This is a genomic window from uncultured Pigmentiphaga sp., assembly GCF_937950555.1.
Classification (GTDB): Bacteria; Pseudomonadota; Gammaproteobacteria; order Burkholderiales; family Burkholderiaceae_B; genus Pigmentiphaga.
Genome location: NZ_CALFCW010000046.1, coordinates 1 through 55,436, shown reverse-complemented (window position 1 = coordinate 55,436; position 55,436 = coordinate 1). Strand labels below are relative to the sequence as shown.

Below are 55,436 nucleotides of genomic sequence, written 5' to 3'. Positions count from 1 at the left end.
AATATGCCTGCGAGCACATGCGGGCACGCGGGCAAGGCCACATCGTCAACATCGCTTCAACGGCGTCCAAGCGCGCCTGGCCCAATGCGGCGGTTTATCACGCGACCAAATGGGGCCTGCTGGGACTGTCGCACGCACTGCATGCGGAGCTGCGCAGCCATGGAATCAAGGTAACGGCCGTGATCGCGGGCGGCATGCGAACGCCTTTCCTGCTCGATCGCTTCCCCGACATCGACGTCGGTACCCTGCAAGATCCCGCCGCCGTTGCGCGGACGGTGCGCTTCGTGCTGATGCAGCCCGACGAAACCGTGATCCCCGAAATCATGGCACTGCCGATGCGGGAAACGTCATGGCCCTGAGACCAGCCATATTCCTGGACAAAGACGGCACCTTGCTGGTCAACGACGCCTACAACGTCGATCCGGACCGCATGCGACTGGCGCCCGGCGTCGATGCGGGACTGCGGCGCCTAGCCGGTACCGGAGCTCCCATGTTTGTCATCACCAACCAGCCCGGCGTCGCGCTCGGCCTGTTCGACGAAGACGATCTCATCGGCGTGCGCCAGCAGCTGGCGCGGATGTTCGAAGCTTCCCGTGCGCAATTGCATGGCTTCTATTACTGCCCGCACTTGGCCCGTGGTGTGCGGCGTGCCTATGCCCTGCCATGCACCTGCCGCAAGCCGCGCCCCGGCCTGCTGCGCCAAGCGGCGCGCGAACACGGGCTGGACCTCGCGCACTCGTGGTTCATCGGTGACATTCTCGACGACGTCGAAGCCGGAGCTGGAGGAAGGATTGGCCCGAACCCTAGCCTATTTCAGGCACCGTTTCTTCGCGGAAGCATCCGGCGAGGTTGTAACCGACCCGATCACAGGCCAAGCATAAGATCTACAATGCGGCAGAGCGCTGCAGCGCGAAGGTCTGGCGCTTTCCACCGCCCGCGCCGGCGGCGGACCTGCGGCCCGCCTTGCGCGAAGCGCCGATGCGACCGCAGCCGGCGGAGGGGCTATGAGATTGGCCGATTTCATCGAGGCGAATTTGGACGAGCTCATGCGCGACTGGTCGGCCTTCGCGCGCCAGCTCGACCTGCGGCGCACGGCCGTTTCCGAAGACGCGCTGCAAACCTCGGCCCGCGCGTTGTTGCGGCAGCTGGCCGCCGACCTGCGCGCCGACCCGTCCCCCCTTGATAGCCGCGGCGCGTGCGCATCCAACGCCGGCCCGGCGAGCGGCATTGCCCGGCAGGCACGCGTCCACGCCCGCAGCCGCCTGCGCGCCGGCTTCACCCTGAACGAAATGGTGTCCGAATATTGCGCGCTGCGCGCCAACGTGGTGAGCCGATGGGCGCACGCAATGCACGGCGTCAACGAGACCGCTTGCCAGGACTTGGTTCGCTTCAATGAGGCGCTCGACCAGGCCCTGAAAGAATCCATCGCCCGCTACTCCGCAGGCCTGGAACGCGCGCGCGATCTTTTCGTGGGCATTCTTGCGCATGACCTGCGCACGCCGCTGAGCGCCATTTCCATGTCGGCGCAGCTACTGCTGCAGTCGGACGACCTATCCGAAAAAAACCTCAAGGCTGCAGCGCGCATTCACAACAGCAGCGCGCGCATGCAGCGCATGATCGATGATTTGCTCGATTTCGCACGCACCCGTCTCGGCAACATCCTGCCTTTGACGGTCGCGCGCACCGACCTCGCGGATGTCTGTCACCGCGCGGCGGATGAGATCCGGACGGCCCATCCCGAGCGGGAAATCTTGGTTCACTGCACGGGCGAGTTGACCGGGCGGTGGGATGGCAACCGCCTGGCCCAACTGCTAGTCAACCTGCTCAGCAACGCCGTCCACCATGGCTATCCGGACCGCCCCATCACCCTGCGGGCCCGCCGCGAGAACGACGGGGTAACGGTGGAAGTCCACAATGAAGGCGAACCCATCCCGCCGCGCCTGCGCCGGCAAATATTCGACCCGCTGATGCGCGGCCCCCGGCCCGACACGCGCCGTACCGGGCTAGGATTGGGGCTGTACATCGCCCGGCAGATCGCGACCGCCCACCGCGGGACCCTGGGCGTGACCTCGACCGCGGACGGCACGACCTTCCAACTGTGGATGCCGTGCGAACCGCCGTCCCCTTGATCAACTGCGGTTGTCCGTCTCCGGGGCATCCGGCGTCTGCCGTCCCGGGTCGGCCGCGGTTTCCTTATCGACGCCTATAGGCAGGCCCACCCGCGCCGGAATGCTGTTCGGATCTACCGGATGATTGTCAAGGGTGCGCTTGCGCGGTGCATCCTCGTCGGGCGTTGTCCCCGGCGGCAACTCGGTGAGCTCGCTGCCCGGATCTTCGTTCCCGGTTTGCTCGACCGCGGCGTCCTCGAGGTCCTTCGACTGTGCCGGCGCGTCGCGCTTGCCGGGGGAGCTTGGATGAGATGGCATGGCTTCCTCCTATCGAGAAGCCTCTCCAGCAAAGGCCATGCCCGGCCCCGTCGGCAGCCGGTCAGGCCTTGCGCCAGTAAAGCGCCGTCACCAACCCGATACAGGCCGCGAGCACGGCCGCCATCGTGGCGAAGGCGCCGGTCACTGAAAATGCTTCGGAGATTGACCCAACCAGCAGATAACCAAAAGGCATGGTCCCGTTATAAGCCATGCCATAGAGGCCGACCAGCGCGCCGCGCACGGATTCCGGGCAACGCCGCTGGATCGTGGCATTGGTGGACGTGGCGGAAAAGCTCAGGCTGAATCCCAGCGCGACGAACGCCGCGCCACTCAGGGCCACGCTCGACGACACCGAGAGCACGGCCAGCGCGAGGCACGCCGCCCACGGCGCCACAGGCAGTAAACGGGCCGTTCGCGCAGCAATGGCAGAAGACAACACGACCGCGGCGCTGAGTGCACCCATGCCCGCGCAGGCGAAGAAAACGCCGGTGTACTTGGCGGCGTCCTGAAATGCGTGGTCTGCAAGCAGCGGTACCAAGGTCTGGTAGCTGCCGGCGAATAGCCCCATGCAGGCCAGGATCGTCAAGTACTTGGCGGTGAAATGATCGTCGATGACGTATGAAAGCGCATTGCGCAAGCCTTGCCGCCCGCGCGCTGGCGCCTCGGCCTGCCCGGGCCGGCGCGGCATGGAACGCACGCACCATGCCATGAAAACCAGCGCGAACGCGTATGTCAGGAAAGCCGCGACCTGGCCGAGCAGCGGGTAAATGACGGCAGCCAGGCTGGGCCCAACCATCCGGCCGACGTTATAGACCATCGTATTCATGGCGATGGCATTGGGGCGCAAGGCAGGATCCTGCAAGCCCGTGATCAATAGTACCTGCCGCGCCGGAGACTCGATCGCGCTCAAGATGCCCGCGCAAAGCGCCAGCAGCAGGATGACGGGCAGCACCAGCGCATGCAACAGGGACAGCAGCGCGAGCGTGCAGGCCACTGCCATAGAGGTATACAGCACCGACAGTGTCACCCGGCGCGCGTTGCCCATGTTGATGCGCGCACCGGCCACAGGCGGCACCACTAGCAAGGGGCCGTACAGGAGGAAATTAAGCAGCGCCAGCACGGCCGCCGACCCGGACAGGTGGTAGACGACGAGGTTCAGGGTAATGTTCTGCGTCCAGCTGCCGAGCACCGAAACGCCCTGCCCCGTGAGGTAGCGCCGCAGCGCCGGCTCGGACAAAGCGGGAAAGACTCGGCGAAGCAAGGACATACGGGGGAGGCGGTGCGGGCAGGAAGGAAGAATGTTAGCGCACGGCCGGACATTCCGGCCGGACGCAGGTCAATCCACTTCGCGCATGCCCGCCAGCGCGGCGGCACGTAGCAAGGCTTCGCGGCACTGCCACATCAATGCCTGCAGCGTCTCGGCGAAGGGCTCCACTGCGCGGGAAAAGCCGGCTGCCGGCCCGAGCGACAACATGCCTTCCTCGTGAAGACCTTGGGCATAGGCATAATCGCGCGCCCGATATCCTTTGATCAGATCGCCGAAATCCTCGTACGACCGCGCCCCCTGCTGCTCCAGCTGCGCAACGCGTCGGGCGTTCTCGTTGTCGAGCACGCGCCAGGTGTCGCCCAGGCTGGACAACACCGTGCGGGAGCAATGCTCGTCCGCCTCTGCCACGCGCTGCTTGTAGGCCGGATGCGCGGGCGTCTCGGCAGCCGTCGTGAAGCGGCTGCCCATGACGACCGCATCGGCGCCCATGGCCAATGCAGCGGCGATCTGCCGGCCGTGGCCTATGCCCCCGCCCAAGGCCAGGGGAATAGAGAGCCTGTCCAAGGCAAATGCGCCATTCACGAAAGTGGGCAACAGGTTGGAGCCGGGATGCCCGCCTTCCTCCATGCCGACCAGCGTGACGGCATCCACCCCCAAGCGCTCGGCAGCCTGGGCGTGGCGAATGTGTGCGCACTTGTGCATGACGACGGCGCCTGCTTCACGCATGGCGGGAAGCAGCGAAACGGGAGGCAAGCCGGCCGTCTCGAAAAACCGCACCCCTTCCTCCAAGGCGACCTGCAGCATCTGCCCCATGAGATCGTTGGCCCCTTGGCGACGGGAGAGCGTGAGATTGACGCCGAACGGTTTTCCGCCGGTCAGTTCCCGGCACTTGCGCAATTGATCGCGGAATGCGGCCGCATCGGGCGACGAGCGCGCGGTGATGAACCCCATCGCGCCGGCGTTGACGGCTGCGGCGACCAGGGTTGCATCCGACAGCCACATCATGCCGCCCAATAACACCGGGTAGCGGATTCCGAAAAGCCGGGTGATGCGCGTGGCCAAGGCCGGCGCGGGAGAAGGGGGAGAAGAATACGCTTGGTTCATGCGTAGCGCCTGCCTAGCAAGAAGATGGGCTGCAGTTCTGCGGCGAGCTTGACCAGCTCGGGGCCCACTTCGTCCAAGATGAACTCCACCGGCAGCGCCGATGCCGGACCGCCGCAACTGATGACATAGCGGTCATTGCCCTGGACCACGATGGCCGTGGCGACCGTATTGACATGATGCTGGGGCCGGCAATGGATCACGAAGCCGCGCTCATCGTAGAGCGCCATCGCGTCGACGAAGGCCTGCAGGGCCTCCGGCCCCGGAGCCCCCGCTTCCCCTTTGGCGGCATCCCGTTCGCCGGACGCTCCCGAAGCGAGGTACGCCCATCCAATGGCACTGCGATAAAGCGGAATGCGCGACCCCACGCGCAAATTCATCAGCAGCGGCGAATCCCCCTGGCAGCGCGCAAGGTAGACGATGCTGTCGCCGTCGCGCCTGCCCAATGCGACGGCCGCATGGTAACGATCCGCCATTTCCTGCATGCGGGGCCGGGCCAGGTCCAATGACTCTTGCCCCGCCAGGGCCGCCCCGCCCAGCGCGACGGCCGCCGGCCCGAGGCGCAGCTTGTCCGCGCCGGGCACCAAGACCAAGAACCCCAGTTTTTGAAGGGTGTACGACAAGCGCCACACCGTGGGCTGCGGCAGCCCCGTGCGAGCCGCGATCTCGGTCGTGCCCAGCAGCCGATGCTCGGCATCGAAACAACGCAGGATTTCCAAGCCTCGCGCCAGAGCCACCACGAAACGCGGATCTTCGGGCGGATTAGACGTTTTGCCCATGCGGCCTCCTGGCATTGACGCGACAACGTCTCTGCCGATAGACTGAATCCATTGACCGAATTCTCAATTCGTACAATGAATTATAGGGAGACAACTCCATGTGCGCAAGCCCCTCGCCGCCCCCGGCCGACTCCCCCGAGTCTTCGATCTGGTGGCCGGGCCATTGCGGACGCGGCCCAGGCGTGCATGCCTTCATCGCACGGGTGCTGCAAGGCACGCAGCGCATTGCCGTGATCGCCGACCGGCACGTCCAAGGACAAGCCGTCGCGCTCCTTGGACAGGCGGCGAAACAAGCCGGAAGCCGGATCGTCGTGGTCCACGAGGGCATCCCGTCCAACCCGGGACTGGCCGACGTGCGTTCGGCAGCTGCGCGCATCCGTGCCGCTTCATGCGACGCATTGATCGCCGTAGGAGGGGGTAGCGTGATCGATGTCGCCAAGGTGGCCTATGCCTGTGTCTTCGGCACCCATGACGACCCGCTCGCGTGGCTAGACCCGAATGACGCATGGTCGGCCGCCCCGCCCTCCGCCTCCGATCCAGTCTTTCTCGCCATTCCCACGACGGCCGGCACCGGCAGCGAAAGCAGTACGGCTGCCCTCATCAAAGACGAAGCAGGTCGCAAGTTGGTGTTCCGTAGCCTGCGCAGCCGGCCTGGCGCGGTCGCCCTCGTTCCCGAGCTCACGCTGGGCCTTCCGCCTGCCGTCACGGCGGCAAGCGGCTTCGACGCTTTGCTGCACGCCTTCGGGGCGCTAGTCAACGAGTGCGACGCCCCCGTGGCGGAAGCACTGGCGGCCGCTGCGCTCGCCCGCGCGCTCGATGCTTATCCGCGCGTACTGGCCGAGCCGGACGATCTCCGCGCCCGCGAAGACATGCTCATGGCCAGTTATCTCGCAGGTGTCGCCATCGGCATGAAGCGGGTCGACGCAGTCCACGGCCTTTGCACGCCGCTCGAAGACCGCGTGGCACTCTCCCATGGCCAAGTCCTGGCGGCCATCTTCGACCCCATCGCCGAATTCTCCGTGGCGACCGCGCATCGCCGCTATGCGCGCGCAGCGCGACTCGGCGGGCTGGCAGGGCCCGAAGAAGACGACAGCGCGGCAGCGCGCAAACTGCTCGATGCCGTCCGCCGCATGCGTTCGCTGGGTGGCTTGCCGGATCGCCTCCCGGCCTTGGAGCTCGATACCCCCCAAGCACTGGAGCTGGCCGACCGCGCGTTGCGAAGCCCGTCGACGCGCCTGAATCCGCGCCCGCTCGACAGGGATGCCATCGCCGGCCTCTATCTCGACATCGCTGCGCGAAGCCGCAGCCCCCACGCTTTCCACGGCACCGTCTAGCGCCATGAAGTACGTCAACGACCAACCCTATCGCATGCTGATCGACGGCCGGTGGACGGCCGGAAGTGCAGACACCCTCTTTCCGACCTACAACCCGGCCACGGGCGATGTGCTCGCGCATGTCCACGCTGCCACCGCCCGCGACGTGGACGCCGCCGTACAGGCTGCCCGCCGCGCCTACGACACGCATTGGCGCAACACGACTCCGCGAGAACGGGCCCGTCTGCTGCGGCGCCTGGCGCAACTGTTCGAGCGCGACACGGAGAAATTGGCGTGGATAGAAACGCTCAACGTCGGCAAGCCCATCACGCATTCGCGGGAATCGCTCGCGGCCATGCCTGCCTCGCTGGATTATTTCGCGGGCATCATCCCCGCCGTCCGCGGCGACACCATCCCGCTCCTCAATAGCGCCAGCGTCCTGAACTTCACGTTGCGCGAGCCGCTCGGCGTATGCGCACTGGTCATGCCATGGAACTATCCCATGACGTTGACGCTCCACAAGCTCGCGCCTGCTCTGGCCGCCGGCAATACGGTCGTGATCAAGCCGTCTGAGATCACTCCCCTCTCTACCTTGGCCTTTGCCGAGCTTTTTGCGGAGGCGGGATTTCCGGACGGCGTCATCAACGTGGTCAACGGCCCAGGCCCCGAAGTCGGCGACGCCTTGGTACGCCACCCGGGCGTCGCGCGCGTCTCGTTCACGGGCGGCACCCAGACGGGAGCCGCCATTTCGGCCGCGGCCGCGGCCGATTTCAAGCGCGTCACGCTCGAACTGGGAGGCAAGTCGCCCCTGGTCGTGTTCGAGGATGCCCCCCTCGATGCCGCGGTCGACGTTGCTGCCGGCGACATCATCAAGAACTCCGGACAGGTCTGCATCGCGTGCACGCGACTACTCTTACAGAACGCCGTCCGGGAAGCATTCCTCGCAAAGCTCGAGTCACGGCTCGCCGCGATACGCATGGGAGACCCGTCCGACCCGACGACGCAGATGGGCCCGCTCGTCAGCCGCTCCCATGCCGATCGCGTCCGCCGCTACCTCGACATCGCGCGGCAGGAAGGCGCAGCACCCCGTACTTACGTCGACCCGTCCGCACGTCCCGATACGTCGCGTGGCTTTTTCGTCGGCCCGACGCTACTGCTCGGGGCCACAGCCCACATGCGCACCTCGCAGGAGGAAATCTTCGGGCCGGTGCAATCCTTGATCGGGTTCGAAGATGAAGACGAAGCGGTGCGCATCGCCAATGACACGCGGTACGGGCTGGCAGCCGTCGTGTTCACGCGCGACGGCGGGCGGGCGCTGCGCATGGCTCGCCGCATCGAAGCGGGCAGCATCGCCATCAACACGGGCATACGCACCTCAGTCGATGCCCCGTTCGGCGGCTACAAGGCATCCGGCATCGGAAAGGAACGGGGCCTGGAAGCCATCATCGAGAACACCCAGCTCAAGAACATCAAGTACGACACATCGCTCTGACGCCCATCGCCTGCAGCTCAACTCACTGAAAAAGGAGACATCATGAAGCGCCTGCATCCGATCTTGCTCCTCGGCATCGCCATGACCGCCGCCGCCCCTGCCTTCGCCGAATACCCGGCCAAGCCCGTTCGCGTCGTGATCGGCTTTGCCCCGGGCGGGGCATCCGACATCGCGTTCCGAATGGTCCAAGACGAACTATCCAAGCGCCTGGGCCAGCCCGTCGTGCCCGACTACAAACCCGGCGCGAACGGCAACATCGCCAACGACGCCGTCGCGTCGGCAGCACCCGACGGCTATACCCTGCTGTGGGCCAACGTCGGGCCGCTGGCGGTGAATCAATATCTCTACGCCAACAATAAGCTCGATCCCGCCAAGGCCTTCGCCCCCGTCACGCAATTGACGGACTCGCCGCTGGTCGTCGTGGTGCCAAAGGATTCTCCGTACAAGACCATGGGCGACCTCATCGCTGCAGCCAGGAGCGGAAAGCCGCTGACCTTCGGTTCAGCGGGCAATGGCAGCTCCATGCACATCGCGGGCGCGTCGTTGTCGATCGCGCTCAACGCCTCCATGACGCACGTGCCCTACAAGGGGAGCGGCCCGGCGATCCAAGACCTGCTGGCCGGCCGGCTGGACTTCATGGCGGACAGCCGCTCGACGACGAACCCGCACATCAAGACCGGCGCGTTGCGCGCCTTGGCAGTAACGGGCCCGAAGCGGGTGCCGGACCTGCCTGACGTGCCGACCGTGGCCGAGGCGGGCGTGCCGGGCTTTTCAGTCACTACGTGGCAGGCCGTCGTCGTCCCGGCAGGAACGCCGCGCCCCATCATCGACAAGCTGGCCGCCGCGCTGCAAGACACGCTCAAGGATCCGGTGGTCCAAGAACGTTTCGCATCCATCAGCACGCCATTGGTAGGCAGTTCTCCAGACGATTTCGCCGTGTTCCTCGAGAAAGAACGCAAGGCTGCCCAACAACTCATCGAGCGGGCGAAGATCCGCATCGAATGATTTCCATCCTATCCGACACACTCATTCCCCACTTCTGCTATCAATCATGGATCTCGGACTCAAGGACCGCACTGCGTTCATCACGGGCGGGGCAGGCACGCTGGGGCTGGCCATAGCCCAGCGCCTGGCCCAGGAACATGCCAACGTCGTCATCTGCGACACCAATGACGAGGCGCTATCAGGGGCCCTTGCGGCCCTGGAGGCAGCGGGCGCCCGCGCGCTCGCCTGCCGCGCTGACGTCACGTCGCGCGAAGAAGTCGGCGCTGCGGTCGACCGGGCCCGGGCGCGGTTCGGCCATATTGATATCTTGGTCAATAACGCCGGCTTCGCCCGGGACGCCTACCTCACCAAAATGAAAGAGGAAGACTGGCATGCCGTCCTGGACGTGACGCTGCAGGGCGCCTTCCATTGCTCGCGCGCGGTGCTGCCCGGCATGATGCAGAACAAATTCGGCCGCATCATCAATATCGCGTCGCGGGCCCATCGCGGCAACCCTGGGCAGACCAATTACTCCGCGGCCAAGGCCGGGCTTATCGGCTTTACCCGCTCCCTGGCGCTGGAATCGGGGAAATTCGGCATCACGGCCAACGCCATCGCGCCGGGCGTGATCTCCACGCCCCGCATGCGGCAACGGCCGGACTATCACGAGCTCACGGAACGCGCGAAACAAAATACTCCCGTGGCCCGCCTGGGCGAGCCGGAAGACGTTGCCTCCGCCGTTGCCTTCCTGGCCTCGAGCCTGGCCGGCTTCATCACGGGCGAGACGCTGCACGTCACCGGCGGCCGTTCTTGAGGAAGCTCGCATGGATCTAGAAAGCTATCTGCAAGCCGCGCTCTATTACGAAGACCTGGAGCCGGGCGCCCGTTGGCTCAGCCCTCGCCGCACGGTCACGGAAGCCGACGTCGTCAACTTTGCCGGGCTCTCGGGCGACTACAACTCGCTCCACACTGATGCGGTCTACGCGGCCCAGCACGCCTTCGGCCAACGCGCCGCCCACGGCCTGCTGACGCTCGCCATCGCATCCGGGCTGACCACCCGCATGCCCGTCTACCGGCTCATGGACAAATCGCGCCTGGCCTTGACCGAGCTGTCGTGCCGCTGGCGCAAGCCGGTGTTCATTGGCGATACCCTCCAGGTAGCCTTGTCGATCGGTGAAAAACGATTGTCCCGCGGCAGGCCCGATGCGGGGAAGGTGACGCTGGACCGGACGGTGCTCAACCAACGCGGCGACGTCGTCCTGGAAAGCGCCTGGGTAACCCTGGTCAGACTGCGCGAGGCCCGGCCATGATGCGTTTTGCCGATCTCGACCGCCTGGTGGCTCCTCGCTCCATCATGATCGTCGGCGCCTCGACCACACCGGGGTCGCTCGGCCATACGACCGTCGAAAACGTAATCGAGCATTCGGACTTCGCCGGCGACACTTACCTGGTCAATCCGCGCGGCGGCGAGCACAAGGGACGCCCGCTCTACCCCGATATCGACAGCGTGCCCGGGCGCGACATTGACGTCGCGCTGATATTGGTGCCCGCAGAAAGCGCCCTCGACGCGTTGAGGCGCTGCGCGGACAAAGGCGTCGGCACGGCCGTCGTCTTTACCGGCGGGTTCGCCGAGGCGGGTGCCGAGGGACGTGCCGCCGAACAAGCCATGCGGGAACTCGCACGCACCTCGGGCATGCGCATCTACGGGCCGAATTGCGCCGGGCTCACCAGCCTCAGCCCGCGCCTGGGCCTGACATTCTCCACAGAATTTCGAAACGACGGCGCCGGCGGGCCGCTGGCGCTCGTGACGCAAGGCGGGGGCCTGGGGCGGTCGCTCATGCAAGGCAGCGATCGCGGCGTGCATTTCGGGCGATGGTTCTCGACCGGCAACGAGGTCGACCTGGACAGCGCCGACTTCATGGCATGGCTCGCGGGCCGCGACGACGTGCGAGCCATTTGCGTGGTCGTGGAAGGCATCAAGGACGGGGAGCGCTTCATCGCCGCGGTCCAGGCAGCCCACCGCTCGCGCAAGCCCGTGGTCGTGCTCAAGGTCGGCCGCTCCGCGTTCGGTGCACGGGCGGCGCAATCCCACACCGCGTCCCTGGCCGGGGAAGATGCCGTCAATGAAGCGGTTTTCAAACAATACGGCGTCATCCGCGTCGACGACTTGGACGAGATGCTGGACGTGGCCAGCCTGCTCGCGAGGGCGGGCGGCAAGCCCTTCCGACGCGTTTGCGTGTATTCCTCCTCCGGGGGCGCCGGCGTGTTGGCGGCCGACATGATCGGCGCCGCAGGCCTGGAAATGGCGAGCCTGTCGCCAGGCACCGTCTCGGCCATGGCCAAACACGCACCCTCGTATGCCGCATTGACCAACCCGGTCGACCTCACCACCAAGGCGTTGACGGATACCGCGCTGGCCAAGCGATGCCTGGAGCCTCTGTTCTCGGACCCGGGCATCGACGCCGTCCTCTACCCCATTACTTCCAACTATGCCGCGACGACGGAAGCATCGGTGCGCAACCTGATGGACGTGGCCGGCCGCGCGCCCATTCCCTTCGTCCCGGTCTGGATGAGCAGCCGCCGGGGACCGGCGCACGAGCTCCTCATCGAAGCGGGGTATCCGCCCATCTACAGCCTGCGCAACGCCTTGCGCGCCATGGCGCGTTGCGATGCTTACCACCGCGCCCCGCTGGATGAGCTCGCGCGGGCCCCCATCTCGGCACCTCCAGCACCTCCGGCGCAAGGACCGTGGAATGAGGCCCAGGCCAAGGCGCTATTCGCTCGCCACGGCTTGCGCGTCCCCCGAGAAACCATCGCCACCACGCCGCAGGAAGCGGCCAACGCGGCACGCGAGCTCGGTTTTCCCGTCGTACTCAAGCTGCTCGCCGATGGCGTCCAGCACAAGAGCGACGTGGGCGGCGTCGCGCTGAACCTAAGCGACGAGGCCGAGGTCGCACGTGCGTTCGAGCGCATCATGGGCAATGCTGCGCGGCATGGCATCCATCCCGCCTCGATACGGGGGGTGCTGGTCGGCGAAATGATCCGGGAAGGCATCGAAACGCTCGTCGGCATACACAGGGATCCCGTGTTCGGCCCCATCCTGTCGTTCGGCGCAGGAGGCATCACCGTGGAAATCCTCGCCGACGTCGCCCGGTGCCGCCTGCCCGCGGACCGGCGAACCTTCGAAGCAATCGTGAACGACACCCGGGTCGGCAAGTTGCTCGCCCCGCACCGCGGACGCCCCGGGCACGACCGGGACGCACTCCTCGACGCCATCGAGAAAACGGCGTCCCTATTCCTTTCCCTGGGGGATGGCGTCCAGGCACTCGAAATCAACCCCTTGACGGTTCTCGAACAAGGCAAAGGCGTCGTCGCGCTGGACGGCGTCATTCATTGAGGTATTCGACATGGCACGTAGCGAAATAGGAGGCGGAGACGCCCACCGCATTACGGTTCGAGGCTACGACCTCGTGCATGACCTGTTCGACAAGCGCGACTTCGTCGACGTCATGGCACTGGAACTGCTCGGCAAGTTTCCCGATGCACGCCTCAAGCGCATGCTCAATCTATTCCTGGTGAGCGCCACGGACCATGGGCTCACCCCCAGCGCGCTTTCTGCGCGGCTGACGCTGCACGGCGCGCCAGAAGCCATGCAAGGCGCCCTGGCCGCCGGCCTGCTCGGCGCGGGAACCCGCTTCCTGGGCGTGATCGAATATAGCGCGCGCTTTCTGCGTGACGCGCTGCCGCAGCAAGAAACGTGGACGGACGAACAGCTGCGCGCGGCGGCCGAGAATTGCGTAGAAAAAAATCGCGCGGCGAAACGCAAGATTCCCGGGTTGGGACACCCCATTCACGTGGATGGCGACCCAAGGTGCGAAAAAATGTTCGAAATCGCGCGCGACTGCGGCTACTACGGCACGTACTGCCGCTTCGCCGTGGAACTGGCCAGTGCCGCCAGCCGGGCCACCGGCCGCAAGATCCCGCTCAATGCCACCGGCGCCAAAGGCGCGATCACGCTCGACATGGGCCTGACGCCGGAACAGGGAAAGGCCCTCACCCTGATCGGCCGCACGGCGGGCTTGATGGCGCACATCATCGAAGAACAGCGCCATCCCCTGGGCCAGGAGATATGGGACATGGCAGCGCGGGAGCTGCAGGCGTAAAGGCCGGCCGCGCCCGCTGGCGGATTTCATTGAAACGCCGTTTCCAGGAAACTGCGCAACTTCCTGGAGTGCAGCCGCTCGGGAGGCATCTGGCCCAGGATCTCCAGCGCCCGCAGGCCGATGTCCAGGTGCTGGCCCACTTGCTTGCGATAAAAGGCCGATGCCATCCCGGGGAGCTTGAGCTCCCCGTGCAAGGGTTTGTCGGAAACGCACAAGAGCGTTCCGTACGGGACGCGATACCGGAAGCCGTTCGCGGCGATGGTCGCGGACTCCATGTCGAGCGCGATGGCGCGGGATTGGGAAAACCGCTGCACGGGTTCCATGTGGTCACGCAGCTCCCAGTTGCGGTTGTCGACGGTGGCCACGGTCCCGGTACGCATGATGCGCTTGAGCTCCCAGCCCGAAAGCCCCGCCACTTCGGCCACGGCCTGCTCCAGGGCCACCTGGATTTCCGCCAAGGGCGGAATGGGCACCCACGTCGGCAGGTCTGCATCCAGCACGTGGTCTTCCCGCACGTAGCCGTGCGCCAGCACATAGTCGCCAAGGCGCTGCGATGCGCGCAACCCGGCGCAATGGCCAAGCATGAGCCACGCATGCGGGCGAAGCACGGCGATGTGGTCGGTGATGGTCTTGGCGTTGGAAGGACCGACGCCTATGTTGACGAGCGTGATGCCTGCATGGTGCGGACGAACCAAGTGGTAAGCGGGCATCTGGGGCATTCTCGGCAGCGGCGCAGGGGCCGCGTCGAGGGAGCCGGCGCGCGTAATGCGATTGCCAGGCTCAACCAGCGCCTCGTATTGCCCGCTTGCCACGAGGGACCGCGCGCGGGCACAGAATTCGTCCACGTAGAACTGGTAATTGGTGAACAGGACGAAGTTCTGGAAATACCCCGGCGCGGTGGCCGTGTAATGCTGCAGCCGGTGGAGCGAATAATCGATGCGCGGCGCGGTGAAAAGCGCAAGGGGTTGCGGCTCGCCCGGCTGGCTGGCGCGGGTGCCGTTGACGATGGAATCGTCTGTGACGGACAGGTCCGGCGTATCGAACAAATCGCGCAAGGGCCGCTTCAGCGCCTCGATGTCCTCGCCTTCGACGTAGCTTCCTTCAGGGAACGCGAAATGCAGCGCAATCGGCACGTCGGACTCGCCGATCTCGACGGGCACGCCATGGTTCTTGAGCAAGTGCCCGATCTGCTCCGTCAAATACGATCGAAACAGTTCCGGCTGCGTGACCGTGGTCTGGTAAACGCCCGGTTCGGCAACGTGCCCGTACGAGAGGCGCGTGTCGACTTCGTCGTAGGTTTCCACGCGTATCCGTATATACGGGTAGCAGGCCCGGATGCGCCCGGGCGCCGCGCCCCGCGCTGCGACCACCTCGCGGAAGCTGTCGCAGAGAAACCGGGTATTGCGCGCATAGATATCGATCAAGCGCTGCACGGCCGCTTCCGGCTCGCGAAAGCGTTCGGGCGGCCAAGGCGGCGGCTGGCGGAGCGAAAAGCTGGCAGACGGACTCATGGTGAGATCCCGATGGCAAAGTCCGATGGCGGGTAGCTCGTTACACCTTACATCGAAGCGCTCCGCGCTTGTGGGGCGGAGCGCCTATCTGCCATAGCTTAGCGCCGAATGCTTCGGCGCCAAGCCACCTGGAGCAGCGACGAACCGTCTCACGCTCCAAAGCCAACCAGCACGACCTTGCCTTGCGCCGTGCCGCTTTCGATCAAAGCATGTGCGCGGCGCAGGTTCTCGGCATTGATGAGGCCGAGGCGATGATTGACGGTGCTGCGCAGGCGGCCGGCATCGACCAGCGCCGCCACTTCTGCGAGCAGCCGGCCTTGCTCGCCCATGTCGGGCGTCTCGAACAGGGGCCGGGTGAACATCAACTCCCAATGCAGCGAGATCGATTTGGTCTTGAGCTTCATGGCGTCGAGGCCGACCATGTCGTCGATCACCGCCAGCGCGCCTTGCGGCTTGAGGCTGGCAATGATTTCTTCGTAGTGTTGCTCGGTCTGGGTGAGCGACGCCACGAAGTCCACGTGGCCCACGCCGGCGGCTTGCAGCCCGGCCGACAGCGGCTGGCGATGGTCGATCACGGCATGGGCGCCCAGGTCGAGGCACCACTGGCGCGTCTCGGGCCTGGAGGCCGTCGCGATGATTTCGAGCTGGGTAAGCTGGCGGGCGAGCTGGATCAGAATCGAGCCGACGCCGCCTGCGCCGCCCACGACGAGCAGTTTCCGGCCGGCTCCACCGCCCTTGGCAATGCGCAGGCGGTCGAACAGCAATTCGTAGGCAGTGATGGACGTCAGCGGCAACGCGACGGCTGCTTCGTCGTCAAGCGAGACCGGCGCACGCGCGACAATGCGTTCGTCCACCAGATGCTGTTCGCTGTTGGTACCGGGCCGGTTGATGGCGCCCGCGTAAAAGACGCGGTCCCCGACGCTGAACAGCGAAACAGCGTCACCGATGGCCTCGACGACACCGACCGCGTCCCAACCCAATACTTCCACCGTTCCCTCGGCGGGTTGGCGCGAACGGCGGATTTTGGTGTCGACCGGATTCACGGATACGGCAGACACCCGCACGAGCAGATCACGCGGTCCGGGCGTGGGTGTCGGCAGTTCGACATCTTCGAGCGCCTGCGGGTCAGTGATGGGCAGGCTGCGTCGATATCCAATGGCTTTCATGGCGACTCCTTGAAAAGTGGGTATCGCCACTGTAAACATTCAATTTATAATTGATAAGACCATTTATATTTAATTTTCTTCAAATGGCAATTGAAAATATCAGGGACCTGTGCGTCTTGGTCCAGACCGCACGCACCGGCAGCCTCACCGGCGCCGCCCGCGTCCTGGACATCACGCCCGCAGCGGCCAGCGCCACCCTCAAGCGCCTGGAGAACCAACTCGGCGTCAGGCTCTTCGAGCGCTCCACGCGCGCCATGCGGCTGACGCCCCAGGGCCAGACGCTGCTGGACTATGCCAGCCGGGCGCTCGACCTCGTGGAAGAAGGCGAGGCGCAGGCCACTGCCGACCGCGCCGAGCTGGTCGGCCTGATCCGCATCGCGGCGCCGTCCGACCTGGCCCGCACCACCTTGTTGCCCTGGCTGGATGAATTCATGCATGCCCATCCGGGGGTGCGACTCGCCCTGTCCGTCGGCGACCGGCCGCTCGACGTCGTGCGCGATGAAGTCGACCTGGCGATACGCTACGGCCACCTGGTCGACTCCCGGCTAGTAGCGCGAAGACTGATGCATACCGCACCGGTCGTCGTGGCGGCGCCCAGTTACCTCGCGCGTCATCCTGCACCGCAAACGCCGATGGAACTGCGCGATCACAACTGCCTGGCCTACGACAGGGCGGGCAAGCCGCACCGCACGTGGCGATTCACGCGCGACGGCCAGACCGTAGAAGTACACGTCGACGGCGACCGCAGCACCGACGACGCCTCGCTCGCCCGGCAATGGGCGCTCGCCGGGGCGGGCATCCTGCTCAAGACGCCCGTCGAACAACGGCAGGAGATGGCAGACGGCAGGCTGGTACGCCTGCTGGCCCAATGGCAAATCGAAAGCTACCCGCTGAACGCCTTGCTGCCGAGCGGACGGTTCGTCCCGGCCCGCGTGCGCGCGCTGGTCGAATTCCTGGCGCGCAAGTTCGAGGGCGTGGCCGCCGAACTGGCGACCGCTTAACATCTCGCTTTGCCAACGAAAACAATCGCTGCCTCGCAAGGAACCTCGATGCTGCTCGTGATCACCGCCATCGCCGTCGGTGCCGCCGTCGGCGCGCTGTGCCGCTGGGGCCTGGCCGTTGCGCTCAACGCTTTCTTCCCAGCCTTGCCTCCGGGCACGCTGGCCGCCAACCTCATCGGCGCCTACGTGATCGGTGTCGCGCTCGCCTATTTCTCCGCCCACCCCGCACTGGCCCCGCACTGGCGAGTACTCATCATCACCGGGTTCTGCGGCGGGCTCACGACCTTCTCGACCTTCTCGGCGGAGCTGGTGGAACTGGCCGGGCAGCAACGCCTCGGCTGGCTGGCGACCTCTATCCTTGCCCACGTAGGCGGGTCGGTCGCCATGACCCTGCTCGGCATCGCCACCTATGGCGCGCTGCGCCAGGCCTGACCGTCAGCTCCAGCCTTCCAGCACCAGCTTGCCGCGCGACTTGCCTGACTCGATGAGCGCATGCGCGCGCCGGAGGTTCTCGGCATTGATGCTGCTGAGGCATTCGTTCAGCGTGGTGCGGATGTCTCCGGCGTCGACCAGGTCCGCCACGTCCTCGAGCAGCTGGTGCTGGCTGATCATGTCGTCGGTGCCGAATAGCGAACGCGCGAACATGCCTTCCCAATGCACCGACACCACCTTGCGCTTGAAGCGGGTGGCGTCGAGCGCCGGAGGATCGTCGATCAGTCCGAAGCGCCCCAGCGGCGCAACGATTTCCACGATTTCGTCCAGGTGGGCCTGGGTATGCGTCAGGCTGACGACGTAATCCGCATGGGCCAGGCCAATGCGCTTCATCTCTTCGACGAGCGATTTGCCGTGGTCGATGACGTAGTGCGCGCCCAGCTCCTGCACCCAGGCCTGGGTTTCCGGGCGCGATGCCGTGCCGATGACCGTGAACGGCGTCAGGCGTGCGGCAAGCTGGGTCATGATCGATCCCACGCCGCCCGCCGCGCCGATGATGAGCAGGGATTTCTTGGGTTGGTCGCGGTTGCGCAAGATGCCGAACCGGTCGAACAGCAATTCCCACGCCGTGATGGCGGTCAGCGGCAATGCCGCGGCCTGCGCGAAATCGAGCGAGCGGGGAGCCTTGCCGACGATGCGTTCGTCGACCAGGTGCAATTGGCTATTGCATCCTGCACGGCCGACCGAACCGGCATACCAGACGCGGTCGCCCGGCTGGAACAAGGTTACCTCCGGACCCACGGCCCGGACGATGCCGCTCGCGTCCCAGCCGAGGACCTTATAGCGCTGCCCGGCGTCCGGCACCGCACGCTGGCGCACTTTCGTATCGATGGGATTGACCGAAACCGCCTTGACCTCGACCAAGATGTCATGGCCGGCGGGAACGGGTTCAGGCAAGGAGATGTCGAGCAGCGCCTCGGGATGATTGATGGGCAGCGGACGTTCATAGCCGACGGCTTTCATGCGAAGGAACTCCTGGCAACACGCATCGCAGCGCGGCTACCCTGCGGCCCGCCCCGCGCTCGAAGGGGAAAAAAGGGTTCCGCACGACCGTAGCCGGCCGCGCGGCGCTTGACGCGTCAGAACGGGATGTCGTCGTCCATGTCCGCGAAATTGGGCGCGGCACTGCCGGACGAGGCGGGACGCTGCGGCGCGCCGCCCGCGGGACGGGCACTCTGGCGAGGAGCCGGCGCGGAATCGCCGTACGAATCGCCGCCGCCTTCCCGGCCACCGAGCATCTGCATTTGGTCTGCAATGATTTCGGTGGTGTATTTGTCCACACCGTCCTTATCCTGCCATTTGCGGGTCTTCAGGCGGCCTTCCACGTAAACGGAGCGGCCTTTCTTCAGGTATTCGCCCGCGATTTCGGCCAGGCGGTTATAGAAGACGACGCGGTGCCATTCGGTTTCTTCGCGCCGCTCGCCGGTGTTCTTGTCCTTCCATTGGGACGTGGTGGCGATGGACACGTTGCAGATCGCGGCGCCGTCGGGCGTATAGCGAACTTCAGGATCGCGCCCCAGGTTGCCGACCAGGATGACTTTGTTGACGGATGCCATTACCACACTCCTATTGACTGGTTTCGCCGGCCCGCAGCGAGGCGGGGGGATTGTAGCCACCCCGGCCTGGCGCAGCTACGGGGCATGAAAGAAAAAACATCATTGGTTGAAAATGCGGCTCCCGCAATACGGGCTCGCGCGTAGATGGGACAAAAGGCTCAAGTCGCCGAGCGGGAAGCCCGGTCCGGTCGCCCCGAGACGCGTGCCGGCAAAGGTTTCATCCCCCAGGCCGCCAGCAGCCACATCGCCGCCAGGACGGCCGCTGCCTGGAACACGGAATCCGGCCCTAGGCGGGATGCCAGCGCTCCGCCCAATGCTCCGCCCAAGAACAATCCGATGGCCTGGCTCGTATTATAGAAACCGAGCGCCAGGCCCTTGAGCGCAGGCGGGGCAACCCGCGATACGAGCGAAGGCTGCATGGCCTCCAGGATATTGAAGACGGAGAAGAAAGCGATGAGCGCCGCGACCAGCCAGGCGAAATGGCGCTGCGCCCAGGCAAAGAACACGCATACCAGCACGAGCCCGGCGATCGCCGCCAGCATGGTCTTGCGATGCGTGGCAAAGCGCTCGGTCACGCCGATCACGGGCACCATGACGACAAACGACGCCAGCACGACCGGAAGATAGACCTTCCATAGGGCGCCCGCCGCAAGGCCACCGGTTTGGGCCAGCGCCGCGGGCACCACGACGAACAAAGCGACCTGGATCAGGTGCAGCGTAAAGACGCCCAGGTTCAGGCGCAGCAAATCCGGGTGGGCCACCACGCCGGATAGCGAAGCGGGGGCGGAGCCGACGGTGCGCGGCGCCTCCGGCACCACCCAGGCCGCGATCCCGAGCGCCGCCACACCCAGCGCTGCAATGGTCCAGAACAGGCCGGTCAGGCCGCCCCACCCCACCAGTACCGGCGCCGCCACCAAAGAAACCGCGAAGGTCAGGCCGATGGAAGCGCCTATCATCGCCATGGCCTTGGTCCGCACCTCGTCGCGCGTTGCGTCCGCCAGCCACGCCGTCACGGCGGCAGATATCGCGCCCGAGCCTTGGATAGCCCGCCCGAGGGTAATCCAGAACAGATCGTTCCCCACGGCGCAGATGATGCTGCCGACGACGAAGAGCACCAGGCCGAACACGACCACAGGACGGCGCCCCCATTTGTCGGATGCCAGGCCGAACGGAATCTGCATGAACGCCTGCGTCAAGCCATACATGCCGAGCGCCAGCCCGACCCGGGCGGCGTCGTTGCCGCCCGGCAGCTCTTTCGCGGCCACGGCGAACACGGGCAGGAGCAGAAAGAGCCCGAGCATGCGGCACATGAAGAGCGCCGCCAACGAAAGCCCGGCACGGCGTTCGAAGGGAGTCATCCGGAAAGCGGTCATCGGCCCGCCCCGCACGCGGCGGCAGGCGCAGCAGCCGAAGGCTGCGCCGAGCCAAACCCGCTCCGCACTTGATCCAATACGAGTTTCTTCGTCATGTCACCCATCGCTGTCGCCGGCCGCCAGCGATAGCACCGGCGCCGCACCCCCTGCCTCTCCCTTCCCCCGTTGGATCGCGGCCGCGCCAATCCTGGGGAAGCGGCCTGGCCGCGCGAGGGGCATTCCACTGACACTGCCCCTTGAGGGGGAGCGCGTAAGCACGCACGGGGGGGTTATATTACCAAGTTGGCTTTCTGCCGGACCGGCTCGGGAAAGGTTTGATGGATGTCATTCGCATCAGGGGCGCACGCACCCACAATCTGAAAAACGTATCGCTGGAACTGCCTCGCCACCAGCTCGTGGTGATCACGGGGTTATCGGGCTCCGGCAAGTCGTCCCTGGCTTTCGACACCCTCTATGCCGAAGGGCAGCGCCGCTACGTCGAGAGCCTCTCGGCCTACGCCAGGCAGTTCCTGCAGCTGATGGACAAACCTGAGGTGGATTTGATCGAAGGGCTGTCGCCCGCGATCTCCATCGAGCAAAAAGCGGCCAGCCACAACCCCCGCTCGACCGTGGGCACGGTCACGGAAATCCACGACTACCTGCGACTGCTGTTCGCACGCGTCGGCACGCCCTATTGCCCGGAACACAACCTGCCCTTGCAGGCGCAGAGCATCAGCCAGATGGTCGATATCACGCTTGCCCTGCCCGCCGAGACCCGCTTGGCCATCCTGGCCCCGCTCGTGCGCGACCGCAAGGGCAGCTTCGAGGATGAGCTGGCCAACCTCCAGGCGCAGGGCTTCGTGCGGGTGCGGGTGGATGGCGAGATGCTGGACATCGACCGCGCTCCCCCGCTCAAGAAGAACGAAAAGCACAATATCGACGTGGTGATCGACCGGCTGCGCGTGCGGCCCGACGCCCAGCAGCGCCTCGCCGAGAGCTTCGAGACGGCGATCGCGCTGGCAGAGGGCCGGGCCATCGTGCTGGAGATGGACGCCGACGGACCGGGGCGCGAACACCTCTTCTCCAGCCGCTACGCCTGCCCGGTTTGCGGCCACAGCCTGCCCGAGCTCGAACCGCGCCTGTTCAGCTTCAACAACCCCATCGGCGCGTGCCCCAGCTGCGACGGCATCGGCCACGTCGGCTTCTTCGACCCGAAACGGGTCGTGGCTTTCCCCGAACTGAGCCTGGCCGGAGGGGCGATACGCGGCTGGGACCGCCGCAACCCCTTCTACCACCAGCTGCTGACCAGCCTGGCGGCCTTTTACGAATTCGACGTCGAGACGCCCTTCGAAGAACTGCCGGAAACCATCCAGCAGCGGGTACTGTTCGGTTCGGGCGACGAGGAAATCGCCTTCACCTACGTCAACGAAAAAGGTCGCACCACCGTGCGCACGCACCCGTTCGAAGGGGTCATCCCCAACCTCGAGCGGCGCTGGCGGGAAACGGACTCCCCGACCGTTCGCGAGGAGCTCGGCAAGTACCGGAACATCAAGACCTGCCCCGACTGCGGCGGCTCGCGCCTGCGCGCGGAGGCACGCCACGTCCGGGTCGGCGAGGGGGACTACGGCCGGGCCATTTTCGAACTGGAAGCCTTGCCCTTGGCCGAATGTCAGCGGTGGTTCGAGCACCTCACGCTCACCGGCTCCAAGCGCGAGATCGCGGACCGCATCGTGCGGGAGATCCTGGCGCGCCTGACTTTCCTGAATAACGTGGGCCTGGGCTATTTGTCGCTGGACCGCAGCGCCGACACCATCTCTGGCGGCGAGGCCCAGCGCATACGCCTGGCGAGCCAGATCGGCTCGGGGCTGACCGGCGTGATGTACGTGCTGGACGAGCCGTCCATCGGGCTGCACCAGCGCGATAACGACAGGCTGATCGAAACCCTGCGCCACCTGCGCAACCTGGGCAACAGCGTGATCGTGGTCGAGCACGACGAAGACATGATCCGCGAAGCCGACTGGGTCGTGGACATGGGGCCGGGCGCAGGCGAACACGGTGGCCAGGTCGTTTCGCAGGGAACGCCGGCCGACATCGTGGCCGATCCGAACTCGCTCACGGGCCAGTACCTGAGCGGCAAAAAATCCATCCCCATTCCGCCCCGCCGGCCCGTGCGCGGCGCAGACCTGCCCTGGCTGGAACTGAAAGGCTGCACCGGCAACAACCTCAAGGGCGTGGACCTGCGCATCCCCGCCGGCCGCCTGGTATGCGTGACCGGCGTGTCGGGGTCGGGAAAATCCACACTGGTCAACGACACCCTGGTCAATGCGGTTTCCCGGCACCTCTACAACAGCCAGACGGAACCGGCGCCGTACGAATCCATCGACGGGCTGGAACACTTCGACAAAATCATCAGCGTGGACCAGAGCCCCATTGGCCGCACCCCGCGCAGCAATCCGGCCACCTACACCGGCCTGTTCACGCCGATACGGGAGCTCTTCGCCGGGGTACCCGAAGCGCGGGCGCGCGGCTATGACCCCGGCCGCTTCAGCTTCAACGTGAAAGGCGGCCGCTGCGAGGCCTGCCAAGGCGACGGCGTCGTGAAGGTGGAAATGCATTTCCTGCCCGACATCTACGTGCCATGCGACGTCTGCCACGGCAGCCGCTACAACCGGGAAACGCTGGAAATCCGCTACCGCGGCCGCAACATCAGCGAGGTGCTGGACCTCACGGTCGAGCAGGCGCTGGAGTATTTCGACGCGGTGCCCGCCATCGCGCGCAGGTTGCAGACCTTGATCGACGTCGGGCTGGGCTATATCCGCCTGGGGCAAAGCGCCACCACGCTGTCGGGAGGCGAGGCGCAGCGCGTGAAGCTATCGCAAGAGCTATCCAAGCGGGGCACTGGCCGCACCCTCTACATCCTGGACGAACCGACGACGGGCCTGCATTTCCACGATATTTCCCTGCTGCTGCGCGTGCTGGGACACCTGGTGGACGCCGGCAACACCGTGGTCGTGATCGAACACAACCTGGACGTGATCAAGACGGCGGACTGGATCATCGACATGGGCCCGGAAGGCGGCGATGGCGGGGGGCGCATCGTGGCCGAAGGAACGCCGGAAGACATCGCCGCAGCGGCAGGCAGCCACACGGGCCGCTACCTGAAGAAATACCTCGCCCCGGGCGCAGCGGCCGAATCCTCGCCGCCCGCGCGCGCCGTCCGCCGGCGCAAGACCGGGTGAGGCGTTCCGGCGCGGCTGAAGGAACCGCCCCGCCTCACTCCTCGAATTCGCAAACGGTGTAAAGGCTCAGGCCCGAGCCCCGTATGGCCTGCGACCCGCCCAACTTGGGCAGGTCGATGACTGCTGCCGCTTCGACCACATTGGCGCCCAGCCGCTGCAGCAGCTTCATGCCGGCGAGCATGGTTCCCCCGGTGGCGACCAGGTCGTCGACCAGCAGCACGCGCTGGCCGGGCCGCACCGCATCGGCGTGCATTTCCACCGAGTCACTGCCGTATTCCAGGGAATACTGCTCGGCGATGGTGTCGAACGGCAGCTTGCCTTTCTTGCGGATGGGAACGAATCCCAGGTTCAGTTCGTGCGCGATGACACTGCCGACGATGAACCCGCGTGCGTCGATGCCTGCCACCAGGTCCAGCCGCTGGTTCATGTAACGGTACACGAACAGGTCGATCAGCACCCGGAAGCTGCGCGGATCCTGCAGCAGGGGGGTGATGTCGCGAAACAGCACGCCAGGCTTGGGCCAATCGGGCACCGTGCGGATGCGGTCGCGGATGTAATTCGGATCCAGGAACATGGCGGACTCGGCGAAGAATCGGATCAGGACCAGGGTTCGGCAACCCGGCGCGCAACACGCAACTGTACCCCAAAGACGGCAAAAGCAAGGATCGTGCCCTTGCTACTATACTGGTAGATCGTCGCAATTGAACGGCCGTCGCCGTCCCTTGGCCGGCGTGAGGCGCTTTTTTCGCCGCCCCCCGGGGCGGCGGCCCGGACTCAATCATGAACACCTCAGACAACGGCACGTCCAACCCGTACGTTCCCGGCGCTCCCGGCTCGGTCGACGTCATCGGCTCGGCCCGCAGCACCCTGGCAGTGGAGATCGAGGCGCTCCAAGCGCTGTCGCAGCGCCTGGACCGCACTTTCGAGCGGGCGGTGGACATGATCCTCGGCTGCCGCGGGCGCGTAGTCGTGAGCGGCATCGGCAAATCCGGCCACATCGCGCGCAAGGTCGCCGCGACCCTGGCCTCCACCGGCACCCCCGCCTTTTTCGTGCACGCGGCCGAAGCAGTCCATGGGGACCTCGGCATGATCACGGCCAATGACGTGCTCATCGCCATTTCGTATTCCGGGACGACCGCCGAGCTGCTCACCATCGTCCCGGTGGTCAAGCGGCTGGGCTCGAGCCTGATCGCCATCACCGGCAATCCCGACTCCGAGCTCGCGCAACTGGCCGACCTGCACCTGGATGCCAGCGTCCCGCAGGAGGCCTGCCCCATGAACCTTGCCCCCACGGCCAGCACCACCACGGCGCTGGCGCTGGGCGACGCCCTGGCGGTCGCCTGCCTCGAGGCGCGCGGCTTCGGGCCGGAGGATTTCGCCCGCTCGCACCCGGGCGGCGCGCTCGGGCGGCGCCTGCTGACCCACGTGCGGGACGTCATGCGCACCGGGCGCGACGTGCCGACCGTTCAAGTCACCGCATCCGTCACCGATGCCCTGGAAGAGATCACCCGCAAGAGCATGGGCATGACCGCGGTCCTCGACGGCGAACGGCTGGTGGGCATTTTTACCGACGGCGATTTGCGTCGCCTGATAGAACGAGAAGGCGACATCCGCCACTTGACGGTGGTCGCCGGCATGACCCGCAACCCCCTATACATCGGTCCGGATGCGCTGGCCACCGAGGCGGCTGCGCTGATGGATGAAAACCGCAAGAACCAGTTGCTGGTGCTCGACGCGTCCGGCAAGCTGGTCGGCGCCCTCCACACTCACGACCTGATGGCTGCAAAGGTGCTCTGACGTTCCCATGGCGATTCCCCTCACTCCCCACCCGGCAGAAGCCCTCATCCTGGCACGCGTGCCACAGGACGTGCGCGAGCGCGCTGCGCGCCTGCGCATGATGATTTTCGACGTCGACGGCGTGCTGACCGACGGCCGGCTCTATTACGGCGAGCACGGAGAAACCGTCAAGCGCTTTCACGCACTGGACGGATTCGGGCTGCGCATGCTGCACGAAAGCGGCGTGGAAGTCGCGTTCATGACGGGCCGCGAGTCTCCCACGGTGGCCCGGCGCGCGGCCGAACTCGGCATTTCGGAGGTGCAGCAGGGCATCCGGGACAAGAACGCCGCCGTGACCGCCCTCGCCCAGCGCCACAACCTCGAGTTGGATGAAATCGGCTTCATGGGCGACGACATCATCGACCTGGCGGCCATGCACCGCGTCGGGTTTGCCGCCAGCGTGTCCGAAGCGCCGGTCTACATCACGCAGGCGGCGCACTGGGTCGCCTCCCGCCCCGCCGGTGGCGGCGCGGCCCGCGAGTGCTGTGACTTGATCCTCGCCGCCCAGGGCCGCCTGGGCGGATACATCACGAGCCGCGCGCGCACCACGCTGATGGCCTCGGGATCGCCGCAATGAAAGACCGCATCGCCTCGGGCGTCTCCATCGCATTGCTGGCCGCCCTGGTGGCAGGCACCTGGTGGGCGGCCGACTATGCGCGCCGCGCCGTGGCGGAGGACCCGCCGCGACGCCTGACGCACGAAATCGATTCCTACGTCGAGGAATTCGTCATGGTGCGCAGCGACGAAAACGGCATGCCGACGACGCGGATGGAAGGCGACCGCCTGGTGCACTATCCGGACGACGACTCTTCCGAAGTCACGCAATTCCGCGCCGTCAGCCAGCGGCCCGAGCGGCCCACGATGACCGCAACCTCGCACCACGCACGCATGGACCAAGACGGCGCGCGCGTGGTCATGCGCGGCGACGTACACCTGCGCCGGCTGCCCGGGCACGGACGCTCGGAACTCGACATACGCAGCGAAGAGATCACGCTTTTGCCCGACGACGACGTTGCCTTCACGGACCTACCCGCCACGATCGTGAACGGGACCACACGCATACAGGGCCGGGGCATGCGCTACGACAACGTCTCGCGCGAACTGAAGGTGGACAACCAGACGCGGGTACAGATACAGCCCAACAGCGCGCGGCCGCCCGCCCCGACCAGGCGGCCGCCATCCAAGGGATAAGCCTACCGTGCCAAACTATCGACTCTCCCGGATCGTCTTTCATGCCGCGATCGCGCTGGCCGTTGCCTGGGCCGGGCAGGCAGTCGCGGCGCGCGCAGACAGTTCACAGCCGACGACGGTCGACGCCGACTCGCTGCGCTATGACGACTTGAAACAGACCTCCATCTTCACCGGCAACGTCGTGCTGACAAAGGGATCGCTGATCCTGCGTGCCGACCGGCTGGAATTGCGCGAAGACCCCGAGGGCTACCAATACGGCGTGGCCACGGCCAATCCCGGCAAGCTGGTCTATGTCCGCCAACGGCGCGAAGGCAAGGACGAATACATCGAAGGCGAAGGCGAACGCGTCGAATACGACGGCCGCAACGAACTGATCCACTTCATCTCCAAGGCCGTGGCAAGGCGCCTCGAATGCGAGCAGATGGTCGACGAGGTGCGCGGCCAGCGCATCACTTACAACCAGCGCACCGAAACCTACACCGCGACCGGTGGCCCCCAGGCGCCCACGCCCAACCGCCGCGTGCGCACCGTCATCCAGCCGCGTGGCCAGGCAGCCGACGGCACGCCGGCCGCGGGTTGCCCCGCAACGCCGGCCAAGGGGTCCCGTTGAACATGGCGCAACGCACCGAAACCGGAAACGCGGCCCCGACCCGGCGCCCCGAGGAGTCCGAAAGCAGCCAGGGACGGCTGCGCGCCGAAGGGCTGCGCAAGTCCTATCAAAACCGCACCGTCGTCAAGAACGTATCGCTGCACGTGGACGGCGGCGAAGTCGTGGGATTGCTGGGCCCCAACGGCGCCGGCAAGACCACGTGCTTCTACATGATCGTCGGGCTCGTACCGGCTGACGCGGGCAGCATCGACATCGACGGTGTGCCCGCCACCAGCCTGCCCATCCACAAGCGCGCACGGCTGGGGTTGTCCTACCTCCCCCAGGACGCGTCCGTGTTCCGCCGGCTCAACGTCGAGCAAAACATCCGCGCCGTGCTCGAGCTGCAGCACAACCCCGACGGCTCAGTGCTGACTGCGCGCCAGGTGGACGAGCACCTGGAATCCCTGCTCGACGAATTGCAGATCGGACACATCCGCAGCAACGCGGCGATATCGCTGTCGGGCGGAGAGCGGCGGCGCGTGGAAATCGCCCGCGCGCTCGCCACCAACCCCCGGTTCATTCTGCTGGACGAACCATTCGCCGGCGTGGACCCCATTGCCGTCATCGAAATCCAGCGCATCGTGCGTTTCCTCAAGAGCCGCGGCATAGGCGTGCTCATTACCGACCACAATGTGCGCGAGACGCTGGGCATCTGCGATCGGGCCTACATCATCAGCGACGGCACGGTGCTCGCCAGCGGACATCCTGAAGAAATCGTTGGCGACCCGGCCGTGCGCCGGGTCTATCTGGGAGAACATTTCCGCATGTAGCGGTGCCCATGCTCAAGACCGGTCTTCAACTCCGCACTTCCCAACACCTGGCGCTGACGCCGGCGCTGCAACAGTCGATCAAGCTGCTGCAGCTGTCGACGCTCGAACTCGAACATGAGATCGAGCAGATCTTGCAGGAGAACCCGCTGCTCGAACGGGAAGACGAACCCGTCGCCGGCGCATTGCGCGTCGACGCGGACGGCAGCATGCATGCCATCGCGCCCAGCACGTCGGCCGCCGACGCCGAAAGAGAAAACGGCGGCGACGATGGCGCCGTCTCGTCGGATGATGCGCACGAACTGCACGACGCCCCCTCCCTGCACGAGATGCCGCGCGCGGGAGGAGAACATGACGACGACACCGCGCCCCAGCTGGCCGCTCCCTCCGCCTCGCTGCGCGAATTCTTGCTCGGGCAATTGGCCCTGACGCAGGCGACGCGACGCGACGCCGCGCTGGTGACGGCATTGATCGACGAGTTGGACGACAACGGTTATCTCGAAACGCCGCTGGAGGAGCTGGCCAGCCTGTTCCCGCCCGAGCTGGAAATCGACATGGACGAATTGCGCTCGGCGCTGCGGCTGCTGCAATCGTTCGAGCCCGCAGGCGTCGGTGCGCGCAATATCGCCGAATGCCTGTCGCTGCAATTGCGCGACCCAGACCTCAATTGCCTGCCCGAGGCGCGCGACCCCGACGTGCTGGCATTGGCACGCAGCATCGCCGCCGAACATTTGTCCCTGCTCGGTGCGCGAGACTATGCCAAGCTGCGCAAGGCGCTCGGATGCACCGACGACCAGCTGCGGGCCGCGCAAAGCCTGATCCGCAAGCTCGATCCGAGGCCGGGCGCGCGCTACTCCACGCCTGCCGCAGACTACGTCGTTCCCGACGTCATCGTGCGCAAGATCGGCAATCAGTGGCGCGCCACGCTCAACAGCGAAGCCGTGCCTAAACTGCGCATCAATCAGATGTACGCGCAGATCCTCAAGTCCGAACGCAGTTCCGCACATCCCGGGCTGTCGTCGCAACTGCAAGAGGCGCGCTGGCTGATCCGCAACGTCCAGCAGCGCTTCGACACCATCTTGCGCGTCGCCCAAGCCATCATCGACCGCCAACAAGGTTTCCTCAACCATGGCGAGGTGGCCATGCGCCCCCTTGTATTGCGCGAAATAGCAGATACACTAGGGTTGCATGAGTCGACGATCTCGCGCGTGACCACGCAGAAATACATGCTCACGCCGCTGGGAACGTTCGAGCTCAAGTACTTCTTCGGCAGCCACGTTGCCACGGAAACCGGCGGCGCGGCGTCGTCCACGGCGATTCGCGCGCTGATCAAGCAACTCATCGGAGCGGAGGACCCAAAACAGCCACTATCCGACAGTCAACTTGCTCAGATGCTCGGAGAACAGGGAATCGTCGTTGCGCGGCGCACGGTGGCCAAATACCGCGAAGCCCTCAAGATTCCCCCCGTTTCTTTGCGCAAAAGCATCTGAAGCGGCTCTCGCAAAACGCGGTGCTGACTATTCATCACGGAGACTAGGGTTAGACCGTACTTGAAAGCCTCGAACTCAGGCGCACTTTCAGGTTAACCGCTGAATTGCATGTGCCCGCCACTTCGATTGCGTGGCAATCCGCCGGACATCCGGCCGCGACGCAAGCAAAGTGGCACGCGCGTGCCACGATGCGCCGGTGCCCGCGGACACCGGCGCCGGCCCGGGAGCATTCCCGGTACATCGCATCAAGGAGGGCTTTACATGAACCTGAGCATCAGCGGACATCACCTCGTCGTGACTCCGGCCATCCGAGAGTATGTTCTGAACAAGCTCACGCGGGTGTTGAGGCATTTCGACAATGTCATCGACATCCAGGTGCTGCTTTCCGTGGAAAAATTGCGCCATACCGCAGAAATCACCTTGCACATGCGGGGCAAGGACGTTCACTGCGAGGCCCAGGAAGAAAACCTCTACGCCGCCATCGACACGCTGGTGGATAAAGTCGACCGGCAAGTCATCAAATACAAGGACAAGTTCCTACGCCCACGGCCCGAAGAAGCGCCCAAGAGGCAACTCGCCGCTGATCTGTAATCGAATGGAGTAGCCCCGGCGGCCGCTAGGCCGCCTTTCCAGACGCGCGGCCCCCGGGCCGCCCCGGGGGTGGGCCTCCCCCCGCCCCCTGGCTATAATCGACCCAATCTTGGAAAGATGTCGCCCGGCTTCCCCCCTGCGGACGGATCCCAACGAAGCCGGCGCATATGTTATGAACCTGATCTCGCGGATACTCCCCCCTTCCAACGTGCTGCTTGACCTGGAAGTCACCAGCAAGAAGCGCGTGTTCGAACAAATCGGCCTGTTGTTCGAGAACAATCACGGCATTGCCCGCTCGGTCGTGTTCGACAGCCTGTTTGCTCGCGAACGGCTCGGATCCACCGGCCTCGGCCAGGGCGTCGCCGTTCCCCACGGGCGGATCAAGGGCCTGACCGACGCCGTCGCGGCGTTCGTGCGGCTCTCGCAGCCCATCAACTTCGATGCGCCGGACGGCAAGCCCGTGAGCCTGCTGGTCGTCCTGCTCTGCCCCGAACAGGCTACGCAAGTCCATCTGGAGATCCTATCCGAACTGGCGCAGATGCTTTCCAATCGCGCGCTGCGCGAGGCCCTGGCCACCGAACCTTCGGCCAGTGCGATCCACTCGCTGCTGACGCATTGGGAGCCGGCCCAGTTCAACGCCGAGGCCTGATCCCGACCGCCCGGTCGGGCGCCTCTTTTCGTGTGCCCCGATGCTTACTATCGAAAACCTGGTCGACGACACGACCGACAAGATTTCCTTGAGTTGGCTGGCAGGGCGCGCCAACGCAACGCGGTCGCTGCCCGACACCTGCCTGGCGGCGGCTGACCTGGTCGGCCACCTCAACCTCATCCATCCGACCCGCATCCAGGTTTTCGGGCACGAGGAACACGCTTTCTACGGACGGCTGGAATCCCGCCGCCGCGCACATCACCTGGATGAACTGCTCACCAGCGGCGTCCCCGCCATCATCATCGCGGATGGCCTGCCTGCCCCGGCCGACCTGCTCGAGCATTGCGAGCGTCGCGGCGTCCCCCTGCTCGCCTCCCCCCGTCCGGCAGCGCAGGTCATCGACCTACTGCGCATCTACCTCGCCAAGAAACTTGCCCCAGTCACGACCGTGCACGGGGTATTCCTGGACGTGCTCGGCATGGGGGTGCTGATCTCCGGGGAATCCGGATTGGGCAAGAGCGAGCTGGCGCTGGAACTGATCTCGCGCGGACACGGCCTGGTGGCCGACGACGCCGTGGAATTCTCCCGCATCGCCCCGAACATCATCGAGGGCCGCTGCCCGCCGCTGCTGCAAAACCTGCTCGAGGTGCGCGGCCTCGGCCTGCTCGACATCCGGGCGATCTTCGGCGAAACCTCCGTACGGCGCAAGATGAAGCTCAAGCTCATCGTCCACTTGGTGCGCACCACGTCGCCGGAGGCCCACTTCGAGCGCCTGCCGCTGCAGGCCCTGACGCAGGACGTACTGGGGCTGCCCATACGCAAGGTGGTACTGCCGGTGGCGGCGGGCCGCAACCTTGCGGTATTGGTCGAAGCGGCAGTGCGCAATGCCATCCTGCAACTGCGGGGCATAGACACCCTGACCGAGTTCATGGAACGGCAGATGGAAGCCATCCAAAAGGGAGCCGAATAGGGAAACGGCCCCCTTCCGGCGCTTCATCCGCGCCGCAGTGGTATCGTTCTCTACGCGTCCCTCTCACCGACAAGCAGACCAGACTGTGCTACGCGTCGTCTTCATCACAGGCATCTCCGGCTCCGGCAAGTCGGTTGCCCTTCGTACGCTGGAAGACGCGGGTTACAACTGCGTCGACAACCTTCCCGTTCGCTTCCTGCACGATTTCATCGCTTCGGCCCACGACGATGGCCTACAGCGCGTAGGCGTATCCATCGACGCGCGCTCGACCGGGGCCATCGCCAACCTGCCCGACACCATCACGTCGCTGCGGGCGCTGGGTGCCGAGATTCGGGTCGTGTTCCTCGACGCCGATACGGGCACGCTGGTCCAGCGCTATTCCGAATCCCGGCGCCGCCACCCGCTCACCGACCGGCTCTTCCGAGAAGGCATCGCCCCATCGATCGAAGCCTGCATCGCGCACGAACGCGAATTGCTGGGTCCGCTGCGGGAACTCGGGCATGTCATCGACACCACCGGGCTGACGCCCTCGCAATTGCGTTCATGGATACGCAATGTCGTCCAGGCCGACACCGTCCCGCCGGTCCTCACCTTCGAATCCTTCGCGTTCAAAGAAGGCGTGCCGCTGGATGCCGACCTGGTCTTCGACGTGCGCTGCCTGCCCAACCCGCACTACGACCCGGTACTGCGGCCGCTGACGGGGCGCGACGCGCCGGTGGCGAGCTTCTTGGCCGCGATTCCCAACGTTGGCCGCATGATCGACGACATCGCCGGCTTCATCCGCACCTGGCTGCCGGAGTACATGCACGACACACGCAGCTACCTGACCGTGGCCATCGGCTGCACGGGCGGCAAGCACCGGTCCGTTTACGTGGTGGAACAGCTGGCTGCCATGTTCGCCGGCCAGGGTCAGGTACTGGTGCGCCACCGTGCGCAAAAACAATTCGACCTTTATGATCCTGGCGGCGGCCCCGCCGATCCGGGGCCACCTCCCAGATCGACCACGCCTTCAGCAGGACCTTGACGATGATTCGACCCGACCGGACCCCGAGCCTTGGCCACCCAGCAGCATCCAGCCGCCAACCTCGCGGGAGTTCCAGTCTGTTATGGATCGCGCTTTGCGTCACCGTCGCACTCGCCGGATGCAGCAGTGCCCCCACCAAGGCCCCTTCGGGCTCGGCCTCCCGCGGAGGGGGTTATTACAAAGACGACGGCCCGCCCGATAGCCCGCCCGCCAACCTGGACCAAGTCCCGGACCCGCTTCCGGCGGTCGAACCGCTGGCCAGTGGCCCGAACCGTCCTTATGTCATCTTCGGCAAGCGCTACGTGCCCGCGACATCCCTGCAGCCATACAAGGTACGCGGCATCGCCTCGTGGTACGGACGCAAGTTCCACGGCGCACGCACGTCGAATGGCGAAATCTATGACATGTATGCGATGACGGCGGCGCACACGACGCTGCCCATCCCAAGCTACGCCCGCGTCACGCGGGTCGCGACCGGCAAGTCCGTGATCGTGCGGATCAACGACAGGGGGCCGTTCCACGACAACCGCATCATCGATCTTTCCTACACGGCTGCGTACAAGCTGGGCCTGCTCGAAGCGGGTAGCGGTGAAGTGGAAGTCGAGCTCCTGCTGCCGGATGAAATCGCGCGCATCCGCGCGGAGCGCAGCCATGGCACGATGTTGGCCGCGGCACCCGACGCCGCGGCATCGAGCAGCGGGGGCGCGGTCCAGGCCATGCCGGTCGCGGCCCCGGCGCCGATCACCCAGGTGCAGGAACTGCCGCCGGCCCCGGCACCTTCGGCACTCGACCCGGCCACGGCGACCGTCTCCTCCCCGGCGCAATCGGGCGTTTTCCTGCAGCTCGGCGCCTTCAGCGGTCCCAGCAATGCCCAAGCCCTATTGGCCCGCCTCAAGGCGCAACTTCCGGACTGGACCGAGCCGCTACGCATCGTCAATGCCGACAACCTGCACCGCGTCCACATCGGCCCCTATCCTTCGCGTGAAAGTGCGCAGGCGGCGGCGCAGCGGCTACAGGCCCGCCTCGACATCGTGCCTCTCATCGTGACGCGCTGACCGCTCGCGGCGCGGGCCGGCGCGCCCGCGCGGCCAAGGCCAGGACAATCCTGCCCCGGTGAGGGGCTATCCGACGAGGCGCAAGCGCGGCATGCTTGCGCCAGAGCCTTCATCGCGCCCCCCATGCCTGCCGGAGAATCCGCCCTAAACGTCTTTCCCCTTGAGCTGCAACGCCCGCGCATACAGAGCGTCGCGCGGCGCGCCGGTGATGCGCGCTGCGACCTTGGCACTGTCGCGCACGCTCAGGACCTCCAGCAACGCCTCCAGCACCTCATCCGTCCGTGCGTCGAACTGCGCGGCGTCCGACGGCGGCGCCTCCCGCACGATCAGGACGAACTCGCCCTGTGCCCGCTGCGGATGGGCCGCGAGCCAGGCCGGCGCCTCGCCGAGCGGCAAGGTGGCGATTTCCTCGAATCGTTTGGTCAGTTCGCGCGCCAGGGTCACCTCGCGCCCCGGTCCGCAAACCGCCAGCAAGTCCCCCAGCGTCGCGGCCAGGCGATGGGGCGCCTCATACATGGCAACCGGCGCCGGCAATGCGCACCACTGTGCCAGCCACCGCTGCCGCGCTGCCGATTTGGGCGGCGGAAATCCCGCGAAAACGAAAGCCGGGTTCTCGTCCGAGGTCGCGCCGCTGGCCATCAAGGCGGCAATGACCGCGCTCGCGCCGGGCACGGGTACTACCCGGTACCCCGCCGCCGCAACCTCGCGCACGATGCGCGCTCCCGGATCGCTCACGCCCGGCGCACCGGCATCGGAAACCAGCGCGACGCGCTCCCCGGCAGACAGGCGGCCGAGTATGGCCTGCGCTGCCTGGGCTTCGTTGTGACGATGCGCCGACATGAGCGGCGTGTCGATGCCCCAGGCCTCCAGCAGCGCGCGCGACGTGCGGGTATCCTCGGCCGCCACCACGTCGGCCCTACGCAAGCAAATTTGGGCCCTCAGGCTCAGGTCGCCGAGGTTGCCAATGGGCGTGGCCACCACATAGAGGGCGGATGCTGGCCAATCCTGCGCCTCTACCTTTTCGGCGAGCCTGGCCCAGGCGCCGGCGTGGGGCCTGCTTGGGTCGAATTCATGTTCCATGCCCCGAGCATAACGCGAGGACAGGCATGACGTCCGAGCGCACGCCACGCCCGGACGGCGAGGCCATGCCCCCCATCGACTCGGCCTTTGCCCGGGCACACGCGGCGCAACGACAGGCGCTGCGCCGCCGACGAGGCAAACGGCACGGCGGCCGACGCGGCCAAGACGAGGCACCTCGCCGGTCGCCCTCTCAACAGGCGGGCGACCGCGCCGAACGGCGCGCCCTGGACTACCTGACGGCGGCGGGCCTGCAACCGGTCGCGCGCAACTTCACGTGCCGGGCGGGAGAAATCGACCTGATCATGTGGCATGGCCCGGTACTGGTCTTCGTCGAGGTCCGGGCGCGCGCCGTCGACCGCTACGGCGACGCAGCCGCCACCGTGGGTCCCGCCAAACGACTGCGCCTGGAGCGCGCGGCACGTTGCTTCCTCCATACCCGTTGGAGGGGGCCGCTGCCGCCCTGCCGCTTCGACGTGCTTGCCTTCGACGCCGAACGGCCGCCTCGGTGGATCCGGCACGCCTTCGAGGCAGGGCATCCTGCCGGGGGATGAATCCGACGACTCGGGACAGGCCCACGAGCGGGGACGTGCCTCTCCACGGCCGAGGGGAACCAAACGCGGCCCGGCTGCTCGAACCCGGGTCGCCGGCAACGGCGGCCCGTTGCGGCCGGTTACAGTGGTCACACTTGCCGGCCTGCCGTGCACACCGGCCGCTTCCCCGCATGAGATAATTCCTTCATGGACCTGATCGCCCGCATTTCTGCCCATTTCCGCGACGCCGTCGCCCTGTTCGAACACTGCCAGGACACCCTGTCCGCCCCCACCGCCGCCGCCGTGGACGCACTGGTGTTCTGCCTGACCAACAACGGCAAGATCCTGGCTTGCGGCAATGGAGGCTCCGCTGCCGACGCCCAGCACTTCGCCGCCGAATTGGTCGGCCGCTTCGAACGCGACCGCCTGCCTTTGGCCGCCATCGCCCTCAACACCGACAGCTCCATCCTCACCGCTGTCGGCAACGATTTCGGCTACGACCGCGTGTTTTCCCAACAAGTCAATGCGCTCGGCCAACCCGGCGACGTGCTCGTGGCCATTTCCACCAGCGGCAACTCGGCCAACGTCATCGAAGCCATCGAAGCGGCCCATTCGCGCGAAATGCGCGTCATCGCCCTGACCGGCAAGGGGGGCGGGAGGATCGGCCAGATGCTCACCGAAGACGACGTACACCTTTGCGTGCCGCACGACCGCACGTTGCGCATACAAGAAGTCCACATCCTGCTGCTGCACGCCATGTGCGACGGCATCGACGCTCAACTGCTGGGAGATCTCTGATGTTTCGCAAACCGGCCATTTCGCTCCGCCCGCTGATGCTGGCGGCCATGGTGGCAACTTCCGCATGGGCCGTGTCGGCCTGCGCACCCGTGGTATTGGGAAGCGCCTACGTCGGCACCATGGCCGCGACCGACCGCCGCACCGTCGGCATCCAGGTCGAAGACAAGAACATCGAGCTCAAGGCCGCCAATCGCCTCTCGGGCCGCTACGGCGAGAAGGGCCATATCAACGTCAACTCCTATAACCGCAAGGTGCTGCTGACCGGCGAAGTCCCGGACGAGGCTGCCAAACGCGACGCCGAAGAGCAAGTGCGGGGCGTGGAGAACGTGCGCGCCATCGTGAACGAGCTGCAGATTGGCATGCCGACCTCCCTGGCCACCCGCTCGAACGATCTCTTCATCGAAGGCAAGATCAAGGCCTCGCTGGTCGACGCCAAAGACCTGTTCGCCAATTCCTTCCGCATCGTCGTAGAGAACGGCGTCGCCTACCTGATGGGACGCGTGACCGAGCGGGAAGGCAAGCGCGGCGCCGAGATTGCCGCCGGCGTGAGCGGCGTGAAGAAGGTCGTCAAGGTGTTCGACTACATCACGGAAGAGGAACTGCAAAACCTCGCCAAGGTGAAGGCCGAAGAGGAAGACGGAGCGGGCGGGCGCTAAGCGCGAACCGCCGCAGGGCGCCGCGCACGCCGCACCTATAATGATGTTGGATGGGGCGGCCGCGACGCTTTGCCGGCCGCGCAGCCGCCCTGCGTGGAGGACAGACGGATATGCCTACTTCAGCCCGTATCAACACAGCCGCGCGCCAACGCGGTGCCGCCAAGCTCGCCGCAATCTTCGCGGCCGTGCTGCTGGCTGCAGCCGGCGCCTGGCTGGCGCTGGCGCCGGCCGCCAAGATGCCCGACACCACGTTCACTTCCATCGAGGGCGAGAAGATCCCGGCTGAAAGCCTGCGCGGCAAGGTCGTGCTCGTCAACTTCTGGGCGACCAGTTGCACGACCTGCGTCAAGGAAATGCCAATGATGGTCGAAACGTACAAGAAGTACGCACCCCGGGGCTATGAGATGATCGCCGTGGCCATGAGCTACGACCCGCCGAACTACGTGCTCAATTTTGCGCAAAGCCGCCAACTGCCGTTCAAGGTTGCGCTCGACCCCATGGGGGAAATCGCCCGCAGCTTCGACGACGTCAAGCTCACGCCCACCTCCTTCCTGATCGACAAACAAGGCCGCATCATCAAGCGATACCTGGGCGAACCCGACGTGGCCGAGTTCCACGCCGAGATCGAAAAGGCGCTGGCCGGTTGAACAATCGCACCATGGCCGCATCTTCCCGAATCATCGTCATCGACCACGCCTCCTGGGACGCCGCGCCCGGGATGGACGCCGCCCCCTCGCCGGCAGCGGAGCTGGAAGAAGGCAAGGTGCTGTATTTTCCGCGACTGCGCTTCGAGCTGACGGATGCGGAAACCGCCTTGCTCGACCCCAGCCTGGTCGATCCCAAGCGCAAGAACATCAGCCTCAACGCCGTCACCGGCAAGCTGACCGGCGTCGCCGTGGAGGACGAGCGGCGCGACGCCATAGGCGCGCTGGTCCGGCGCTACTACGAAACCACGCGTCGCTTCCTGGATCGTCTCTTGCCTCACTACGCCGCCCACCTGCACGCGCCGACCACCAGCTTGCGGCTGCACCGCATCGGCACGTGGAAGATGTCCTGGCGCAAGGACGACTCGCGGCTGCACGTCGACGCGTTCCCTTCGCGCCCCGTGGGCCAGCAGCGCATCCTGCGCGTCTTCAACAACATCAATCCGCATGGCGATGCGCGCCGCTGGCGCGTGGGCGAGTCCTTCGAGACGTTGTCCGCGCGCTACCTGCCGCAGATCCCGCCCTATCGTCCCGGCGTGGCCTGGCTACTGCACAAGCTGCACGTCACCAAGAGCCGGCGCAGCGCCTACGATCACATCATGCTGCAGCTGCACGACCGCATGAAGGCCGACGCCGACTACCAGCGCAACGGTCCGCAAGAAAGCATTGATTTCCCTCCCGGCAGTACCTGGATCTGCTTTTCCGACCAAACGCCGCATGCGGCGATGACAGGCCAGTTCATGCTGGAACAAACCTATTTGCTGCCGGTCTCGGCCATGGAGAACCCAGAGCGCTCGCCGCAGCGCGTGCTGGAAAGGCAGCTGGCCTCAGCCTGACCGATCCGCTTCGGGCAAGCGCGCGTCGCGATGCGTGCGACCGCGCACCGGCGCGGCCGGAGCGCGTCTGCATTCGACCCGCACCCGCACGCAAGTCTTGCCCGGCCACGCCGGGCGCAATCGTCCAGACGGCATCGGTGCGCGCCACGCAGGCGGTGCGAATACCCCGGAAAGTGTCTCTATGGGGCCCGGCCTATGTGCACCCCGCCCCCGTCGGCATGTGACAGCCCCTCTCGCGACATGCGCCCGCCCCCCCTGGGCCGATGCGCGGCAATGGCGACCAGACATTGCCGCGGGCGCAGCTTGATGCGCCCCTCCCGATGCCAATGCGTGCTTCGTTCATGTATGCGTGCCGCCATTTCCAAGAACGATGACCAAACAGAAATCAACGCTCCTGATTTTTCATTTTTCATGACCAACCCGGAAAACTACACTTCCCCCAAACAGCATTCCAAAGGAGCGAGACGATGCGTGCCATACGGACCGTTTTCCTGGCCATCACTCTTTCTTCCGCATTCGCGTGCGCGCACGCCACGACAGACTATCCCGCCAAGGCGGTGCGCGTCCTCGTGGGCTCGCCTCCCGGCGCACCCTCGGACCTAGTGGCCCGCATCCTCGCCGATGAATTGGGCCGCCGCCTCAAGCAGGCCTTCGTGGTGGAAAACCGGCCCGGCGCCAATAATGGCCTCGCGGCGCAGCTGGCGGCCAAATCGCCGCCCGACGGATATACCTTGCTCGTGACGCCCGACACGGTGGTGACGGTCAATCCGCTCGTATACACGAAGATGGATTTCGACCCCCGTACCGATCTCGCGCCTGTCGCCTTGGTGGCGAACTTCAACCAGATGATGGTGTGCAACGCCGCGCTCGGGATCACGTCGATGAAGCAACTGATGGACCGCGCACGCTCGTCCTCCATGACGTACGCCTCGGGCGGGCCGGGTTCGCCCGGCCACCTGGCTGCCGAACTCGTGCTCCGCGGCGCCGGCGTCTCGATGACCCACATCCCCTTCAAGGGACCGAGCCCCGCCACGACCGCCGTCATGGGAGGCCAGGTCGACTGCGGATTCCTCGCTACGCCCACCGTCCTGCCTCACATCCAATCCGGCCGGCTGTCAGCCCTGGCCGTCTCTTCCGCGCGCCCTTCTCCCATGGCGCCCTCCATCCCTACCTTGCCGCAGGCCGGACTGCCCGGCATCGACGCGTCCTTCAATCAATACCTGATGGCGCCCAGCGCTACCCCCGCAGCGCTTCTCCAAACCCTTCAACGGACGGTGTCCGAGATATTGAACGAGGAATCCGTGCGCCAAAAATTGACTTCGCTCGATCTCACGCCCGTGGGCTCGACGGGAACGGAAGCCGAAGCAACGCTCCGGCGCGACGCGCAAAAATGGGCTGACGTCGTCAAGCGCATCGACATCAAGCTGGAATAGGCCTGCGGGCGATGCGAGGGCGCCCCACAATTCAAGGCTGAGGGCCCCAGGCCCGGCGCGCAGGCTTTCCTTTGCAATTCGGCGTATGCTAGTGAACCTCGTGACTTTTTGCCTCGTTCAGCAGTATGGCTAGCCTGTCCCGCGATGAACAAATCGAGGCACTGCGCCGGGACGGCCTGGTGGTAGTGCGCAATTTCCTCGATGCCTCGCGTTGCGCCGCGTTGCTGCAGATTGCGCGCGCCCAGCTCAATGCGCACATCGAGCCCATCGAATACGAAGCGGACCTGGGCTATCCCGGCGCGCCGCCGTCGCGCGACGCCGAAGGCGGAAAAACCGTGCGGCGGCTCCTCGATGCATGGTCGCGCGACGAAGCCTTCCGGCAGTACGCCACGTCTGCCCCCATCCGCGAATGGATGGCAGCGTACTTCGGCGAACCGGCCAAGCTTTCGCTGGCACACCACAACTGCATCATGACCAAGCATCCGCGGTTCGGCACATTGACCGGATGGCACCGCGATTTCCGCTATTGGGCGTTCGAGCGGGACGACATGGTTTCGGTCTGGCTGGCGCTGGGTGACGAATTCGACCGCAACGGCGCCTTGCACTTCGTGCCCGGCTCGCATCTCGAACGCATCGACGCCTCGCGGTTCGATGAGAAAAAATTCTTCCGCGACGACCTTCCCGTCAACCGGCCGGTGATCGAACGCGCCATCGTGCCGGAATTGCATGCCGGCGACGCAGTGTTTTTCCACTGCAATACCCTGCACGCGGCGGATCGCAACAGCACGGACGAAGTGAAATTCTCGGTCGTCTTCACTTATCACGCCGCGAGCAACCGCCCGCTGCCGGGCACGCGGTCGGCCGCCAAGGGCAGCGTGCACCTGGAAAACGCCTGACGCCCAGGCCTACGCGCGAAACGCCTCCGCATCCTTCGTCGCGAGCCCGGCAGCCAGCGCCTTGGCCTGCACGAGGAAGGGCGACCGATCGTCTTTGCGGCAACTGACAATGACCGGGGAGGTAAAACCTGCCGTCGCCAGGGGCAGATAGACGATATCGTCGCGCTGCAACCGCTGCACGGAAGCGGGCACGACCGTCACGCCCAATCCTGCCGCCACGAGGCCTATCGCCGTCTGCAGCTCATTGGCCTCCTGGATGACTTGCAACGCCCAGCCTGCGGCCCTGAACAAGCCCAGCACGTGATCAGCATAGCTCGGGCGCGGCCGGGCGGGATACAGGATGAACGGCTGGCCCGCCAGCTCCGCCGCGCCCACGGCCCCGTGCGCCGGGCGCGCCGCCAATGCATGGGATTTCCCCACCACTGCGACCAACGGTTCGGCCATCAGCACTTCGCGTTCGACATCCGGGTCATCGAACAGGATGCGGCCGAAACCGATGTCGATGCGCCCGGACTTGAGCGCTTCCATCTGCTGCAGCGTCGTCATCTCCGACAACCCGACGTCCACGTGCGGATCGGCGCTGCGCAGGCGTCGTATCAGCTCGGGCACGAAGCCGTATAGCGTGGAAGGCACGAAGCCGATGCCAAACCAGCGTCGCCCCTGCTGGCCGATGCGGCGCGTCGCATCGACGACCTCCTGCAGCCGCGTGGTCAACTGGAGCGAATGCTCGAGCAGGAAGCGCCCGGCCTCGGTCAGGCGCAGGGAGCGGCCGGTGCGCTCGAACAAAAGCACGCCGAGCTCTTCTTCCAAGGCCCGGATCTGGCGGCTGAGCGGCGGCTGCGCCATGTGCAGCTTTTCGGCGGCGCGGGTGACGTTCATTTCCTGCGCCACGGCCTGGAAATAACGAAGTTGCCTGAGATCCATCGATACCTTTTAGGTATGGAAAACGACAAATATAGTCTTGGACGGGTGAAAAATCGAGATTCATACTGAATTCCAGCACTTTCTATGACTGGAATAGTATGGTTTTGCCGTATATCGAGTCGATCGAAGCCATTTTGGTCGACCTTCCCACGATCCGCGCCCATCAACTGGCGATGACGGTCATGAACGTCCAGACCCTCGTGATCGTGCGGCTACGCTGCTCGGACGGCATCGAAGGATTGGGCGAAGCCACGACCATAGGTGGCCTGAGCTACGGCGAGGAAAGCCCCGAAGGCATCAAGGTGGCCATCGACACGTATTTGGCCCCGGCCCTCCTGGGCCAAAACGCCGCCAACGTGCTGGCTGCCGTACAGCGCATGGAGAAGGCCGCGCGGGGCAACACCTTTGCCAAGTCGGCGCTGGAAACCGCATTGCTCGACGCCCAGGGCAAGCGCCTGGGCGTCCCCGTCTCCACCTTGCTGGGCGGCGCCGTGCGCGACACCGTGCCCGTGCTGTGGACACTGGCCAGCGGCGACACGCGCCGCGACATCGAAGAGGCCGAAGCGCTGCTCGACGCGCGCCGCCACGATACGTTCAAGCTGAAGATAGGCCGCCGCTCCGTGGCCGAAGACGTAGCCCACGTCTGCGCCATCAAGCGCGCGCTCGGCAAGCGCGCTCGCGTCACGGTAGACGTCAACCAGGCGTGGAGCGAGTCCCAGGCAGCGGTAGGCATCGCGCAGCTGGAAGAGGCCGGGGTAGACCTCGTCGAACAGCCGGTACCGCGCGCGCACCGCACCGGCATGGCGCGGCTGGCGGCTCGCTTCGTCATCCCCATCATGGCCGACGAGGCGGTGCAGGGCCCCGAGGATGCGATGGCCATTGCGCGCGAAGGCGCCGCGGACGTGCTGGCGATCAAGATCGCCAAGTCAGGCGGCCTCTATGGTGCGCTGCGCACCGCGGCGGTCGGCGACGCCGCCGGCATCGCGCTATACGGCGGCACCATGCTCGAGGGCAGCATCGGCAGCGTTGCCGCCGCCCATGCCTTTGCCACGCTACCGCGCCTGGAATGGGGCACGGAATTGTTCGGGCCCCTGCTGCTGGTGGACGACGTGGTCCGCGAGCGCCCCGCCTACGCAGATTTTTCGATGCGGCTGCCCACCGGCCCCGGGCTCGGACTGGCGATCGACGAAGACAAGCTCAACCGCTATCGCCGCGACCGCTGAGCCGGACGACGCAAGGACGGGCCGGGTATCCCGGCCCTTGGGGGGACGCCGCCGGCTAGGCGCCGGCCGTCCCGGGCAAGAATCGTGACAAGGAGACTTTCATGCTGTTTCTCGTGCGCATGGACGTACGCATCCCGCATTCGGTTCCACCTGAACAAGCCGATGCGCTCAAGGCCGCGGAAAAGGCCTATTCCCAGGACCTGCAGCGGCAGGGCAAATGGCAGCAGATCTATCGCGTGGTGGGCGAATACGCCAACTACAGCATCTTTGACGTGACGGACAACGACGAGCTGCACGCGCTGCTGTCCGCATTACCCCTGTACCCGTACATGGACATCCACGTGACGCCGTTGGCGCGGCATCCCTCCGCGATCCGCTGAGCGCCCCCTCCGGGTCGGGCAGCGCAAGCCGCCACGGCGACGGCTGGTCCGACCCGCCCCATACTGCATACTGGAGACACAAGATGAAAAACCGCTTTTCCCTGACCGCCCTGGCCGTCGCCGCGGGCCTGCTCGCTGCACCGCTCACTGCTGCTGCGCAAAACGGCTATCCCAGCCGCCCGATCCGCTGGATCGTCCCCTTCCCGCCCGGGGGCGCGATGGACAACATCGCCCGTACGCTGGGTGAAACCATGGGCCAGATGCTCGGCCAACCCTTCGTGATCGAGAACCGCCCCGGCGCCGGGGGCAACATCGGCGCAACCGCCGTGGCCCGCGCCAAGCCGGACGGCTATACGATCATGATCGTCGCCAACGGCATGGCTGTGAACCCCGCGCTCTATCCCGACATGGCGTACGATCCCGTCAAGGACTTCGCGCCGATTTCGCTGCTCGCCGTCGTTCCCAACGTGCTCGTCGCCAATCCGCAGCGCATCCCGGCCAAGACGGTGGCCGAGGTAATCGCACTCGCCAAGGCCAATCCCGGCAAGTACACCTTTGCCTCGGCCGGCGTCGGCACGTCCATCCACTTGGCCGGCGAACTGTTCGTCAAGATGGCGAACGTGCAGATGCTGCACGTGCCGTACAAGGGCAGCGGTCCGGCCATCGCCGACCTGCTGGGCGGACAAGTCGACTACATGTTCGACAGCGTGACCTCCGCCAAGCCGCACATCGAAGCGGGCAAGCTGACCGCCATCGCCGTCACGACCAAGAAGCGCTCTGCTGCACTGCCCAATCTACCCACGGTGGCCGAAGCCGGGCTGCCCGGCTATGAGCTAACTCCGTGGTTTGCCGCCTTTGCGCCCGCCGGCACGCCGCAAGCGGTCATCGACAAGCTGAACCAAGCCATGCGCCAGGCGCTGCAGGCGCCCAAGGTGCAGGCCACGCTGGCTTCCATCGGCGCGGAACCGATAGGCGGCTCGCCGGCGGAACTGCGCGACTACCTGGCCTCCGAGATCAAGGCGGGGCGTGAACTGATTGAATCGCGGGGCATCAAAATGGACTGAGTAAGGTCTATCCAGGACGAAACCAAGCAGGGGCTACCCGTATAGCCAATCGTCGTATCATCCATTAGTGTTTCGCCCCGTACCGGCTCCGCCCCGCGAAGCTGGTCCCCCGGCGCAGCGCCGTGCCCGGATACTCCATGCATCCAGGTGCGGCGCTGCGCCGAAGGGAGACGCTCACACTAATACGATTGGTTCAGGCGTATCCCATGCCGGGCGCCTGGCCGAATCTTTCAGCATTCCATTTCATCAACGAACTGCCATGCATAAGATTCGCGTCCTGATCTTGTCGCTGTTGCTCGCATTGCCGACCCTCGTGGCGGCCGACCAGTCGGGCATCTACCTGGTCACCGACTACCCTTCCCTGACGTTGCAGGCCGGCGCCACGACCACGCTGCCGCTGAGCCTGCGCAACCAAAAAGAGCCGCCGGAGCGCGTTGCACTACGGGTGGAAGACGTGCCGCAAGGCTGGAAAGTCTCGCTGCTCGGCGGCGGCAAGCCGGTGGCCGCTGCAATGCCGGCCACCGACGCCAGCGTGCCGCTGCAATTGCGGTTCGAACTGCCGCCCACGGCCGAGGCGCGCCGGTATCGCATACGCGTCGTGGCCGATGCGCCGAACCGGCGCATCGAACTTCCCATTGACGTGACGCTGGCCGACGAATTGCCGGCCCAGCTCGGCATCGAAACCAAGCTGCCCGCGCTGCGCGGCGGCCCGCGCACGACCTTCGATTACCAGTTCACGGTGCGCAACGACAGCGGACGCGATCTGGTGGTGAGCCTGACTGCCGAAACGCCGCAGTACTTCGAACCCACCTTCACCGAAAACTACGGGTCGCAACAGCTGACCTCCGTGCCCATCAAGGCGGGCGAATCGAAAGACCTCAAGCTCAGCGTCAAGCCGCCCTCGTCCGTCAAGGCCGGCAGCTATCCCATCGTCGTGCATGCCAGCGCCGAAAACGCATCAGCCAGCGCCAAGCTCACCATGGACGTCGTGGGCCAACCCGAACTGCGCATCACTGGCCGCGACGGCATCATGAGTGCGACCGCCCGCGCCGGCAAGACCGAAACCATGCCCATCATCGTGCGCAACGATGGCTCCGCGCCGGCGCAAGGCATCGAGCTGTCGGCCAGCGCGCCGTCGGGCTGGAAGGTCGAATTCGAACCCAAGACCCTTCCTGAAATCGAAGCGGGCAAGGAGGTCGAGGCCCAGGCCCACATCACGCCGTCCGATCGATCGCTCGTCGGCGACTACATGACCACCATCCGCGCGTCGGGCGGCGGGGAAAGCGCGTCGGGCGAGTTCCGCATCACGGTGCAGACCTCGGGCCTGTGGGGTATCGTCGGAGTCATCATCATCGCCATCGCCGTGCTGGTGCTGGTGGGTGCTGTCGCGAGGTTCGGGCGGCGATGAGCACGCAAGTCATCCAGGCGCAAGGCCTGACCAAACGCTATAAAGGCCGTACCGCGGTCGACGGCGTTTCGTTCACGGTAGGACAGGGCGAGGTCTTCGGCCTGCTCGGTCCCAACGGCGCCGGCAAGACGACCACCATTCTCATGCTGCTGGGCTTGACCGAAGCGAGCTCCGGCACGGTGTCGGTCCTGGGCCGCGATCCGCGCCGCTCGCCGCTCGCGGTCAAGCGCGAGGTCGGCTACATGCCCGACGCCGTCGGGTTCTACGACTACCTCTCGGCACGGGAAAACCTCGCCTACACGGCCAAGCTCATGGAAATCGACGCCGGCGAACGCAACGCCCGCATCGATGCGGCGCTCGCGCGCGTCGGGCTTTCCAGCGAGGCAGACCGGCGCGTGGCCGGCTTCTCGCGCGGCATGCGGCAACGCCTGGGGCTGGCGGAGATCGTGCTCAAGGGTGCCCGCATCGCCATCCTGGACGAGCCGACCTCCGGCCTCGACCCGCAGGCCGCCGAAGACTTCCTGGGGCTCATCGACAGCCTGCGGCGGGACGGCGTCACGGTGCTGCTGTCGTCCCACATGCTGGACCACATGCAGCGCATCTGCGACCGCGTGGCGCTTTTCCACCAGGGCCGCATCGCCCTCATGGGCACCGTGCCGGAGCTGGCGCGCCAGGTGCTGGGCGGCCAGAGCGCCGTAGTGGTCGAGGCGCGGGGCAAGGACATCGCCGCAGTGCTGCGCGGCATTCCGGGCATCGCCTCGGTCGAACCCCAGGGCGAACAACGCTGGCGGCTGCGGGCCGAACGGGACGTGCGGCCGGATATCGCCCGCGCGCTCGTCAACGCGAACGCCGAGCTGCTCCGGCTGGACGACGAGCCAATCAGCCTCGACATGATCTACAACCGCTTCTTCCAGTCCATGACTCAAGGGGGACGACGTCATGCAGCGTGAAGGATCACCCGTACAGGGCATGGGCGTGGTCCTGCTGAAAGAGCTGGCCGACCATCTGCGCAGCGGCCGCATGCGCGTGCTGGAATGGCTGATCATCCTGACGGCCGCCGCTGCGCTCTACGGCGTGTTCCAGCAGATCCGCAACACTACCGCCAGCGATCCCTTCGTGTTCCTGCGCCTGTTCACGGCCGCGCGCGAACCCATGCCGTCGTTCTCGGCGCTGCTGGGGTTCCTGGTGCCGCTGGTGGCGATCGGGCTGGGATTCGATGCGATCAACGGCGAATACTCGCGGCGCACGATGAGCCGGCTGCTGTCGCAGCCCATCTACCGCGATGCCTTGCTGATGGGCAAATTCCTGGCAGGCCTGACAACCCTGGCCGTTTCGCTGCTGGCCTTGTGGCTATTGGTGGTCGGCGCCGGGTTGTTCCTGCTTGGCGTGCCGCCCAGCGGCGAAGAAATCGCCCGCTCGCTGCTGTTCCTGCTGCTCACGCTCGCCTATGCAGGCGTATGGCTGTCCGTGGCGATGCTGTGCTCCATCCTGTTCCAGTCGGCGGCAACGTCTGCCCTGGTCAGCCTCGGGCTATGGCTGTTCTTCTCGCTGCTGTGGCCCATGCTGGCCGGCGCGATCGCGCAGGTCATCGCACCGCCCGATCCATTGGCGCTGATGCTGGGGCAACCCGGGATCGAAACGCTCCAGTGGCAACAGGCGCTCGAGCGGATCTCGCCGTCCCAGTTGTTCGGAGAAGGCGTGCTGGCCCTGCTGGTGCCGTCGACCCGCACGCTGGGGCCGGTCTTCCTGAGCCAATTGCAGGGCGCGGTGATCGGTTCGCCCTTGCCGCTCTCGCAAAGCCTGGCCATCATCTGGCCCCAGATGATAGGGCTGATCGCCGCCGTGATCCTGTTGTTCACGCTGGCCTACATGCTCTTCCAGCGGCGGGAGGTGCGGGCCTAAGCGGCACCAAGCGCGCCGAAGCGGCAAACCAGCACCGATCGCCGCTCCGGCAGCGCCGGCATGAACCAAAAAAAGGCTTGCCCCACGCCCCGGCCCGGATACAACGTCCGGGCTGCGCGCGTTGGGCAAGCCTCTTTTCTTGCGGAACCGAAAAGACGACGGCGCGTCGCGCTTTACGCCACGCCGGCCGCGTGCGCCTGCTGGTCTGCGTGATACGACGAACGCACCATTGCGCCGACCGCGGCATGGGTAAAGCCCATCGCATAGGCTTCGCGCTCGAACATCGCGAAAGTGTCGGGATGCACGTAGCGCAGCACGGGGAGATGGTGCTCGGACGGTTGCAGGTATTGGCCGATCGTGATCATGTCTACGTTGTGCGCGCGCATGTCGCGCATCACCTGCAGGATTTCCTCGTCAGTCTCGCCCAAGCCCAGCATCAGGCCGGACTTGGTCGGCACCTCGGGATGGCGGGCCTTGAACTCGGCCAGCAGCTTGAGCGAGTGCTCGTAGTTGGAACCCGGGCGGGCCTGCTTGTACAAGCGCGGCACCGTCTCCAGGTTGTGGTTCATCACATCCGGCGGACACGCATCGAGGATCTCGAGCGCCCGGTCCAGGCGTCCGCGGAAATCGGGCACCAAGATCTCGATGCGGGTGGCGGGCGAGAGTTCGCGCGTCTTGGCGATGCACTCCACGAAATGGGCCGCGCCGCCGTCGCGTAGGTCGTCGCGGTCCACCGACGTGATGACCACGTAGTTCAGCTTCAGCGCGGCAATGGTGCGCGCCAAGTTGAGCGGCTCGTCTGGGTCCAGCGGGTCGGGCCGGCCATGGCCTACGTCACAGAAGGGGCAGCGGCGCGTGCACTTGTCGCCCATGATCATGAACGTAGCCGTTCCCTTGCCGAAGCACTCCCCGATATTCGGGCACGAGGCTTCCTCGCACACCGTATGGAGGTTGTGCTCGCGCAGGATGCGCTTGATGTCGTAGAAGCGGGAACCGGGAGACGCCGCCTTCACGCGTATCCACTCAGGTTTCTTCAGCCTTTCCGCTTGCACGACCTTGATCGGGATGCGGGAAACCTTGGAGGCGGATTTCTGCTTCTGCAGCGGATCGTAGGCCGGCGCCGCCCCGTTGGTTTCGGATTGGCTGCTCAAGGCGGACGTATCGGGCACGGAGCTCATCGACAAGATTCCTGTTCGGCGTGGCCGGGGTAGAACCGGGGGCCGGATTAGTAAAGACCCTTATTCTACCGCCGCCGGCGCCGGGCTCGGCAAAACCCCTGACTGCGGCAGGGCCACCAGCGCGCGTTCCAGGCGCCGCGCCAGCCGCTCGCCGGCTTCTTCCAGAGAAATCGCGCACCCGCAGGAGGCTAGGTCCACGGTGCGCAGCCCGGCATAACCGCAAGGGTTGATCCACGAGAACGGGGCCAAGTCCATGGCCACGTTCAACGCGACGCCATGGTAGGTACATCCGCGATGGACCTTGATGCCCAACGCCGAGATCTTGGCCAGTTCGGATGCCCCCGCCGCGGGGGCCGACGCGCGCGGCCAATTCACGTAGACGCCCGGTGCGCCCGGCTTGCGCTGCGCATCGGGCAGCCCCAATTCGGCCAGCAGATCGATCACGGCCTGCTCCACCCGGTTCACGTATTCCTTGACGAAATACCCGGCGCGCTTCAGGTCGAGCAGCACATAGGCCACCACCTGCCCGGGCCCGTGATAGGTGACCTGCCCGCCGCGGTCGCTCTTGACGACCGGCACGTCATGAGGCGCCAACACATGCTCGGGCTTACCCGCCTGCCCTAGCGTAAACACGGGAGGATGCTCGACCAGCCAGATCTCGTCCGCCGTATCGGCATCGCGCGCGGCGGTGAAAGATTTCATCGCCTCCCATGTCTCGTGATAGTCGGCAGGACGCTGCAGCCAACGGATGTGCATGGACAGCTCTCTCGGGCGGGTCGGCTACAGGACGAATTTCACCATGGGGTGCGAGGTGAGCTCGCGATACAGCGCGTCGAGCTGCTCGCGGGAAGTCGCCCGCACGATGAAAGTCAGCCCCAAGTAATTGCCACCAGAGCTGGCCCGCATTTCCACCGTGGCCGGATCGAAATCCGGATCATGGCGCATCACGACTTCGGTGAGCACCTGGGCGAAATCAGGGCGATGCGCCCCCATCACCTTGATCGGGAAGTCTGACGGATACTCGATCAGCGAAGCCCGGGCCTCGGGCGCTTGGGGAAGGTCTGCCATGTGAATGTCAAAGCGCTGCGATCGCCTCATCGTATCCCTGGCGCAACCGGGCATAGACGGGGCCGGGACGGCCCGCGCCCACGGGCTGGCCGTCGAGCGACACGATGGGCAGGATTTCCTTGGTCGCCGACGAAAGCATCAATTCGTCGGCCGCTTGGACCTCCGCCTTCGAGACCGGCCGCATCTCGAGCGGGATCCCCTTGGCCGAGGCCATTTCCTCGATGAATCCGTAGCGGATGCCTTCGAGGATGAGATGGTTCTTCTGTGGCGCCAGCAGGCGCCCGTCCTTGACCACCCAGATGTTGCTGGACGAGCCTTCGGACAGGAAACCGTCGCGGAACATCACGACCTCCGTCGCGTCGCGATCGACGGCATACTGCCGAGCCAATACGTTGCCCAACAGCGAGGTGGACTTGATGTGGCAATGCAGCCAGCGCTCGTCGGGCATGGTCACGGCTTTCACGCCGCTCTCGCGCAGCTCGGCCGACGGTCTTGCGAACGGGCTCGTCATGCCGAACACCGTGGGCGAGATGTTGCGGGGAAATGCGTGATCGCGCTTGGCGACGCCGCGCGTCACTTGCAGGTAGACGAACTGATCCTGGGCGTCCAAGGTCTCGACCAGCCTCGCGACCAGCGCCTGCCATTGCTCAGCCGTGTGCGGATTCGGGATGCGGATCGCATCCAGGCTGCGGGCGAGCCGCGCCAAATGCTGCGCCATCCGGAACGGCTTGCGGCCGTAGACCGGCACGACCTCGTAGATGCCGTCGCCGAAGATGAAGCCCCGGTCCAGCACCGATATCTTGGCTTGCGACAGCGGCGTGAACTCACCGTTGAGATAGACCAGTGGGTCGCCCTCTATGCCTGGAATCATGTCTATTCCCTAAAGAAGGAGAGAAATACGCCCTTTCCCTGCGCCGCATGTTTCGCGCGCTCCGCAAAAAAAGGGCGCGGACCGAGGGCCGACCGCGCCTGGGGCGCCCCCGATGGCGGCGCAGCGAACATGCCGCGCCGCGGTTTCCACCCTTCGGGGCGCACCCCCAGCGCATGCGCGAGCCTTAGTTGAACCAAAGCCTCACGGCGTCGAATGCGCGGCCGAAGATGCCAGCCACGTCCACCGGTTCGAGCACGGTCAACGGCACCTCGCGCACGGGTTTGTCGTTCAGGGTAAGTTTAAGCGTACCCACTTGCTGTCCCGCCTGCAACGGCGCCACCAGCGGATCGGTACGCTCGACGGTGGACTTGACGTTCCCGGCCTGGCCGCGCGGCACCGTGACCCAGATGGCCGAGCGCGACCCCAGCTTGGCCTTGCTCGCATTGCCCTTCCAGACCTTGGGCTCCACCACGGCCTGGTTGGCCTCGTAGACGCGCACCGTGTCGAAGTTCTGGAACCCCCAGTTCAACAGTTTCAGGCTCTCCTGGGTACGCGCGTTCTCGCTCGCCGCCCCCACCAGGACCGTGAGCACGCGGCGGTCGCCCCGCATGGCAGACGCGATCAGGCAGTAGCCGGCCGCCTCGGTGTGGCCCGTCTTCATGCCATCCACGGACGGATCGACCCACAACAGCCGGTTGCGATTGGGCTGGGTGATCTTGTTGTAGGTGAACTCGCGTTCCTTGTAATACCCGTAGAAGTCGGGATGATCTTGGATCAGGCGCTTGGCCAGCAGGGCGAGGTCGCGCACCGTGGTCACGTGCTGCGGATCGGGCAGGCCGGTGGAGTTCGTAAAGTGCGTATTCTTCAGCCCAAGCCGCGCCGCTTCCTGGTTCATCAACGCGACGAAGGCGTCCTCGCTCCCCGCGACGGCCTCGGCCAACGCCACCGTGGCGTCATTGCCCGACTGCGTGATCATGCCGCGGATCAGCTCCTCGACGGTGACGGGCTTGCGCGGCTCGATGAACATGCGCGAACCGCCCGTGCGCCAGGCCTTGTGCGACACCGCGACGCTTTGGCCGAGCGACAGGCGTTTTTCCTTGAGTGCGTTGAACACCAGATACGCCGTCATGACCTTGGTCAGCGAAGCCGGTTCGACGCGATCGTCCGCGCGATCCTCGGCCAAGACCTGGTCGCTGGTCACGTCGATCGCGACCCAGGCGCGGGCCGCTATGGCGGGCGCCGGCACGGAAGACAACAGGCCGACGGTCGACACCGAAGACGCGGCGGAAGAGGTAGTCACCGGCGGCGCGGCTGCGGCCAAGGCCGTGGCGGGCATGGTTGCCTGGAATGCGACGAGGCAAGCCGACGCCACTGCGGCCAAAGCAAACCGACGTCCCGGAGCGAACGAGAAAAAGCGCAGTTTCATGTGGGAGACGATCGTGCAAGAGGGGCGCCGCCCGGGCCGGCCAACGCTGCCCGACGCGCGCCCCGCGGTGCGGGGTGGAAACTGCAATTATAGGCACCCCGAGCGGCTGGCTACCCCCGGGACATGGCGGAGCTGATGCAACGGAATGCTACAGCCCGCCGGCGGCCCCGTCATGCCAGCACGCGGCCCAGGTAGTTCAGCACCAGGCGCTTGACCACCACGAGGTTGCCGTGGAAGAAATGGCCAGCCCCGGGAATGACGGTGACCGGCAGGCTTTGCGGGCGCGCCCAGTCCATGACGGACGATAGCGGCACCGTGTCGTCCTGCTCGCCATGGATGACCAGCGAATCTTCGGGAACCTCGGCCACGGAAAAACGACTGGCCGCGGTGCCGAGCAATACCACGCCTGCCACCGGCAGCCCCCGGGGGCTCGCCGGCCCGCAACCGGCATACACCTGGCTGGCGACCGCGCTGCCGAACGAGAACCCGCCCAACACGAAATGGCCGCGGGCCAGCGACGGATGCCGCGCGCGAAACTGATCCACCACGGCCAACATGTCCGACGCTTCACCGGTGCCGTGGTCGAACTCGCCTGCGGATCCGCCCACGCCGCGGAAATTCGGCCGCAGCGCAGCCAGCCCCTGCTGCACGCAGGCCCGCGCCACCGTCGTGACCACCTTGTTGTCGCGGGTGCCGCCGAACAGCGGATGCGGATGCAGGATCAGGGCCCATCCCCGTGCTGCGTCGAGGCCCCCCTCGGGAATGTCCAGCGCGCAATCGACGGGCCCCGCGCCACCCTCTAGCACGAGATGTTCGGTTGCAATCGCCATGGCGCTCAGATCCTCAGTCGTTCGACGGGCTCACCGCGCACCAGGTGCGAATCGATGATTTCATCGATATCTTCTTGGTCCACGTAGGTGTACCAGACACCCTCCGGATAAACCACCAATACCGGCCCCTCTTCGCATCGGTCCAGGCAGCCTGCCTTGTTGATGCGGATCTCGCCCTTGCCGGCCAATCCAAGCGCCTTGATGCGCTTCTTGGCATAGTCCTGCATGGCCTGGGCGCCTTGCCGAGCGCAACAGGGACGAGGCGCATCGGGTCCGCGCTCGTTCAGGCAAAAAAAGACGTGGTGCTTGTAATAGGACTCCATACCAACTCGCAAGGGCGAAAAAAGCGTTACCGGGACGCCGAACCAACGCGTCGCCGGGCCAGGAAGAACAAGGCGGCCACCACCCAGATCACGGACAGGCTCTGCGTGAGCGACTCCAGATGCAGCCAACCCGTGCGCGCCACCGCGGCCGTCATTTCGAAATAGAGGTCGGACGGGAGCAAGTTGACGATGGCCAGCTGCACGCACAAGGCCGTCATGCCGAGCACGCGCTGCCAGGAAGGTTGCAAATAAGCGCCGCCGGTGGCCAGGGCCAGGCCCCCGACCACGCCGACGACGGCGCCGATCGTGATCCAAGCCCCGCCCGCCTGCGCGGGCACGGCCAGGGGCTGCAGGACGGCCTTGACCAGCAGCGCGCAACACACCAGCGCAGCCGGAAGCATACCGCGCCCCGGCACTGGCCGAGCCACGTGCAGCAACAACATGGAAACGGCCACCACGGCGGCCCCGGTGCACAGCTGTTCGGCCATGATGCGCTGCCCAGGCGAGGGCGTCCACACCTCGCCGAGCAGCTGCGACGGCAGCGCGGCCCAATCGCCGACCAACCGCCATAACTCGCCGGTACCGAACAGCATGGGCTGGCGCGGAATCTGCATGAATACCCAGAGCGCGGCCAGGATCAGGGCCGAACCGGCCTCGGGTGCAAACCATCGATGGCGCCAGCGCACGAGTGCCCCGTCGCCGATCAGGCTCGGCGCCGTCGCGGCACCGGCCAAGGCACCCAGCAGCCCACCACCGGCGTTGGCAGCCAGGTCGACGTTGGACGCGATGCGGTTGGGCAGGTAGGTCTGCAGCGCCTCCAGGGAGCCCGACAGCAGCGTGCAGAACACGACCGCCGCCAGCACGGCGGCCACCCTGCGGCAAGCGGGATAGAGCGCCCAGACGAACAGCGCGCCCACGGGCAAATAGGCCGCGACGTTGGCGACGATTTCGGATCCAACCCAATATTCGGGCCACGGCGCCCGCAGGTACGCGAAAGCCGGCAAGCCGACATCGACCCAGCCCGTGAACGGATAGAGGCTGGCGTACACCACCAGCAGCACGACGATGATCAAGGCCAGCCGCGCCATCGGGGCACGGTGCCGGACGACCTGCCCGGGCGTAGCGGACGAGTCGTCGGCACTCATGGGCGGCGGAAGAAAAACGTGAGCGACATGCGTTAAGTTTATGCGGTTTGGGAAACCTCGCTGCGATCCCCCGGGCTCTGTGCCTACAATTGCCGATTTGCACGCCGCTCGCTCGGCCGCCCTGGACGGATTTCCATGCCCACACACCACCCCGCCCCGCCCCCCGACGCTATCGCCCCACCGGCCGAATTCGCCGCCGGCCTGCGCGCGGCGCTGCCGGGCTGGGACGTAACGTGGCTGGCGTCGACGCCGTCCACCAACGCCGAACTGCAGCAGTACCTGAAGAACGGCGGCACCGGGCCGGCATTGCTCGGCAGCCACTACCAAACCTCGGGCCGGGGCCGCGCCGGCCGCGCCTGGCAAGCCCGCGCCGGCGAGGCGCTGCTGTTTTCCTGCGGTTGGCAGGCAGACATTGCTCCGGCACGCCTGCCGCCGCTTTCGCTGGTCGCCGGCATCGCCGCATGCGAGGCCCTGGGCCAGCTGCTGGGTCCGTATCCGGACGGGGTGCTGTCGCTCAAATGGCCCAATGACCTGCAGTGGAATGGCGCCAAGCTAGCGGGCATCCTGGTCGAAAGCGTCGCCACGCCGGCTCCAGGATGCACCGGCGTGGTATTGGGGATGGGGCTCAATCTACGCGGGGCTGCCGGCTTGTCGCGCACGCTCGGCCGGGAGATCGCCGACTGGACGCTTACCGGCA

The 55,436-nt window shown here is 65.9% G+C and carries 57 protein-coding genes and 1 pseudogene (1 of these 58 running past the window's edge); 38 read left to right on the top strand and 20 right to left on the bottom strand.

The features are described from left to right. The 3 genes and pseudogenes from Q0319_RS12235 to Q0319_RS12225 form a co-directional block, all read left to right on the top strand. Positions 1-359, top strand: the 3' end of a protein-coding gene (locus Q0319_RS12235) for an SDR family oxidoreductase (RefSeq protein ID WP_296467232.1). It extends 373 nt beyond the left edge of the window; the window shows 359 of its 732 coding nt (coding positions 374-732); its start codon lies beyond the left edge, outside the window; its stop codon occupies positions 357-359. Beyond that, positions 350-730, top strand: a pseudogene (locus Q0319_RS12230) (HAD-IIIA family hydrolase); the annotation flags it as partial. The gene Q0319_RS12235 and the pseudogene Q0319_RS12230, both read left to right, overlap by 10 nt. A gap of 274 nt (positions 731-1,004) precedes the next feature. Further along, complete coding sequence (locus Q0319_RS12225) at positions 1,005-2,129, top strand: sensor histidine kinase (RefSeq protein WP_296467228.1); 1,125 nt, start codon at positions 1,005-1,007, stop codon at positions 2,127-2,129. Here Q0319_RS12225 and Q0319_RS12220 read toward each other — a convergent pair whose 3' ends face one another. The 4 genes from Q0319_RS12220 to Q0319_RS12205 all read right to left on the bottom strand — a co-directional run bounded on the left by Q0319_RS12220 (position 2,130) and on the right by Q0319_RS12205 (position 5,573). After that, on the bottom strand, positions 2,130-2,426 hold the full coding sequence (locus Q0319_RS12220) for a hypothetical protein (RefSeq protein ID WP_299452880.1): 297 nt from the start codon (positions 2,424-2,426) through the stop codon (positions 2,130-2,132). A gap of 61 nt (positions 2,427-2,487) precedes the next feature. Beyond that, a complete protein-coding gene (locus Q0319_RS12215) occupies positions 2,488-3,693 on the bottom strand; it encodes an MFS transporter (protein ID WP_299452877.1) in 1,206 nt (401 codons plus the stop codon). Positions 3,694-3,762: 69 nt separating this feature from the next. Then, on the bottom strand, positions 3,763-4,797 hold the full coding sequence (locus tag Q0319_RS12210; protein WP_299452874.1) for a nitronate monooxygenase: 1,035 nt from the start codon (positions 4,795-4,797) through the stop codon (positions 3,763-3,765). Then, positions 4,794-5,573 carry a helix-turn-helix domain-containing protein gene (locus Q0319_RS12205; RefSeq protein ID WP_299452871.1) on the bottom strand — a complete coding sequence of 260 codons (780 nt, stop codon included), beginning with the start codon at positions 5,571-5,573 and terminating at the stop codon, positions 4,794-4,796. The genes Q0319_RS12210 and Q0319_RS12205 overlap by 4 nt, the downstream gene beginning before the upstream one ends. Before the next feature lie 98 nt (positions 5,574-5,671). Here Q0319_RS12205 and Q0319_RS12200 point away from each other — a divergent pair, with 98 nt between their 5' ends. Genes Q0319_RS12200 through Q0319_RS12170 form a run of 7 tightly spaced genes read left to right on the top strand, consistent with a single transcriptional unit; the run spans position 5,672 to position 13,525 of the window. After that, positions 5,672-6,907 (top strand): iron-containing alcohol dehydrogenase, encoded by a 1,236-nt coding sequence (locus Q0319_RS12200; protein ID WP_299452868.1) that lies wholly within the window; start codon positions 5,672-5,674, stop codon positions 6,905-6,907. 4 nt (positions 6,908-6,911) lie between these two features. Continuing rightward, entirely contained in the window at positions 6,912-8,378 is a 1,467-nt protein-coding gene (locus tag Q0319_RS12195; RefSeq protein WP_299452865.1) for an aldehyde dehydrogenase family protein, read from the top strand. Between the two features lie 42 nt (positions 8,379-8,420). Next, on the top strand, positions 8,421-9,383 hold the full coding sequence (locus Q0319_RS12190; protein WP_299452862.1) for a tripartite tricarboxylate transporter substrate binding protein: 963 nt from the start codon (positions 8,421-8,423) through the stop codon (positions 9,381-9,383). Positions 9,384-9,429: 46 nt separating this feature from the next. Beyond that, positions 9,430-10,176: a 3-oxoacyl-ACP reductase FabG gene (gene fabG, locus Q0319_RS12185; protein WP_299452859.1), complete on the top strand. Its 747-nt coding sequence runs from the start codon at positions 9,430-9,432 to the stop codon at positions 10,174-10,176. Positions 10,177-10,186: 10 nt separating this feature from the next. Then, complete coding sequence (locus Q0319_RS12180; protein ID WP_299452856.1) at positions 10,187-10,672, top strand: MaoC/PaaZ C-terminal domain-containing protein; 486 nt, start codon at positions 10,187-10,189, stop codon at positions 10,670-10,672. Further along, positions 10,669-12,759, top strand: a complete 2,091-nt coding sequence (locus Q0319_RS12175; protein WP_299452853.1) for an acetate--CoA ligase family protein — start codon at positions 10,669-10,671, stop codon at positions 12,757-12,759. Before Q0319_RS12180 ends, Q0319_RS12175 begins: the two co-directional genes overlap by 4 nt. Before the next feature lie 10 nt (positions 12,760-12,769). Further along, the gene (locus Q0319_RS12170) at positions 12,770-13,525 is read left to right on the top strand and encodes a citryl-CoA lyase (protein WP_299452851.1); all 756 of its coding nucleotides are present in this window, start codon (positions 12,770-12,772) and stop codon (positions 13,523-13,525) included. A gap of 26 nt (positions 13,526-13,551) precedes the next feature. On the opposite strand, the gene Q0319_RS12165 is transcribed toward Q0319_RS12170, so the two are convergent. Further along, positions 13,552-15,036, bottom strand: a complete 1,485-nt coding sequence (locus Q0319_RS12165) for an AMP nucleosidase (RefSeq protein WP_299452848.1) — start codon at positions 15,034-15,036, stop codon at positions 13,552-13,554. A 149-nt stretch (positions 15,037-15,185) separates the two neighbouring features. Continuing rightward, positions 15,186-16,202 (bottom strand): zinc-binding alcohol dehydrogenase family protein, encoded by a 1,017-nt coding sequence (locus tag Q0319_RS12160; protein WP_296467192.1) that lies wholly within the window; start codon positions 16,200-16,202, stop codon positions 15,186-15,188. 83 nt (positions 16,203-16,285) lie between these two features. Here Q0319_RS12160 and Q0319_RS12155 point away from each other — a divergent pair, with 83 nt between their 5' ends. Together Q0319_RS12155 and crcB are read left to right on the top strand one after the other, a co-directional pair. Further along, on the top strand, positions 16,286-17,203 hold the full coding sequence (locus Q0319_RS12155; RefSeq protein ID WP_299452844.1) for a LysR family transcriptional regulator: 918 nt from the start codon (positions 16,286-16,288) through the stop codon (positions 17,201-17,203). Between the two features lie 48 nt (positions 17,204-17,251). Next, positions 17,252-17,635, top strand: coding sequence for a fluoride efflux transporter CrcB (crcB, locus tag Q0319_RS12150; RefSeq protein WP_296471242.1), 384 nt, complete (start codon positions 17,252-17,254; stop codon positions 17,633-17,635). 3 nt (positions 17,636-17,638) lie between these two features. Here crcB and Q0319_RS12145 read toward each other — a convergent pair whose 3' ends face one another. The 3 genes from Q0319_RS12145 to Q0319_RS12135 all read right to left on the bottom strand — a co-directional run bounded on the left by Q0319_RS12145 (position 17,639) and on the right by Q0319_RS12135 (position 20,624). Next, positions 17,639-18,658, bottom strand: a complete 1,020-nt coding sequence (locus Q0319_RS12145; RefSeq protein WP_299452841.1) for a zinc-binding alcohol dehydrogenase family protein — start codon at positions 18,656-18,658, stop codon at positions 17,639-17,641. Positions 18,659-18,774: 116 nt separating this feature from the next. Beyond that, the gene (gene ssb / locus Q0319_RS12140) at positions 18,775-19,251 is read right to left on the bottom strand and encodes a single-stranded DNA-binding protein (RefSeq protein WP_296468233.1); all 477 of its coding nucleotides are present in this window, start codon (positions 19,249-19,251) and stop codon (positions 18,775-18,777) included. A 158-nt stretch (positions 19,252-19,409) separates the two neighbouring features. Next, the gene (locus Q0319_RS12135; RefSeq protein WP_296468235.1) at positions 19,410-20,624 is read right to left on the bottom strand and encodes an MFS transporter; all 1,215 of its coding nucleotides are present in this window, start codon (positions 20,622-20,624) and stop codon (positions 19,410-19,412) included. A gap of 317 nt (positions 20,625-20,941) precedes the next feature. Here Q0319_RS12135 and uvrA point away from each other — a divergent pair, with 317 nt between their 5' ends. After that, entirely contained in the window at positions 20,942-23,842 is a 2,901-nt protein-coding gene (gene uvrA, locus Q0319_RS12130) for an excinuclease ABC subunit UvrA (RefSeq protein WP_296468237.1), read from the top strand. A 34-nt stretch (positions 23,843-23,876) separates the two neighbouring features. Here uvrA and Q0319_RS12125 read toward each other — a convergent pair whose 3' ends face one another. Further along, positions 23,877-24,416: an adenine phosphoribosyltransferase gene (locus tag Q0319_RS12125; protein WP_299452836.1), complete on the bottom strand. Its 540-nt coding sequence runs from the start codon at positions 24,414-24,416 to the stop codon at positions 23,877-23,879. A 206-nt stretch (positions 24,417-24,622) separates the two neighbouring features. Between Q0319_RS12125 and Q0319_RS12120 the strand changes: the two genes are divergently transcribed. The 11 genes from Q0319_RS12120 to Q0319_RS12070 all read left to right on the top strand — a co-directional run bounded on the left by Q0319_RS12120 (position 24,623) and on the right by Q0319_RS12070 (position 34,064). After that, positions 24,623-25,639 (top strand): KpsF/GutQ family sugar-phosphate isomerase, encoded by a 1,017-nt coding sequence (locus tag Q0319_RS12120; protein ID WP_296468241.1) that lies wholly within the window; start codon positions 24,623-24,625, stop codon positions 25,637-25,639. A 7-nt stretch (positions 25,640-25,646) separates the two neighbouring features. Then, complete coding sequence (locus tag Q0319_RS12115) at positions 25,647-26,255, top strand: HAD hydrolase family protein (protein ID WP_296468243.1); 609 nt, start codon at positions 25,647-25,649, stop codon at positions 26,253-26,255. After that, on the top strand, positions 26,252-26,869 hold the full coding sequence (gene lptC, locus Q0319_RS12110; protein ID WP_296468246.1) for an LPS export ABC transporter periplasmic protein LptC: 618 nt from the start codon (positions 26,252-26,254) through the stop codon (positions 26,867-26,869). The genes Q0319_RS12115 and lptC overlap by 4 nt, the downstream gene beginning before the upstream one ends. 7 nt (positions 26,870-26,876) lie before the next feature. After that, entirely contained in the window at positions 26,877-27,479 is a 603-nt protein-coding gene (gene lptA, locus Q0319_RS12105; protein ID WP_296468248.1) for a lipopolysaccharide transport periplasmic protein LptA, read from the top strand. 2 nt (positions 27,480-27,481) lie between these two features. Continuing rightward, positions 27,482-28,288, top strand: coding sequence for an LPS export ABC transporter ATP-binding protein (lptB, locus tag Q0319_RS12100; protein WP_296468250.1), 807 nt, complete (start codon positions 27,482-27,484; stop codon positions 28,286-28,288). A gap of 8 nt (positions 28,289-28,296) precedes the next feature. Further along, a complete protein-coding gene (locus tag Q0319_RS12095) occupies positions 28,297-29,775 on the top strand; it encodes an RNA polymerase factor sigma-54 (protein ID WP_296468253.1) in 1,479 nt (492 codons plus the stop codon). Between the two features lie 261 nt (positions 29,776-30,036). Continuing rightward, positions 30,037-30,366: a ribosome-associated translation inhibitor RaiA gene (raiA, locus tag Q0319_RS12090; protein ID WP_299452827.1), complete on the top strand. Its 330-nt coding sequence runs from the start codon at positions 30,037-30,039 to the stop codon at positions 30,364-30,366. A 172-nt stretch (positions 30,367-30,538) separates the two neighbouring features. Beyond that, positions 30,539-31,015: a PTS IIA-like nitrogen regulatory protein PtsN gene (gene ptsN / locus Q0319_RS12085; RefSeq protein ID WP_296471159.1), complete on the top strand. Its 477-nt coding sequence runs from the start codon at positions 30,539-30,541 to the stop codon at positions 31,013-31,015. 40 nt (positions 31,016-31,055) lie between these two features. After that, positions 31,056-31,985 (top strand): HPr(Ser) kinase/phosphatase, encoded by a 930-nt coding sequence (gene hprK, locus Q0319_RS12080; protein WP_296471161.1) that lies wholly within the window; start codon positions 31,056-31,058, stop codon positions 31,983-31,985. Between the two features lie 85 nt (positions 31,986-32,070). Continuing rightward, on the top strand, positions 32,071-33,009 hold the full coding sequence (gene rapZ / locus Q0319_RS12075; RefSeq protein WP_299452822.1) for an RNase adapter RapZ: 939 nt from the start codon (positions 32,071-32,073) through the stop codon (positions 33,007-33,009). Positions 33,010-33,011: 2 nt separating this feature from the next. Beyond that, positions 33,012-34,064 carry a septal ring lytic transglycosylase RlpA family protein gene (locus Q0319_RS12070; protein WP_299452819.1) on the top strand — a complete coding sequence of 351 codons (1,053 nt, stop codon included), beginning with the start codon at positions 33,012-33,014 and terminating at the stop codon, positions 34,062-34,064. Positions 34,065-34,208: 144 nt separating this feature from the next. On the opposite strand, the gene rsmI is transcribed toward Q0319_RS12070, so the two are convergent. Further along, positions 34,209-35,144, bottom strand: a complete 936-nt coding sequence (gene rsmI / locus Q0319_RS12065; RefSeq protein ID WP_296470071.1) for a 16S rRNA (cytidine(1402)-2'-O)-methyltransferase — start codon at positions 35,142-35,144, stop codon at positions 34,209-34,211. Between the two features lie 26 nt (positions 35,145-35,170). On the opposite strand from rsmI, the gene Q0319_RS12060 reads away from it, so the two are divergent. The 7 genes from Q0319_RS12060 to Q0319_RS12030 all read left to right on the top strand — a co-directional run bounded on the left by Q0319_RS12060 (position 35,171) and on the right by Q0319_RS12030 (position 40,997). Next, complete coding sequence (locus Q0319_RS12060; RefSeq protein WP_296470068.1) at positions 35,171-35,695, top strand: YraN family protein; 525 nt, start codon at positions 35,171-35,173, stop codon at positions 35,693-35,695. A 186-nt stretch (positions 35,696-35,881) separates the two neighbouring features. Then, positions 35,882-36,472 (top strand): phosphoheptose isomerase, encoded by a 591-nt coding sequence (locus tag Q0319_RS12055; protein WP_299452814.1) that lies wholly within the window; start codon positions 35,882-35,884, stop codon positions 36,470-36,472. After that, positions 36,472-37,128 carry a BON domain-containing protein gene (locus Q0319_RS12050; protein ID WP_296470062.1) on the top strand — a complete coding sequence of 219 codons (657 nt, stop codon included), beginning with the start codon at positions 36,472-36,474 and terminating at the stop codon, positions 37,126-37,128. Before Q0319_RS12055 ends, Q0319_RS12050 begins: the two co-directional genes overlap by 1 nt. A gap of 110 nt (positions 37,129-37,238) precedes the next feature. After that, positions 37,239-37,775 carry a TlpA disulfide reductase family protein gene (locus tag Q0319_RS12045; RefSeq protein ID WP_296470059.1) on the top strand — a complete coding sequence of 179 codons (537 nt, stop codon included), beginning with the start codon at positions 37,239-37,241 and terminating at the stop codon, positions 37,773-37,775. Between the two features lie 71 nt (positions 37,776-37,846). Beyond that, complete coding sequence (locus tag Q0319_RS12040) at positions 37,847-38,668, top strand: Kdo hydroxylase family protein (RefSeq protein ID WP_363322274.1); 822 nt, start codon at positions 37,847-37,849, stop codon at positions 38,666-38,668. Between the two features lie 467 nt (positions 38,669-39,135). After that, positions 39,136-40,101 (top strand): tripartite tricarboxylate transporter substrate binding protein, encoded by a 966-nt coding sequence (locus Q0319_RS12035; RefSeq protein WP_296467146.1) that lies wholly within the window; start codon positions 39,136-39,138, stop codon positions 40,099-40,101. 125 nt (positions 40,102-40,226) lie between these two features. Beyond that, positions 40,227-40,997: a phytanoyl-CoA dioxygenase family protein gene (locus tag Q0319_RS12030; protein WP_299452809.1), complete on the top strand. Its 771-nt coding sequence runs from the start codon at positions 40,227-40,229 to the stop codon at positions 40,995-40,997. A gap of 9 nt (positions 40,998-41,006) precedes the next feature. On the opposite strand, the gene Q0319_RS12025 is transcribed toward Q0319_RS12030, so the two are convergent. Continuing rightward, positions 41,007-41,921 carry a LysR family transcriptional regulator gene (locus Q0319_RS12025; protein WP_296467151.1) on the bottom strand — a complete coding sequence of 305 codons (915 nt, stop codon included), beginning with the start codon at positions 41,919-41,921 and terminating at the stop codon, positions 41,007-41,009. Between the two features lie 98 nt (positions 41,922-42,019). On the opposite strand from Q0319_RS12025, the gene Q0319_RS12020 reads away from it, so the two are divergent. The 6 genes from Q0319_RS12020 to Q0319_RS11995 all read left to right on the top strand — a co-directional run bounded on the left by Q0319_RS12020 (position 42,020) and on the right by Q0319_RS11995 (position 47,898). Then, positions 42,020-43,144: a muconate/chloromuconate family cycloisomerase gene (locus tag Q0319_RS12020; protein WP_299452806.1), complete on the top strand. Its 1,125-nt coding sequence runs from the start codon at positions 42,020-42,022 to the stop codon at positions 43,142-43,144. Between the two features lie 101 nt (positions 43,145-43,245). Then, entirely contained in the window at positions 43,246-43,524 is a 279-nt protein-coding gene (gene catC / locus Q0319_RS12015) for a muconolactone Delta-isomerase (RefSeq protein WP_296467156.1), read from the top strand. Between the two features lie 83 nt (positions 43,525-43,607). Next, complete coding sequence (locus tag Q0319_RS12010) at positions 43,608-44,588, top strand: tripartite tricarboxylate transporter substrate binding protein (RefSeq protein ID WP_296467158.1); 981 nt, start codon at positions 43,608-43,610, stop codon at positions 44,586-44,588. Positions 44,589-44,847: 259 nt separating this feature from the next. Continuing rightward, positions 44,848-45,996 (top strand): NEW3 domain-containing protein, encoded by a 1,149-nt coding sequence (locus Q0319_RS12005; RefSeq protein WP_299452804.1) that lies wholly within the window; start codon positions 44,848-44,850, stop codon positions 45,994-45,996. Next, the gene (locus Q0319_RS12000; RefSeq protein ID WP_296467165.1) at positions 45,993-46,946 is read left to right on the top strand and encodes an ABC transporter ATP-binding protein; all 954 of its coding nucleotides are present in this window, start codon (positions 45,993-45,995) and stop codon (positions 46,944-46,946) included. The genes Q0319_RS12005 and Q0319_RS12000 overlap by 4 nt, the downstream gene beginning before the upstream one ends. Further along, entirely contained in the window at positions 46,936-47,898 is a 963-nt protein-coding gene (locus Q0319_RS11995) for an ABC transporter permease (protein ID WP_296467168.1), read from the top strand. Before Q0319_RS12000 ends, Q0319_RS11995 begins: the two co-directional genes overlap by 11 nt. Before the next feature lie 173 nt (positions 47,899-48,071). Here the strand turns inward: Q0319_RS11995 and lipA are convergent, their stop codons facing one another. The 8 genes from lipA to Q0319_RS11955 all read right to left on the bottom strand — a co-directional run bounded on the left by lipA (position 48,072) and on the right by Q0319_RS11955 (position 54,886). Next, complete coding sequence (lipA, locus tag Q0319_RS11990) at positions 48,072-49,076, bottom strand: lipoyl synthase (protein ID WP_296467171.1); 1,005 nt, start codon at positions 49,074-49,076, stop codon at positions 48,072-48,074. Between the two features lie 60 nt (positions 49,077-49,136). Further along, positions 49,137-49,832: a lipoyl(octanoyl) transferase LipB gene (gene lipB, locus Q0319_RS11985; protein ID WP_296467173.1), complete on the bottom strand. Its 696-nt coding sequence runs from the start codon at positions 49,830-49,832 to the stop codon at positions 49,137-49,139. Positions 49,833-49,856: 24 nt separating this feature from the next. Next, the gene (locus tag Q0319_RS11980; protein ID WP_296467176.1) at positions 49,857-50,144 is read right to left on the bottom strand and encodes a DUF493 family protein; all 288 of its coding nucleotides are present in this window, start codon (positions 50,142-50,144) and stop codon (positions 49,857-49,859) included. 7 nt (positions 50,145-50,151) lie between these two features. After that, positions 50,152-51,015, bottom strand: coding sequence for a D-amino acid aminotransferase (locus tag Q0319_RS11975; RefSeq protein ID WP_296467179.1), 864 nt, complete (start codon positions 51,013-51,015; stop codon positions 50,152-50,154). A gap of 184 nt (positions 51,016-51,199) precedes the next feature. Continuing rightward, positions 51,200-52,351 carry a D-alanyl-D-alanine carboxypeptidase family protein gene (locus Q0319_RS11970; protein WP_299453051.1) on the bottom strand — a complete coding sequence of 384 codons (1,152 nt, stop codon included), beginning with the start codon at positions 52,349-52,351 and terminating at the stop codon, positions 51,200-51,202. 260 nt (positions 52,352-52,611) lie between these two features. Continuing rightward, entirely contained in the window at positions 52,612-53,271 is a 660-nt protein-coding gene (locus Q0319_RS11965) for a CocE/NonD family hydrolase (protein WP_296467182.1), read from the bottom strand. A gap of 5 nt (positions 53,272-53,276) precedes the next feature. Then, entirely contained in the window at positions 53,277-53,594 is a 318-nt protein-coding gene (locus tag Q0319_RS11960) for an NAD(P)H-dependent oxidoreductase subunit E (RefSeq protein ID WP_296467185.1), read from the bottom strand. Positions 53,595-53,620: 26 nt separating this feature from the next. Then, entirely contained in the window at positions 53,621-54,886 is a 1,266-nt protein-coding gene (locus tag Q0319_RS11955; protein WP_299452795.1) for a VanZ family protein, read from the bottom strand. Between Q0319_RS11955 and Q0319_RS11950 the strand changes: the two genes are divergently transcribed. Next, positions 54,875-55,436, top strand: a 562-nt coding sequence (locus Q0319_RS11950) for a biotin--[acetyl-CoA-carboxylase] ligase (protein ID WP_299452793.1), incomplete at its 3' end; no start/stop codon positions are given. The two genes, Q0319_RS11955 and Q0319_RS11950, sit on opposite strands and share 12 nt — an antisense overlap.

What these genes read in the sequence shown, in the direction of transcription:
- Q0319_RS12225 (WP_296467228.1), top strand. Translation starts at nt 1,005, where the DNA reads ATGAGATTGGCCGATTTCATCGAGGCGAATTTGGACGAGCTCATGCGC.
- Q0319_RS12220 (WP_299452880.1), bottom strand. Translation starts at nt 2,426, where the DNA reads ATGCCATCTCATCCAAGCTCCCCCGGCAAGCGCGACGCGCCGGCACAG.
- Q0319_RS12215 (WP_299452877.1), bottom strand. Translation starts at nt 3,693, where the DNA reads ATGTCCTTGCTTCGCCGAGTCTTTCCCGCTTTGTCCGAGCCGGCGCTG.
- Q0319_RS12210 (WP_299452874.1), bottom strand. Translation starts at nt 4,797, where the DNA reads ATGAACCAAGCGTATTCTTCTCCCCCTTCTCCCGCGCCGGCCTTGGCC.
- Q0319_RS12205 (WP_299452871.1), bottom strand. Translation starts at nt 5,573, where the DNA reads ATGGGCAAAACGTCTAATCCGCCCGAAGATCCGCGTTTCGTGGTGGCT.
- Q0319_RS12200 (WP_299452868.1), top strand. Translation starts at nt 5,672, where the DNA reads ATGTGCGCAAGCCCCTCGCCGCCCCCGGCCGACTCCCCCGAGTCTTCG.
- Q0319_RS12195 (WP_299452865.1), top strand. Translation starts at nt 6,912, where the DNA reads ATGAAGTACGTCAACGACCAACCCTATCGCATGCTGATCGACGGCCGG.
- Q0319_RS12190 (WP_299452862.1), top strand. Translation starts at nt 8,421, where the DNA reads ATGAAGCGCCTGCATCCGATCTTGCTCCTCGGCATCGCCATGACCGCC.
- fabG (WP_299452859.1), top strand. Translation starts at nt 9,430, where the DNA reads ATGGATCTCGGACTCAAGGACCGCACTGCGTTCATCACGGGCGGGGCA.
- Q0319_RS12180 (WP_299452856.1), top strand. Translation starts at nt 10,187, where the DNA reads ATGGATCTAGAAAGCTATCTGCAAGCCGCGCTCTATTACGAAGACCTG.
- Q0319_RS12175 (WP_299452853.1), top strand. Translation starts at nt 10,669, where the DNA reads ATGATGCGTTTTGCCGATCTCGACCGCCTGGTGGCTCCTCGCTCCATC.
- Q0319_RS12170 (WP_299452851.1), top strand. Translation starts at nt 12,770, where the DNA reads ATGGCACGTAGCGAAATAGGAGGCGGAGACGCCCACCGCATTACGGTT.
- Q0319_RS12165 (WP_299452848.1), bottom strand. Translation starts at nt 15,036, where the DNA reads ATGAGTCCGTCTGCCAGCTTTTCGCTCCGCCAGCCGCCGCCTTGGCCG.
- Q0319_RS12160 (WP_296467192.1), bottom strand. Translation starts at nt 16,202, where the DNA reads ATGAAAGCCATTGGATATCGACGCAGCCTGCCCATCACTGACCCGCAG.
- Q0319_RS12155 (WP_299452844.1), top strand. Translation starts at nt 16,286, where the DNA reads ATGGCAATTGAAAATATCAGGGACCTGTGCGTCTTGGTCCAGACCGCA.
- crcB (WP_296471242.1), top strand. Translation starts at nt 17,252, where the DNA reads ATGCTGCTCGTGATCACCGCCATCGCCGTCGGTGCCGCCGTCGGCGCG.
- Q0319_RS12145 (WP_299452841.1), bottom strand. Translation starts at nt 18,658, where the DNA reads ATGAAAGCCGTCGGCTATGAACGTCCGCTGCCCATCAATCATCCCGAG.
- ssb (WP_296468233.1), bottom strand. Translation starts at nt 19,251, where the DNA reads ATGGCATCCGTCAACAAAGTCATCCTGGTCGGCAACCTGGGGCGCGAT.
- Q0319_RS12135 (WP_296468235.1), bottom strand. Translation starts at nt 20,624, where the DNA reads ATGACCGCTTTCCGGATGACTCCCTTCGAACGCCGTGCCGGGCTTTCG.
- uvrA (WP_296468237.1), top strand. Translation starts at nt 20,942, where the DNA reads ATGGATGTCATTCGCATCAGGGGCGCACGCACCCACAATCTGAAAAAC.
- Q0319_RS12125 (WP_299452836.1), bottom strand. Translation starts at nt 24,416, where the DNA reads ATGTTCCTGGATCCGAATTACATCCGCGACCGCATCCGCACGGTGCCC.
- Q0319_RS12120 (WP_296468241.1), top strand. Translation starts at nt 24,623, where the DNA reads ATGAACACCTCAGACAACGGCACGTCCAACCCGTACGTTCCCGGCGCT.
- Q0319_RS12115 (WP_296468243.1), top strand. Translation starts at nt 25,647, where the DNA reads ATGGCGATTCCCCTCACTCCCCACCCGGCAGAAGCCCTCATCCTGGCA.
- lptC (WP_296468246.1), top strand. Translation starts at nt 26,252, where the DNA reads ATGAAAGACCGCATCGCCTCGGGCGTCTCCATCGCATTGCTGGCCGCC.
- lptB (WP_296468250.1), top strand. Translation starts at nt 27,482, where the DNA reads ATGGCGCAACGCACCGAAACCGGAAACGCGGCCCCGACCCGGCGCCCC.
- Q0319_RS12095 (WP_296468253.1), top strand. Translation starts at nt 28,297, where the DNA reads ATGCTCAAGACCGGTCTTCAACTCCGCACTTCCCAACACCTGGCGCTG.
- raiA (WP_299452827.1), top strand. Translation starts at nt 30,037, where the DNA reads ATGAACCTGAGCATCAGCGGACATCACCTCGTCGTGACTCCGGCCATC.
- ptsN (WP_296471159.1), top strand. Translation starts at nt 30,539, where the DNA reads ATGAACCTGATCTCGCGGATACTCCCCCCTTCCAACGTGCTGCTTGAC.
- hprK (WP_296471161.1), top strand. Translation starts at nt 31,056, where the DNA reads ATGCTTACTATCGAAAACCTGGTCGACGACACGACCGACAAGATTTCC.
- Q0319_RS12070 (WP_299452819.1), top strand. Translation starts at nt 33,012, where the DNA reads ATGATTCGACCCGACCGGACCCCGAGCCTTGGCCACCCAGCAGCATCC.
- rsmI (WP_296470071.1), bottom strand. Translation starts at nt 35,144, where the DNA reads ATGGAACATGAATTCGACCCAAGCAGGCCCCACGCCGGCGCCTGGGCC.
- Q0319_RS12060 (WP_296470068.1), top strand. Translation starts at nt 35,171, where the DNA reads ATGACGTCCGAGCGCACGCCACGCCCGGACGGCGAGGCCATGCCCCCC.
- Q0319_RS12055 (WP_299452814.1), top strand. Translation starts at nt 35,882, where the DNA reads ATGGACCTGATCGCCCGCATTTCTGCCCATTTCCGCGACGCCGTCGCC.
- Q0319_RS12050 (WP_296470062.1), top strand. Translation starts at nt 36,472, where the DNA reads ATGTTTCGCAAACCGGCCATTTCGCTCCGCCCGCTGATGCTGGCGGCC.
- Q0319_RS12045 (WP_296470059.1), top strand. Translation starts at nt 37,239, where the DNA reads ATGCCTACTTCAGCCCGTATCAACACAGCCGCGCGCCAACGCGGTGCC.
- Q0319_RS12040 (WP_363322274.1), top strand. Translation starts at nt 37,847, where the DNA reads ATGGACGCCGCCCCCTCGCCGGCAGCGGAGCTGGAAGAAGGCAAGGTG.
- Q0319_RS12035 (WP_296467146.1), top strand. Translation starts at nt 39,136, where the DNA reads ATGCGTGCCATACGGACCGTTTTCCTGGCCATCACTCTTTCTTCCGCA.
- Q0319_RS12030 (WP_299452809.1), top strand. Translation starts at nt 40,227, where the DNA reads ATGGCTAGCCTGTCCCGCGATGAACAAATCGAGGCACTGCGCCGGGAC.
- Q0319_RS12025 (WP_296467151.1), bottom strand. Translation starts at nt 41,921, where the DNA reads ATGGATCTCAGGCAACTTCGTTATTTCCAGGCCGTGGCGCAGGAAATG.
- Q0319_RS12020 (WP_299452806.1), top strand. Translation starts at nt 42,020, where the DNA reads ATGGTTTTGCCGTATATCGAGTCGATCGAAGCCATTTTGGTCGACCTT.
- catC (WP_296467156.1), top strand. Translation starts at nt 43,246, where the DNA reads ATGCTGTTTCTCGTGCGCATGGACGTACGCATCCCGCATTCGGTTCCA.
- Q0319_RS12010 (WP_296467158.1), top strand. Translation starts at nt 43,608, where the DNA reads ATGAAAAACCGCTTTTCCCTGACCGCCCTGGCCGTCGCCGCGGGCCTG.
- Q0319_RS12005 (WP_299452804.1), top strand. Translation starts at nt 44,848, where the DNA reads ATGCATAAGATTCGCGTCCTGATCTTGTCGCTGTTGCTCGCATTGCCG.
- Q0319_RS12000 (WP_296467165.1), top strand. Translation starts at nt 45,993, where the DNA reads ATGAGCACGCAAGTCATCCAGGCGCAAGGCCTGACCAAACGCTATAAA.
- Q0319_RS11995 (WP_296467168.1), top strand. Translation starts at nt 46,936, where the DNA reads ATGCAGCGTGAAGGATCACCCGTACAGGGCATGGGCGTGGTCCTGCTG.
- lipA (WP_296467171.1), bottom strand. Translation starts at nt 49,076, where the DNA reads ATGAGCTCCGTGCCCGATACGTCCGCCTTGAGCAGCCAATCCGAAACC.
- lipB (WP_296467173.1), bottom strand. Translation starts at nt 49,832, where the DNA reads ATGCACATCCGTTGGCTGCAGCGTCCTGCCGACTATCACGAGACATGG.
- Q0319_RS11980 (WP_296467176.1), bottom strand. Translation starts at nt 50,144, where the DNA reads ATGGCAGACCTTCCCCAAGCGCCCGAGGCCCGGGCTTCGCTGATCGAG.
- Q0319_RS11975 (WP_296467179.1), bottom strand. Translation starts at nt 51,015, where the DNA reads ATGATTCCAGGCATAGAGGGCGACCCACTGGTCTATCTCAACGGTGAG.
- Q0319_RS11970 (WP_299453051.1), bottom strand. Translation starts at nt 52,351, where the DNA reads ATGCCCGCCACGGCCTTGGCCGCAGCCGCGCCGCCGGTGACTACCTCT.
- Q0319_RS11965 (WP_296467182.1), bottom strand. Translation starts at nt 53,271, where the DNA reads ATGGCGATTGCAACCGAACATCTCGTGCTAGAGGGTGGCGCGGGGCCC.
- Q0319_RS11960 (WP_296467185.1), bottom strand. Translation starts at nt 53,594, where the DNA reads ATGGAGTCCTATTACAAGCACCACGTCTTTTTTTGCCTGAACGAGCGC.